We start from the raw sequence: 57671 nt of genomic DNA on the forward strand, positions 1-57671 counted from the left end.
CCTTGAAGTCCAAAAACGCACCGAAAGGAGGTGCTATACCTGACTATACCTGTACGTACGAGTGTGGGCAAGGGTTCCAGAAAGATCAGCTAAAAAGCGATTAGAAAGCCTTGATTTCTCCCGAGAAATTGAAGCGCACCTTCATGTGGCCACCGTGCAGCAAGAGCTTTGTATACTCAAACGCTCGGCCTCGCTCGTCGTACAGCGTATCTTCGAGAAGTAGCAGAGGCACGCCTTCTCCACACTCGAGAATCTCACCTTCCACTTCAGACGCCGCAACAGCCTCTAAAGTCTCGTGAGTTTCGGTTGCCCTAAGTCCAAACTCATCACCGAGCACCGTACATAGCTGTTCATCCACCACATCGCACTCAAGCAATGAGGGGGCAAATTTAGCCGGAATCCAAGACCTGTGGAGGCTTACCGGCTGATCTTCAATCTTTCGAAGGCGCACGATTTCAAAAACGCTCTCATCGGCAGCAACTTCCAATGCATCTTGAGCAAACCGAGGCGGCAGAACCTTTTCGAATTTTAGGAGCTCAGTCTGGGTTTTATACCCCATCCGCTCCAACTGCTCGCGAATCCCTCTATACATCGGTGAACTTGCAGTTATCTTGGCCTGCGCAACAAACGTCCCCTTACCAGGAACCCTCTGCAACAACCCCTCATCCACCAAAGAGGAGACCACTCCACGTACTGTCATTCGGGATACGTTGAAACTCTCCTGCAATTCAGATTCTGACGGAATCCTCTCTCCAGGCTTCCACACACCTCTCGACAACCCATCTCGAATGATGTCGCCAATCTGAACATACAGAGGCGTAATCGAATCCCTATCGAGCTCGTACTGCATACGACGCACCCTCACAAACCTAATCAGCAGGCATGCGTACAGCACGCGCCCACAAAGCCAATGCCTGACACAACCCTACTAGCACAAGGCCAGCCACATGCGCTCCAACAACCTTGCGCGACCAATCCCACAATTACCGGAGGGAGGGAGAAAACCTCCCTCCCTCCAGCAGCAATCTTTAAGACTGCCCGGAAGCGGCCTTCATAAAGCGTCGCTGATAACTAACAACCTGATTTGTTGAGGTAAACCGAGCCAGATACTGCGGCTCAGCGGTGACGACGACCCTATCGGCCATGTCGCGGAACTCATCCTCCATCAACAATCGATCAATGTCCGGGTAGTTCATTGGGCCCTCCATCGAACAAATGATCAGCCTGGTGTCATCCAGGTTCGAGTTACGAAGAGCTCGTAGATTGTGGCGAACACCGTCTAGGCCATCGAAGCTAGCGGTATCAACATCGACGCCCCGGTATGTGAGGAAGGTTTGCGCCATATTAATTAGCGCAAGATCATCCGGATTGTCGTTTGCGCCAATGTAGTCATTTGCAACCATGTAATCTCTGAGCTGCGTCAGGAAATACGAATCATGACTTAGCTCGTAAGCCTTGAGCAAGCCGATCATTCGCTCAGTCTGCATCTTCCGGTGGCGAATAAATGAATTAATGAAGTACGGCCTTGCCTGCAGCGCCATTTGCGTCTGGAACGGTTCAAACATCAGGGTGAAGTTAACCCTATACCCTTCCTCATGAAGGCGTAGCGCAAGCTCATGTCCACGTAGTGCATCGGCCGTGGACCCCTTATCAAAGCCCAGTCCCAGACGTCCGTCGCCCTCGAGCAGCTCCTTGTAGTTTTCGTGATTAACCGGTCCCGTGTGAGGAACCTTCACCACGAGACGCCAAGGAGACAAAATTTCTTCGAAGCGCTTAACTTCTTCAAGAATTTTCGAGAAATCCTGCTCAAAAGGATTGTTTAACTCTACCGAAATATCGGAGCCAGGTCCGAGAATGTCGCCGATAGAAGTCATGACCTCGTCGCGATCCTTGTACTTGTTACCCACGTTAGCCTTTGGGTTATTTAAGAACAGGTCATAAATAATTCCGGGGTTACAGGTCAGGTTTGCAAGCAGGGGGGCAACCGGGGCAACCTCGTACGGGTTGGCCGAGTCCGCCGAGTACAGCACCTTTGTGGGCCGCTCTTTCCCGTCCTTGTCCTTGGAAATATCGCGAACTAGATCAACTTCGAGAACGCCTTCCTTCTTTAGGTGCAACTCGCGCCTAAAACCGGCAGGCGTCCCGCCCTGCGCATCTCGGAAGTAGTCAACTACCTTTCGCAGCTCTTCGCCCACTTCAAGACTCTGAGCCCGCTTTGACAACCAAGCAAAAGTATCTAGATCAAGGGGCGTATCCAAGATCCGCTGGATATATTCCTCCTGATCCCTGTTTGCCTTAAGACCAAGGTCTTCTACCGTCACGGAGACGTTCGCTCCTAAAGTAAAATCACGCATCGAAACTCCTTCGTTCCATATCGACTATACCAGACTATACCGGTACAGCCGAGCGTGTCTACCTCATCTTAAATTTGCCTCCGTACGCGAACCCTCAGAACATGGGGCGGCTGGTCAAAAGACTACATTCGCGCATTGAAATTGCAGCCTCACAACCCCTCGGCTACCAATCTGCGTGCAGAAGCGGCGGCCTCTTCGATGGAATCGAACAGGTAGGTGGGCGAGCTTAGCGCATCGATTATGCCCACGCTTTGCGCGGCCTTCAGATGCTCGGGGCGCAGGCCCTTGATCATCGTTGTGATGCCGCGTTCATTGAGCTCCACGAACACGTCCGCAAGTTGTTTTGCGCCCGACGCGTCCAAAATCCCCACGTGCGACATTGACAAGATCACCACTCCGGTGGAGCGGTGAACGTCGGAAAGCTCAGTGACGATGCGCTCTGCCGCGCCAAAGAACATTGAGCCGTCCAAACGGAAGTACGCGATCTTGTCATCGGTTTGCTGGCGTTCGCCCGGTAGCGGCAACTCCACTACGCCCGACAGGCGGGACAGGTGGTAGACCGCCCACAACACGGCGATCGCAACGCCCAAACCGATTGCAACAACCAAGTCGAACACGACCGTGATCAGTGCAGTAATCCAGAACACGAGGCCATCGCCGCGCGTTGAGCCCAAAATCTTGCGCACACTTGACGTAGAGACCATGCGGAATGCGGTTACGAACAGGACTCCGGCTAGGGCCGCGAGCGGAATATGGCTCACGAGGCCAGCCGCGAGGTACACCACCGCGCCCAGGATTATCGCATGCACGATTGCGGACACTCGGCTGGTAGCTCCCGACTTCACATTCACTGCCGTACGCGCAATCGCGCCCGTTGCCGGCATTCCTCCAAAAATACCCGAGCCGATTGACGCCAGCCCCTGGCCCACCAGCTCCCGGTCCGGCTGATAAGAACCCTGCCCCGGCATTCCAGCCGCAACACGTGCCGACAGTAGCGACTCGATTGCCGCCAGCATTGCCACCGCGAACGCGGCAGGCAGCAACTGCCTCATCAATGAAAAATCAACAGATGGAAGGCTTGGCGCCGGAAGGGAACTGGGGAGCTGGCCGATAGTTGGCACCGCAAGATTGCCAAAGAATGCCGCCAGTGACACCACGACCACTGCGACGAGTGAGGCCGGGAACGTTGTTGATATGCGCGAGGTTCCCACAATCACCAACACAGTAACTAGGACAATGCCCAGAGTGAATGCAGAAACCGCCCAGTCCGCTGCCTGCACGGCCAAGAAAGCGCCATGCAGCGAATTCATGCCCGCCGGGATTTCTACCCCCATCGCCATCGGCACCTGCTGAAGCGCGATCAACGTGGTGATTCCCAGCGTGAAACCCTCCACCACGGACCAAGGGATCAGGGAGATAGCCTTGCCCAGGCCCAACAATCCAAACGCAAACACCAGCAGGCCCGCCATCACCGACAGCAACATGATCGAACTTGCCCCATGCTGTGCAACTATTGGCGCCAGGATCACAACCATCGCGCCCGTTGGCCCCGACACCTGCACGTGTGAGCCGCCAAAAACCGCTGCAATCAGGCCCGCAACTATTGCCGTTACCAAACCGGCGGCTGCGCCCACTCCAGACGAAACCCCAAATGCCAACGCCAACGGCAGTGCAACAATACCCACCGTCACGCCCGCAACCAGATCGCGGCGCCAATTCGCCTCGCGATAATCATCTGCGGACGGTAACAAGAACTTCAAGTGATCAGCTATCGAAGAAGACAACCGCACGTATTTATCCCAACCCATTCAAGCCAAGAATTTTCATCAACACGCGCAAAAAACCAGGAAATCTAAACGGCGCGTGGACTCACCATGGTATCACGGCACGGAATTGATCTGAGGATACAATCCGGTTCGTATTCCGCACTGGTGAACAGGTGAGTATGGCCTTGAAAGGGTGATGCTCGTATCGGTTTACGTGCACGGTTAGGTACATCTTCCAGAATTTAGATAAGGTTAGCCTTGCCTAATAAGGATGGTGTTTGCATGGACGATAGTGCAATGGATCAGGTTGTTGACGGCGAGTATGGGTCCGCGAAGGAAAAATCTGTCGCTGGCCAGAACGCGATCCGTCAACTATCGCAGCCAGTGAAAGGCAAGCTGTTCGTCGCGCAGGTTTTGGCTTTTCTCTCTGGCGTGTTGGCTATTGCCCCGTATGTGGCTCTGGTGGAGCTTGGCAGAGAGCTTATGCAAGACCAGGTGGACCCGGCGCGGGTGAACTGGATCGTCATACTCCTCGTCAGCGCATACATGGCCCGGTTGAGCTTATATTTTGTTGCATTGGGCGTGACGCATTTTATTGACCTGTCGTTGCGTAACCAGATGCGTCGGCAAATTGCCGCCCGAATGTCGGCTGCTCCGCTGTCGTGGTTTACCCGCGAGGGTGAGGGGAAGATCCGCAAGACCATTCAGGATGATACGGCCACGGTGCACACAGTAATCGCGCACGGGCCGATAGAGAAACTGAACGCGATCGTATCCCCGCTCGCCTTGTTGATGTATGCGTTTGTGGTGGATTGGCGACTCGCGTTGCTGTCGATTGCGACGATCCCGCTCTATGTGGGCATGTATGGCATGTCGATGCGTGGGATGAATGAGAAGACCGCGCAAATGGATACCAAGCTCGCTCAGGTTTCGGCAACGATGGCCGAGTTCGTTGCCGGTATCTCAGTGGTGAAAGCATTCGGCAAGGTCGGCCAAGCACATAAAGCCTATTTAGATGCAGCTAACGAGTTTTCTAAGTTCTACCGAGCGTGGTGTATGCCGCTGGTGTCGATGTCGGTCGCCTCATTTTCGTGGGTGTCGATCCCGGTGTTGTTGATCGTGAACCTTGGCGGTGGCGCGTTGATGATGAACGCCGGTTGGGTGAGCATCTACGAGGTGATAACGACGACGTTGATCGCCTTGGTGCTGCCGGGAGCGTTGATGACAGTCGCAACCATCGCCTGGTCTTACCAGCTTGCGGGATCGGCTGCGGTGCGCCTCGTTGCGGTGATGGAGCTACCGGCATTGAGCCAACCCGATGCACCACAGACACCACACGGTCATGATATCGAGATTCGGGGTGTGTCGTATACCTATGACGACACCCAGGCATTAGACGAGGTAAGCCTGAGCATTCCGGCAGGCACGGTGACCGCGCTGGTTGGCCCGTCGGGTGCGGGGAAGTCGACGTTGGCGAGTTTGATGGCCCGCTTTGATGACCCGGACGCTGGCACGATCACCATCGGCGGGGTTGATCTAAAGAGCATTTCCCAGGACGTGTTGTATTCGACGGTCGCATTCGTCCTGCAAGATGCACAGCTTATTCGCGACACCATCCACAACAACATTGCCCTGGGCGCGCCAGACGCAACCTTAGATCAGGTGCGGCAGGCGGCGAGGGCAGCGCAGATCGACGAGTTCATCATGAGCCTGCCAGATGGTTACGACACCGTGTTGGGAGAGGACACCCACGTTTCGGGCGGACAGGCAGCCCGTATCGCGATCGCCCGCGCGCTCATGGTTGATGCCCCAGTGTTGGTGCTGGACGAGGCGACGGCGATGGCGGACCCGGAATCGGAATCGAAAATCCAACAAGCTCTCTCGACTCTTGCCAAAGGCAGAACCGTGATTGTGATCGCCCACCGACTGGCCTCGATCAGGGGCGCGGATCAGATTGTCGTCATGGAACGCGGGCGCATTGCTGTGGTCGGTAAACACGACGAGTTGTTGGGTAATGCGCACTATCAGGCACTTCTTGCCCAAGGTGCATGCGAGGAGATGACACAATGAATCAAATATTGTTGCCACGCTTTAAGCGTTTGATGGAACCCGCCTCGTGGCGAGACCTCTCGGTCGGTCAAGCGTGGGGTGCGGTATCAGGACTGTGTCACGGCTTTGCCCTGCTGATTTTGCTTCCCGCCGCAAGTGCCCTAGCGACCGGAATGCCGGTGTGGGGGTTATCGTTTTCGGGCTGGCTCATCGCCTTGGCGGTGATCGCGATGCTGGGCGTGGGCACGGAGTTTTATGGCATGCGCACCGGCTATATCGGCGCGCTCGGATTCATTCACGACGTCCACCAAGCGGTCGGCAACAAGGTAGCCCGCCTACCGTTGGGAGTGTTCGATTCGGGTAGTTCTGGACGGCTGTCGCGTATGGTCACCCAGGAAATGATGAACTTGGGCGAGTCGGCGGCACATTTCATTTTCTCCCTCGTCCAAAAACTCTCGGCCGTGCTGGTGATCACTGTGGGAACCTGGTTCTGGGATTGGCGGCTGGGACTGACCTTGACGATCGCCTTCCCGATCATGCTCGCCTTCCTCCATATTTCCCGTGTGCTTCTTGATAAAGGTAAGCAGGTTTCCGAACCAGCCGAATCGGAGCTGGCGGCTCGCATGGTCGAATTCGCCACCTGTCAAGGTGCGCTGCGTTCCTGCCATGTCGCCGACGACTACCCGGCCCTTGATCGGGCTTTCGACCAGGCTGACCGCAAGGGTCGCAAAGCATTGTGGATCGAAACATTAGCGAACCTGATTAATGGGATGTTCGTTCAAGCACTCATTGTGGTGATGATCTGGCTGACCGCCCAACTCGCCCTCGGCGGGCAGGTGAGCGCGTTGAACGCTGTGGTCACAATCGGCATGTGTCTGCGGTTCACCACCATGCTCCAAGACATCGGTGGCTGCATGACCGGGCTGGAAGAACGCCGCCAGCAGATGAATCACGTCGACAAGGTCATGGATGCCCCCGAACTGTCCGAACCCGATGCCTCTACACCGATAAACGCCCCTGGTGATGTTCGTTTCGAGGACGTCACCTTCGGCTACGATCCGGACACCCCGGTTCTCCGTGATATTTCCTTCCATGTCCCGCAAGGTGGCATGTGTGCCCTGGTTGGTCCATCTGGGTGCGGGAAGACGACGATCGCCCGGTTGGTTGCACGTTTCTGGGATGTGCAGTCCGGCAGCGTGCGCGTTGGCGAAGTGGACGTGCGCGAGCAGACCACCGAAGATTTGATGCGCCAGGTGTCTCTTGTCTTCCAAGACGTCTACTTATTCAACGACACTCTCGAAGCCAACATTCGCCTTGGCAACCCCGAAGCCACCGATGAAGAAATCAGGTGGGCGGCTGACCTGTCGGGCGTGACGGAAATCGTCAACCGGCTCCCAGACGGCTGGAATTCATTGGCGGGTTCTGGCGGGCGTGCACTGTCGGGTGGGGAACGCCAACGCGTCTCTATCGCCCGCGCTTTGGTGAAGAAGGCCCCGATCGTGCTTTTCGATGAGGCCACTAGCGCGTTGGACGCGGAAAATGAAGCCAATATTGTTGCGGCGATGAATGAGCTACGCAAACACTCCACACTGATTGTCATCGCCCACAAACTTGAAACCATTCGACAAGCTGACCAAATCATTGTGCTCTCCCACGGTGGGCGTATCGCTCAGCGCGGGTGCCACGACGAGCTGGTCAACCAGCCAGGTCAATACCGCGATTTCTGGCAAGAACGCATCAACGCAGCCGGATGGCAACTCGTCTAAACACAGCACGTATAAGCACATGAAAGGAAAAACTATGTCCACACCCACATCCTCGCGCCTCAACGCGCGCGACTTCATCAACATTGGCGTCTTCACCGCCTTGATGTTCGTCATCGTGTTTGCATTCGGAATGCTCGGGTTCATCCCCGCCGCCATGTATGCCGGTTTCTTGCTTTCTATCCTCGTTAACGGCATCGTCTTTGCGCTGTTCACAGCACGCACTCCGAAGATGGGGGCGTTGACAATCATGCTGATTATCATCGAAATCCTCTTTTTCGTGACCGGCCACTGGGTGGGAGGCATCGCGGTGGCCGCTGTATTCGGCCTGCTCGCCGACCTAGTCATCACCAAGGGACCGAAGAACGTTAAGGTTCGCGTTCCGCTGGCATACGCACTGTTTATTCTGCCGATCTACGTGTCACCGTGGATGCCGCTATTTATGAACCAAGACGCATATATGTCGCAAATCGCCGAACAAATGGGTGCCGAGTATGCCGCCAAGATGGCACAGGTCGTCACGATTCCGATTCTGCTGGGCTTCTTCGGCGTGATGCTCATCGTGGGCTGGCTTGCTGGTCTGTTGGGAACCAGGGTCGCGCGCAAACACTTTGAACGGGCCGGTCTTGTCTAAACTTCCCGACCCGCGCACCATTATCGCAGCGCTCGTCATCGTCTCCACCACGATCTACAGTGCCTACTCGCCGTGGTTCGTGTGTACTCTGGGCGGATTCGCCGCCGTGATGCTGACGAGCGCTGCGATCAACCCCAACACGCTCGTGCGCCCCAGCTGGGTAGCAGGCTACCTCGCCACGTTTGCGGTCCTCGGCACACTCGTTTATGTGATACCCCTGGTCTGGAAATCAACAGCCAGCGCGTTCCTCGTGCTGTTTCTGCAGTGGATGTGGCGATTCAGCGTCAGCGCAGGAATGGGAGCCTACGCGATCGGCGTGATCCGACCCGCCACCTTGCAAAAAGCACTCGCCAGCTCACGGATCCCGACCTGTTTCACAATCCCAATCTCGGTTGCCTTACGTGTGCTGCCCGTGATCGGCCACGAGGTTAAAGCGATCTCAGATGCCATGAAACTACGCGGCATGTCCGTGCTCTCACTGCGTGCGGCGCAATACTTCACAATCCCGCTGCTATCTACCGTGGTACGCAGCGGGGACGAACTGGCATCGGCCGCCCTCGTGCGCGGACTGGGCGGAACCGCAAAGCCCACCTCAGTCACAGTCGTGAAATTCCGTGTGATCGACGCAGTCATTCTGCTCATCGTTATCGGCTTCGCGATATGGAGAATCGTCCTATGACAATAGCCCAAGCAACTGGGGTCACCTTCACCTATCGAGGAGCAGACCACCCCTCAATCAACGACGCAACCATCACCATCACACCCGGAACCGTCACCTTGCTGTGTGGCGCGTCAGGGTCAGGAAAAACCACCGCACTACGGCTATTTAACGGGCTCATCCCACACTTCCACGACGGCGACCTCACCGGAAGCGTCACAGTCGACGACATTGACGTGGCACAAACAGACCTGCCACGCCTTGCCCACCACTGTTCGACAGTGTTTCAAAACCCGCGCACCCAGTTCTACACCACTCACGTGCGCCAAGAACTCGCCTTCGGCCCAGAAAACCTCGGCCGCGACCCGCAGGAAATCTGTGCCCGCATTGACGAGGTTGCAGCCGAGTTAGGTATCGCCGACCTGCTGGAATCCCGCGTCACACAACTGTCGGGTGGGCAGATGCAACGCGTGGCCTGCGCCGTCGCCATGTGCAACAACACGTCGATGATCGTCTTTGACGAGCCAACCGCGAACTTGTCCGCTGACGTTATCGACCAACTCGCCACACTCATCGCCAGGCTCAAAGCTGATGGACACACCATCATCATTGCTGAACACCGGCTAAGTTTCCTTTCCGGGATCGCTGACCGTGTCTACTGTTTCGACAAAGGCAAGATAGCCCTCACCGCAACCGGCGAAGAGTTCTACGCCACGCCAGAGGCGGAACGCAAACACCTTGGACTACGGTCCCTTGTTCCCGTGCCCATTCCACAACTCCCGCCACCGGCAGGGAACGGGCTCACGATCGACAACCTCACCTTTGCCTACCGTCATGGAAACACAGTCCTCAATATTAACCACGTGTTGTTTCCGGCGGGGAAAATCACGGCGCTCCTCGGCCCGTGCGGTTCAGGGAAATCAACTCTGGCACGCATTGTTTGCGGACTAGAAAAAGCCAAACATGCATCCATCACACTCGGCGGACAAAAATTCGCCAGCCGAGACGCATATCTCGTCATGCAAGACCCCACCCGACAGTTGTTCTCAGATACCGTCATCGACGAAGTCACGCTCGGCACGACCAAAGCCGAAAAGCAACACATCGATGCCCACGCGATCCTTGAAGAACTCGACCTTGCCGACCACGAGGCTGATCATCCGCAAGCACTCTCTGGCGGGCAACGTCAACGTCTGGTTATTGCTACAGCGCTTGCTGCGAACAAGAAAGTTTACATCTTCGACGAGCCCACGTCCGGTGTTGGCTACAAACACCTTGTCGCGATTTCCCGAGTAATGCGTAAACTCGCTGACACTGGTGCCGTCGTCATTGTCATCACCCACGACGCTGAACTCGTTACCGAGGTCGCCGACCATAGCGTCCGCCTTGACCAAATCAACGCCTGCTCAGACATGTGTCTACAGGAGTGAACGAGGGATTCACGAGCCGAGTTTCTAGAAGGGGGTCATCATGAGCGAGCATCACCACGATCATGGGCCAAGCGCGCAAGAAGCCGCCACAGATTCACACCTGCGAAAAAAGCTCGCCATCGCATTCGGACTCGTGTTTAGCATCGTTTTGGTGCAAGCTATCGGCGCGTTTATGACGGGAAGCTTGGCACTCCCCTGGTCGATGTTGTCCACTCGTTGGCTGATTCTCTTTCCCACTGCGGCTTCTTTTTGTCATGATCGCGTAAGCGCTCAACAAAGTTTTCTATCTTGCCGATGTAACACTAGGTATTCTCAATAGCTTCAGGGTCATTACCAAGAAGAATATACACACCATTACAAGCGATTGAGCTGAATGACCTCGTGTTTGCATGGGGTTTTTGAGACGTTTGAGTTTGTTTGAATCTCGTAGCGACTAGACATCATAGTTCTGCTGAAGTCAATACCGCTTTAGCAGGGATTTTTATGGTTTTTGCTTCTAATCATAAGGAGATTATTTGCGGAACTCGGGATGGTAAAAACTCAGCAAAACTGCCGCAGCTATCAGGACTGCGCAACATGTCATTGGTAGCCACGGAGAGAGTCCGTAAAGTGCGGTGGAGGCTATCGGTGCCACTACATAGGCTGCACCATTGTTAGCATTAATCAACCCGGCTAGCCCACCTTGTTCTTCGGGCTTCATTTGCAAAGTAGGCGCCGTGTTGTAGCCAGGCATCGCCAGGCCTAGACCAAAGCCTGTCAAGATGCTGGCCACGATGAACAGTCCAAGATTTAGTGGATAAACCAAGAGTAGTAACCCGAGAAGAACGATTATTAATCCTCTTCTAAAGAGTTTTTTAGCACCCCAGTTTAACCTTGGAGCCACCAAGGCCTGCGCAAGTATCATGACCAAACCCATTATTGACATGCACAAAGCGGTGAGCCCTGCTGTGGCGCCGGCCGCTAGATTCAAAACATCCTGCAGTAAAAAGCCGAAAAGTGTAGCCACGGTAGAAAAAGCGGTAAACATTAGGAAACCGCAAGCCAGGAACACGAATACTCTTGAATCAAAATAGGAAACTTTTGCCGGTTGAGCGACTTTTTCTTCGCTACCTGTGGGTTTGAATGTTAGCAGTAAAACGGCAACGCCTAAAAGCATGACCAGAGGCATCACCAGCAGGGGCATCATGAAACCTCCTATAGCTGCAAGGCTGCCGCCCAATAAGGCTCCAAGAATAGACGAGAATCCTTGTGCAGCGCCCAAGACTCCCAGACCTTTTACCCGTTGCGTCTCATTGTAGGTATGAGTCACAACGTAGGTTTGCGCGGCTGGGGAAACTGATGCGATGGCACCGCCGTACAGCACGCCCCTAGTTATGACTACTCCTATGATCAACGCTATGCCGGTGAGCAGACCCTTAAATCCTAGCCACACCACCATAGCGAATCCGCTTAGAGCCAGGATTCCGGCAAGCATGCCAATAAGCAAGATACGCCGAGATCCCCATCGCAATGAGACCCGTCCCCACCTGGTGGAGGTAAGAGAAAACATTATGGCTGCTAACGAAATGGTGGCGCCAATGTGCCATTCCTTCAGCCCGATTTCGCGCGATAGTGGAGCCAGAATTGGATTAAGAATCATCTGCCCCATATATGCCAGTAGCACCGTCAAAAACAGGGGAAACAGTCCCGTTATTTTTGATTCGACTTTCTCGTTTCGTTCATTAGTGGCGCACATTAAAACATCCTTTCCAAAGTGAGCTACCAATCAAGCTGAGACAATACTAGAACAATGTTCTAGTATTGTCGAGGTTGAGGGTATGCTGTTTTCGTGGGGAATAAAGACAAGCGGGTAAACACGGGTAGACGCGCCTGGCTGACGCAGGAAAAGATCATGTACACCGCAATGGAACTGACCCGAGAGTGCGGTCTAGAAAAATGGTCGATTCGTGACCTTGCGCAGCGTCTGGGAGTAGTTCCCTCTGTCATCTACCACCATTACCAAAACCGTGACGCCATTACCGCTTCTGTAATAGGCGAGATCACTAGCACCATCGAACTACCGGACGAGCAGCTGGAATGGAAAGATTGGTTCATCTCCCTAGCAGAAAATGTCAGGCCTGTCTTTCTTGAATTCCCCGGAGTCACCGACAAACTGATGTATGGACATATGAACGCCGCGTTGATACCAATCTTGGAGGTGGCTTACGAAAAACTACGGGATGCTGGTTTTAGCAAGTACATTCACATCGCATACTCAATTATCATCAACACGATGCTGTGGAGCATTACTGCTCGCAACTTGCGCAGCCCAACCAAGCAGGAACAGCGCCACGACCTAGGCCAAATGATTACCCAACTTCAGCCCCTAGCTGTCTGCTCCACAACGCTGGCTGACATCATCCAGGGCTACTTAATTCCGCTAGCCAACCCGAAAAATGAAGACCGCATGAGTCAGGAATACTTTGAAATCATCATGGAAGTCGTACTCGCCGGTTTAGAGATAGCGATTTTGCCTCGCGAAAACGCCTAACGAACCCGTGAACAAGAGAAATCATCAATACTCATAAAATATTGCCCAAAATCGCAAGGCATCCAGCTAAGAACAGAGCCTTTCAGCCTCTCACTCTATTTCCTGCGATTTTCCAATAAACACAAGAAAATCCACTATATCCAGAGCTTCCCAAACAACTGGTACGACTACATCAAATACGTCACCATCAATGAACTAAATATCGCTCTTCACAGCACGCAGGCTTCTCCCAGGAATCCGCAGCCTATACCGAAGCCTAAGCCCAGCCTATTGCGTATGGACGAAGAGGAAACCTCCATCTCGACGTGCAGAAATAGCGTTTGGTGTTTTATATGAGGGTGTTTTGCATGTGGAAGACTTACTGGCGCGCCGCACCAGACTCTGTTACGAGCATCGGAATCGCGGATTGGCTGCTATTGACGAGGTTGCGAAAATAGCTGCGGATATTCTTGGCTGGGACGAGGCGGCCAAGGCGCATGAGATAGAAAACTACAAGGCCCGGTGTGATGCCGAAGAAAAGGCGGAGGGGATAGTTAGCGAAGACGAAGCTCAAAAGGTACGTGAGCAGGCGGTGCCTATAACCGAATTTGTTGATGTGGCTCCGCAAATTGACGGTTAAAGCCGTGGGGATTTTTGCCCTTTAAATCGCTGACTCTAAGGCCTTGGAGGCGTGTACTCCAAGGCCTTAGACGTACTTAGGATGCCAATAGGCCCTCTCTGGCAACAGAGCAAAATTCAGTTTTAGGCGCTTGCTTTAAAAGCACTTTCGATAACGCGGTATTCGGGCTAATGCCCGAAAATAAGACAATATCATTCTAAGTTTACTAACCTAGAACCAACACCACTGATCCACCGTTAACGCCGGGTCACAGAGGCGCATTTTTCATCTCCGTTAGCGAGTTGAACCCCGACACCCTACCTGAACAGGGAAAACAGGATACTAGGTAACGGAAAACCCAAATCCGCTAACGCAAGCGATTTTCTTGACCCCCTTGGGGCGTACGCACTAACGCAAACGCCTACTTATCATTTTCGACGTCATGTTGGAGCGGGTGACGGGAATCGAACCCGCGTTCTCAGCTTGGGAAGCTGATGTTCTACCATTGAACTACACCCGCAAGCACCAGAAACCAGGCATATCTGGCGTCTAGTTGCCCGATCAGTATATAGCCGGTCCCTCGCACGCGCCAAAACTATCTAGCCCGTGCGCATACAGTTTGAAAGCGGCCTCCACAATCGGCACATCCGGCTCTATCCACGTGATCTCATGCAGGTCGCTGGCAGCCACCCATCGTGCCTCCAAGTGACCGTCACCCACCTGCGGGGATCCAATCGGGCGAGCCAGCCACACCAGCATTCGCCGTCCGCCCAGCACCGGCCATGCTCCGTCCTCGTCCTTTGACAAAACCGGTTGGCCAAGCTCGATGTCGCACCCTAGCTCCTCGCGGATTTCACGAACGAGGGCATCGCTGGGCCGCTCCTCCGGTTCGACCTTGCCGCCCGGCAGCTCATACAAGCCGCGAAGCTCTTGAGGATATGCCCGCGCGGCCGCGAACACCTGCGCTTTTGCACCTTCACCGCGCATGAAAGCTGCTGCCACTACAAGTTTCTTCACGCCCTCGAGTCTACCCAAAACGATTTTGCGACACTTACGGGAAAAATGTCACAATACATCTATGCCGAAAATCTCTGGGACAAACCTTGCCGAACACCGCGAAAATACCCGCGATGCCCTATTTGCCGCGCTCGCATCGCTCATGCGCGAATACTCCTTCGAGCAAATCTCGATCGCCCAAATCTCGAGGCGCGCAGGCATCGGCCGAACCGTTTTTTACAACCACTACGAAGACAAAGAAAGCCTGCTGGTGGCGCTCACCCTTGAGAGCACAAAGCGCTTCACCAGGACGCTCGGCGAAACTCTCAGCATCATCGATGATCCGATTCAGCAGCTGCGCGTCTACATCCGTGCCCAGCTAGAGCTTCGAAACCAAAACCACTTCAGCTATCCGCTACGCATCACTTCGGCGGTTCCACAACAGCAACTCAAACAACACGCCCGCACAATTCAGCACATCATCTACCAGCTTTTGAACGGCGCATACGAGGCCGGCAAAATCACTCAAAACCCGGACGCTAGCACGGTGCGCCTGGTGCTCTCCTGCCTGTCCAACATTGACCTGCCCGCCAATCCGCAAGAGCGTAGCAACGTCATGGCCTGCACTGAGGCATTCATTTTGCGAGGCCTCGGGGCAGCCGAATCCGATATCAACCACATTGATCCAGCTGTCGCGAACTTGAGGTTCAACTTCTCCATCCTCAACAATCGCGACGACGATGCCAACCAGCTTGACCTTGCCAAACAGAGCGCGCAGGCTCGTTGCCCCGTGACCGGAGCCATGCATTACAAAACCGCGCGCTAACCCCGCGCTCACAGACACTACAAAAGGGTTCGGGCACGTAAAAAGGTTCAGGCACGCATATCGCGTGCCTGAACCTTTCACACTTTGGCGTTAGTTGCCTTCCGTGCCTTCACCATCAGCCTGCTGGATCTGCTTGCGGACCTCGTCCATATCCAGCTCCTTAATCTGACGGATGATGTCATCCAGAGCCTCGCCTTGTAGCACGCCAGAGTGGCGGAACACTGCGAGCCCCTCGCGGAACGCCATCAGAGTTGGAATCGACTGGATCTGCGCGGCAACGGCCAGCTGTTGCTCGGCCTCCGTATCAACCTTCGCGAAAACTACGTCTTCGTGACGGTTCGAAGCCTCCTCGTAGATCGGACCGAACATGCGGCACGGACCGCACCACGCTGCCCAGAAGTCCACTAGGACAATATCGTTTTCCTCAATGGTCTTACCGAACTTCTCGAAGTCCACATCAACAGTTGCCATTAGGTAACCCTCCAAAAGTTATTTGCGTTGCTAACACCCTAAACCACAAGCGCTACGAATGTATTCCGTAGCAGTGAGTGATCTAGGCAACCGAGCCGGAAAGCTCCTTGGCAACAAGCTCCGCAACCTGCACCGCATTAAGCGCGGCGCCCTTTCGCAGATTGTCACCCGCAACCACAAACACCAGGCCGCGCCCATCCGGAACTGCCTGATCCTGGCGGATCCTGCCCACCAGCGTTCCATCCATGCCAGCGGCCGCCAGCGGAGTAGGTACATCCACAAGCTGGACGCCAGGAGCCTCCTGCAAAAGTTCCTTAGCACGCTCCACGCTGATCGGCTTTTCAAACTCGGCGTGAACCGTGAGCGTGTGGCCCGTAAACACCGGCACGCGCACACAAGTTGCGGAGGCCGCAAGCGTTGGAATGCCTAGAATCTTGCGCGATTCGTCGCGAAGCTTTTGCTCCTCATCCGTTTCCAAAGAACCATCATCAACGAGGCCACCTGCTAGTGGCACCACATTGAACGCGATAGGCGCCACGTACGTTTTTGGTTCGGGCAACTTAACTGCCTTGCCGTCAGTGGTGAGCGCCTGCAAGTCCTGCTTCACGCCAGCCTCAACCTGGTCGATGAGCTCACGCACGCCCGCCAGACCCGAACCTGATACGGCCTGGTAGGAGGACGCCATGAGGCGCTTCAAACCGGCCTCTTCGTGAAGAACTTTCAGCGAAGGCATTGCCGCCATCGTCGTGCAGTTCGGATTCGCAATAATGCCCAGAGGGCGCGACTTCATAGCCTGCGGGTTGACCTCGCTGACCACCAGCGGCACATCCGGGTTCTTACGCCACGCGGACGAGTTGTCTACAACCACTGCTCCGGCCTCGGCAAACTTTGGTGCGTACTCGCGCGAAGCGGCTCCCCCAGCAGAGAAAATCGCGATGTCGATGCCGGAGTAATCAGCGGTAGCGACGTCCTCGACCACGATTTCTTCACCGCAGTACTGGAGTTTTGTGCCCGCCGAGCGCGACGAGGAGAAGAAACGCACCTTTGTGGCCGGGAAATCGCGTTCGGTTAGGATCTGGCGCATCACGTGGCCCACCTGGCCGGTGGCGCCAACAACAGCGAGAGTTAGTTCTTTCATCGTCCCGTACCTCCATAAACAACGGCTTCGGATTCAGTGGAATCAAGGCCAAACGCCGAGTGCACGGCGCGCACAGCCCGATCCAAGTCTTCAAGTTTGGTGACAACCGAGATGCGGATCTCGGACGTCGTAATCATGTCAATGTTGATCCCCGCGTCTGACAGGGAGCCGAACAGTTTGGCGGAAACACCCGGATTGGTCCTCATTCCCGCGCCCACGAGCGAAAGGATGCCGACGCCGGGGCTGTAGCGCAGATCCTGGTAGTCCAGCTCATCTTTGGCCGCCTCGATCGCGGCGATAGTGCGCTCGGCGTCATCTCCGGGAAGCGTGAACGAAATATTCGCCCGGCCCGTTCCAGACGTGGGGATGTTCTGCACAATCATGTCGATATTCGCGCCGGCTGCCGCAACGATTTGGAAGAGGCGCGCCGCCATGCCGGGCGCGTCCGCGATTCCAACGATCGTGATCTTATCTTGGCTGCGGTCATGCGCGATGCCGGAAATAACGGGAGCTTCCACTTGATCCTCCTCTAGGGTTTTTAGGGCTGCATCTGGCACGAGGCCAACAAGTTCGGGGTGCGCGTCAGAGTTCGCGATCCACGTTCCATCCTTATCGGAAAACGAGGAGCGCACGTGAAGGGGAACGTTGTACCTGCGCGCAAACTCGACTGCGCGAAGGTGAAGGATCTTAGCGCCGTGAGCCGCAAGCTCTAGGGTTTCTTCTTGACGGAGCCTGCGCACGCGCCTTGCGGTTGGCACGATGCGCGGGTCTGCGGTGTAGAGGCCGTCAACGTCCGTGTAGATTTCGCAAACATCAGCGTGGAGGGCGGCTGCGAGGGCAACTGCCGTAGTGTCGGAGCCGCCGCGACCGAGCGTGGTGACGTCATCATCGGAAGACACGCCTTGGAATCCAGCAACGATGGCGACCTGGCCCTCGCGAATGGAACGGGCAACTCGTTCTGGCACCATGCCTGTGATTTGGGCTTTGCCGAAGTGACTGTCGGTGAGGACGCCTGCCTGCGCTCCCGTGTATGACACTGCGGGCACGCCCATTTGGTTGATGGCCATGGCGAGTAGCGACATTGAGATACGTTCACCCGCGGATAGGAGCATGTCCATTTCACGCTGGGGGGCCTCTTCGGTTAGCTGGCCCGCCAGGTCAAGTAGGTCGTCAGTTGTGTCTCCCATTGCGGATACGACCACTACGAGTTTGTGGCCCGCATGGTGGGTGTCGCAAATACGTTTGGCAACGCGTTTCATTGCTTCCGCGTCTGATACGGATGACCCGCCGTATTTTTGCACTATTAGCGCCACGTCGACCTCTTCTATGTTGTGGGTGGCATTGCCACTGATGTTGTGATCAGTGTAGGCGCGGTAGTGGGAAGCGTGTTTGTTGGATCCACCTTGCGAACATTTTGGCCAAAATTGTGACCTTTTTTACGCTTCTAGGAGCAGGTTTGGTTAACTTCCGATGGTGCGGCGGCCTTCGAAGGCGCGGCCCAGGGTGACTTCATCTGCGTATTCGAGGTCTCCACCAACTGGCAGGCCAAGAGCGAGGCGTGATGCGGGCACTCCCATGGTGTCTAGCATTCTGGCGAGGTAGGTTGCGGTGGCCTCGCCTTCAATGTTGGGGTCGGTGGCGATGATGATTTCGTTGATTTGGTTGGAGGATAGGCGGCTCATGAGGCCGCGGATACGCAGCTGGTCAGGCCCGATGCCACGGATTGGATCGATGGCGCCGCCAAGCACGTGGTAGAGACCGCGGTAGGACCCGGTGCGTTCGATGACTTCAACGTCTTTGGCTTCTTCAACTACGCAAATGATGGTTTGGTCGCGGCGTGCGTCGCGGCAGATGTTGCACGTTTCTTCTTCTGCGATGTTGCCGCAGATGGTGCAAAATCGGACTTTTTCTTTGACTACTTGGAGTGCGCGTGCCAGGCGCATTACGTCTTCACGGTCGGTTCCAAGAATGTGGAACGCTATGCGTTGGGCGGATTTTGGGCCGATGCCGGGGAGCGCCCCGAGTTCATCGATGAGGTCTTGGACTGCACCTTCGTACAAGGCTATTTGTTTCCTTCACTCGTGTCTTCGATGATTGTTGCGCCGAACATCTTTTCAACTAGGGGGAGCCCCACGAGTTTTGAGTTTTCAGCGTCGGCGTCGTCCATATTAGCCCCGCCAGTGTCGAAGTCGTACTCCGACTCTTCGGGCTGCGAGGTTGGCGCAGTTTCCTGTGGCGGTTCGGGGGCGGCTTGTGGGGGTGCAGCTGTTGGGCTGTGCGGGCGCGAGGATTCCTGTGGACGCGAGGACTCTTGAGGGCCAGCGGTCTCCTGCGAGCGCGCGCTCTGCTGTGACGGTTCTGTGAGGACGTGTGGGCGCGGAGGCTGGTCAGGCTCTGCAGCGCTGGACCGGACCTGTTCAGCGTGCGCACCCTGTTCACGAGCCTGGCTGTTTAGTTGGCCGTCAGCATTCGGACTTGCCGTGGCGGCCTGCTGTTCTGGAGTGCGCGGCTGGGCGTTGGGTACTGCGCGGACCGTGGGCCACGCCGTGTCCTCGTTGTCGTCTGAAGCTGGCTCGTTTTGAGTAGCGCGGTTTGCCGCGTGTTCGCGCCCATTATTTACCTGGTTGAAACCCGGCCGGCTACTTGTCTGATTGCGGCTGTGCGCGTTATTGGCGTTAGCAGGTTCCTGGTTACCGTGTGGCGGCTGCGCAGGAATCGAAGACGCCGGCTGGCCACCCACTTGAACATGGATGGTTTTTGATACGCCGGTTATTACTTGGATGGCTTTTAGTGCGGTGTCTTGGTGTCGGTTGAGGAACACGTTCGCAAGCCCTTGGTTTGCGAACCCGAGAATAACGGTTGCGGAGTCTTCTGAGATTAGTTTGGCGTGCTCCCCAATCAGGAAGGCGGAGGAGGGCATGATTACGCGCACGGCTTCTACGAACTGGTCCCACTTGCCGTGCAGGTTTGCGGTCACGTTGCCCGGTGCGGGCGAGGACGTGGCTTGCTTCTGATCGGCAGGTGCCGCTTCAGGCTTCGACTGCGATTGAGACTCGGGCTTAGACTCCGGCACTGGCGCAGATTGCGCGGTTGGGGCGGGTGCAGGAGTTTGTGCAGGTTCTGGCCGTTGCGGAGCCTGTCCCTGTGGGGCCGATGTTTGTTGGGGAGCTTGTGCCTGCGCTCCTCCTGCTCTTTGTGGCGCCTGCTGTTTCGGGGCCTGCTGGTGCGCAGGGGCACTTGTGCCGGGAGCGGCCTGGGCGGGCTTATTCGCCTGGTCTTGCGCCCGCGAGCGCCTTAGCTGTTCGCGGGCAAGCGCGGCTCCGGTCAGTGGCTTGCCGTCCTCGCCTAGGATTTGCGGCCCATCTTGCGCAGGCCCATTAAAGCCACTGCCTCCACCAAACGAGGGCGCAGCTGAGTGACCTGCCGAGCCGGCCTCGATCTCACCACTGCTGGGCCGGACTCGCGCGCCGCTTAGCTCAACGAGAATGCGGCCAATCATCAGCTCTAGTTGCAACCTGGGTGAGGTGGCACCAACCATGGAGCGCAGCGCCTCATCGGTTAGGTCTGCGGCCATCGAAAGCGCGGGGGCGCCCCACTGTTTTGCTTGCGCAAACATGCGTTCGCGTTGTTCCGCGGGAAGCTGTCCCAAAATGTCTTTGGCTTGCTCGCCCGCTACCGCGATGATCAGTAGATCGCGGAGGCGTTGCAGGAAGTCCTCCACAAACCGACGCGGATCATGGCCGGATTCAACCATTTGCTCAATCGTTGCGAACAGGCCCGCCCCGTCGCGCTTGGCGAGCTGTTCAACCGCGGTGTCAAGCAGATTCGTGTCCGTGTATCCAAGCAGAGCGACAGCGAGGTCATACGGGATCTTCGAGTCAATGCTTCCAGCCATCAGCTGGTCAAGCACCGAAAGGGAATCGCGAACCGAGCCGCCGCCCGCGCGAATAACGAGGGCTAGCACGCCCTCGCCAACCTCAATGCCTTCAGACTCGCAAAGGTTTGCTAAATACGGCAGCAGGACGTCACCGGGCACTAGACGGAACGGATAGTGGTGCGTGCGGGAACGAATTGTGCCGATCACGCGCTCCGGCTCGGTTGTGGCGAAGATGAACTTCACGTGCTCGGGTGGTTCTTCCACCAGTTTTAGTAGCGCGTTGAAGCCCTGGGTTGTGACCATGTGGGCCTCGTCAAGGATGAACACCTTGTAGCGGTCTCGAACGGGCGCGAAAGACGCGCGTTCACGTAGCTCACGGGCATCATCCACACCGTTGTGCGAGGCCGCGTCAATCTCAACAACGTCCAAAGAGCCAGTGCCGCCGCTGGCAAGCTCCACGCATGACTCGCACTTGCCGCAGGGCGTGTCCGTGGGGCCTTCCGCGCAGTTCAGACAACGCGCGAGGATACGAGCGGACGTGGTTTTGCCACATCCTCGCGGCCCGGAGAACAGGTAGGCGTGCGTGATGCGGTTAGACCGAAGCGCTGCCTTCAGGGGTTCGGTCACGTGGTCTTGCCCGATCACGTCATCAAACGTGTCGGGCCTGTAGCGGCGATACAAAGCTATGGTCACAAGTGAACTCTATCGTTAAGCACGGACAAAAGTTTTGAAGGAGAGCAAACCGGGCGGAATCGCCCGTTTATGAGGCCGCAACCACGTCCTCCACCAGCGCCTTCGCGGCGTCCACAAAATCCAGCACATCCATGCGAAGGGAGAAACCGCGCCGGCCTCCAGACACAACAATTGAGTCTTGATTCAGACAGCTTTGGTCAATGATGACGGGCGCCTGCTGCTTTTGCCCAAATGGAGAAATCCCGCCCACAACATAGCCCGTGCGGCGCTGCGCCACTTCGGGCGGAAGCATCTGCGCCTTCTTAGCGCCAGCCGCTCGCGCCACTTTCTTGAGAGACATGCGGTGATCCACCGGCACAACCACGCACACGATCTCACCGTCAGCGCCAACGAGGAGGGTCTTGAACACCTCCGCAGGATCGAAACCAAGCTTTTGTGCCGCCTCAACGCCGAACCCGTGGTCGAACTCGCTGGAATGCTCGTAGGTTAGTTGCGAGAACGGGACTCCTGCCTCCAACAAGTACGCGACCGCTGGAGTAGAAACCGACTGATCCACCACGCCCCCCATCCTGAACGCCCAAATGTTGCCTATCTGACAGGCGTCACACTCATGCTAACTCGACTAATGCGCCCGTCATTCGGTAGACTATCGAAGCGTTACCGCGCTCACGCGTGGAAACCCACAGGAGGATTCGCATAGTGGCCTAGTGCGCTCGCTTGGAAAGCGGGTTGGGTGCAAGCCCTCGGGGGTTCGAATCCCCCATCCTCCGCAAACGGCCTCGCGCAACACGGCGCGAGGCCTTATTTCATGCGGGAAACATTTTGGAAATACAGAGGATTTACGGGTTACCGAAGTTACCCATAACCACAGGAAAGTAAGAAAATAACTAACACTTTAAATATATAAAACTTATAAATTCTCACTTTAAACTTACAAATTTATAAGTTTAAAGTTATAAAGTGGATTCATGGCTTGGAACTTGGAAACGCTTACCCGCACGGTTGATTATCTTCGCGCATTTGGTAGCGACACAACGCTGATCGAATGCAAGCGTGCCGCAGGTGGGACACCGAAACTAGGCCCAACGTTGTGCGCTTTTGCGAACATGCCGGAAGGTGGGACTATCCTGCTTGGCGTGGACGAGCAGGCCGGGTTCGAGATCACAGGCGTCAGCAATCCAGCGAAACTTGAAAAGGCAGTTGCGTCGCAGAATCGCAACAGTGTCAGCCCGGCTCCCGCGTTAGAGTTTGAGCGCATTCAAGTGGAGGATCGAGTGGTTGTTACAGTCACTGTTAAGCCGCTACTGCCTTCACAAAAACCTGCTACTCACAACGGGGTTGCCTATTTGCGACAGGCTGATGGCGACTATCAGATGAACAGTAACGATCTGCGCATGATTCAGATTGCCGCCCTCACCGGCACTGAGCGTGAGCAGTTTGATATGCAAATTATTCCCGGAACCAGCACTGAAGAACTTGATCCACAGCTTGTGAAAACTTTTCTCACAAACGTTCGTAAGCGAAGTAGCCGACTACGGAAAACAGAAGATGACAAGCACCTTCTACAACTGGTCAATGTGCTGGACAGCGAGGGAAACCTGCGCCTGGCTGGAATGTATGCTCTTGGCATTTTCCCGCAAGGAACCCATCCCTCGTTGGGAGCGACCGCAGCTGTGCGACTTTCCCGAACGAGTTCTGGACAGAGAACGCAAAGCCTTGTTGACTTGGAGGGGCCTCTACCTGATCTTGTAAGTGAGGCTCTGGAATGGATCGTGCTAAACACGCGCACAACCCAGAGATACAAGGTTGATGGGCAAATGGAAGACATGCCTGAGTTTCCGCCTGCCGCTGTTCGCGAAATCGTGGCAAACGCTTTTGTTCACCGAGATTTGGGGCCTTCTTTGGATGTGGGGAAGAGGGTGGAAATCCGGGTTACAGATTCGGCTTTGACTATTGAGAATCCAGGAGGGTTAAGAGGACTTTCGGTCGAGCAACTTAGTAGCCCGGAGCTGGCAAAGGCTGCGGTGAATCAGCGATTGTACGAGATCGCTAAGAACCTCCACACAGCCGATGGTAGCCGCGTGATTGAGGGCGAAGGAGGCGGAATCCGTGAAGTACTTGCCTCCATGCAAGATGCTCGCCTGCGCCCTCCGCAGTTCATCGACACTGGCACGAAGTTCAAGGTGATTTTCTTCAGGGGAAGTCGTTTCACGTCCGAGGACGAGGCATGGCTGGAGTCTCTTGGGGTGAAGTTAGAACCCCCGCAAGAAGACCTGTTAGTAGCTCTGAAGCGCGGCGAGACATATTCGGTATCGCGGTTGCAAAAGCTCTATAACACCCGCTCTGCCACCTATATTGAGCAGCTAGTTGAACGACTGGTAGAACAAGGCGTTGTGCGCCACGAGGGATATGAATTAGTGCTTGCATCCGAACCGGCAAAGAACAGAAACGAAAATCTACCTTCTTCTGAGGACATGTCTAAACCACAGGTCAGCTCAAATCCGTTTGATGGGCTTAGCGTTAACACCACGAACATTTTTGACCTTTTAAATCGGGGAGAAAGCGCGACTGTTAAAGAGATTGCCAACGACGTTGGGCTCGAGATTCATCAGGTTAGATACGCTTTGCAACCACTTCTTGAAAGAGGTCTCGTTGTGATGCAAGGCGGCCAGGGAGTGCGGAAAACGAGCTATCACGTAAACCCGAATGTCGCCGGTTGAGCGGACGGACGTCAAACATACAAAAGTTGCACTCAAAATACGCAAAACTTATAAATTCTGAGTTTAAACTTACAACCCGCGAGGTGTAAACTTAGAGTTTTATAAGTTTAAACTTACAAATTTGTAAGTTTAGTGTAAGTTTGTTTCTCACTTTTAAGCTTGGTGTGTAAGTTTGCAAGGGCGCGTCGGCCAACTCGACGTCTTCTACAACAACCTCGTTGGACCGGAGTCCTCAACCGCTCAGCGAGGCGAAAAGCTCTAGCCGGGACGCGTTTTCCAGCTTCCCACTTAACTTCCCACTCAACATAACACTTTGGGAAGTTGAGTGGGGAGCTTGTGGGAAGTTCCCGAAACGGCGCGCGAAGGCCGAAATGGCGCGGTTTTAGCACGTCTGCCACGAGTTAGCAGGAAAGCTCAGTAATAGTCGATATGAGAGAGAAGACCATTCCAGAGCGAGGACGCGCCTGGCTTACTCCGCTTCCAAATTATTGTCCGGTGCCCCGGCTAATATTGCGTTAGACACTTAGGGAGGCAATGTGGCTACCGCACTTTCACTCGATGAGATCCGCAGGCGCTGCACGAAGGTTGTGGCAGATTGGGCTGACGAGCCCGGCGATGAGCGTCAGCAGGCGCAGTCGTTCATCAGGGACCTGCTTGGAGCGTTCGGGATCACGCAGACCAAGGCGGCTTTGTACGAGAAGCGCGCGAAGCGGACCTCAACTGGCAGACGCGGTTACATTGATGCGTTGATTCCCGGCCTAGCTCTTATTGAGATGAAATCCGCAGGGAGGGATCTTGAGGCTGCTGAAGCTCAAGCTCTGGACTACATGGAAGACCTGGGCGATATCGAACGCCCCAGCCGCGTTATTACTTCCGACTTCAAAACGATCCGAATTCTTGATATCGAAGCCGAGGACGGGGCCGACACTGTTCAATTTCCGCTAGAGGAACTGCCTTTGCACGCGGAAGACCTGGCGTTCCTCGCCGGCTTCCAAACCCGCGCTTTTGGCTCAGTAGAGCAAGAAAAAGCATCCATTCGGGCCGCGCAAATCATGGGGCGCCTATATTCAGAGCTTGAGAAAACCGGATACTCCGAGCATGAATCCTCCGTGTTCCTAGTTCGCTTACTGTTTGCTCTTTACGGTGACGATTCAGGCATGTGGGAACGCGACCTGTTTTACGAATTCTTAGAGAAGCGAACACGCGAGGACGGCACAGACCTCGGTGCACAGCTGGTAATGCTGTTCCAGATTATGAATCAGCCGGAGGCCGTCAGACCCGCAAACATGGATTCGCTACTTTCTCGATTCCCGTACGTAAATGGCGGAATTTTTGGAGAATCCACATCCATTCCGTACTTCGATTCAACAATGCGAGAGCTTTTGATCGAAGCCTGCATGTTCAACTGGTCAGAGATCAGCCCCGCAATTTTCGGCTCACTATTCCAATCCGTGAAAAGCGCGAAAGCCAGGCGGCAACTGGGTGAACATTACACAACTGAGATCAACATTCTTAAGACCATTGAGCCCCTGTTCCTTGACGAACTCCGCACGGAATTCAAGACCTACTACCACGACGTAAAACGACTTGAAAAACTGCGCAACGAAATCGGCCAGCTACAAATCATGGACCCCGCGTGCGGTTGTGGAAACTTCCTGGTGGTTGCATACCGTGAGCTACGCCAGCTTGACCTTGAAATTCTGAAACGCCTTGAAGAACTAGACCCAAGTGCCGGCGGAACCCTCTTCTTTGAGCGCGAAAACCTGAACGTCAAACTGGAAAACTTTGCGGGCATAGAAATTGAGGAATGGCCTGCCCGCATTGCGCAAACCGCTTTGTACCTGGTGGATCACCAAGCGAACCAGAAACTCGCAATGTCGCTGGGCGCTCCCCCAAAAACCCTGCCGCTCGACAAAGTTGAATGCATTCACGTGGGCAACGCCCTACGCACCCATTGGGAGCAAATATTCCCACCTTCAGATCACGTGCGCATTGTCGGAAACCCTCCTTTTATTGGCCAGTACCTGCAAGGTGTAGACCAAACCGAAGACATGAAACTGGTGTGGGGTGACCTGTACGACGGTTACCTTGACTACGTTACCGGCTGGTATAAAAAGGCGGCAGACTACTTCCGGTTCGTCAACAACGGCCAGTTCGCTTTCGTATCAACGAACTCGATCACGCAAGGCCAACCTGTGCCCTCCCTGTTTGGCCCGCTGTTTAGCAATGGTTGGCGCATAAAGTTCGCACACCAAACCTTCTCATGGACATCCGAAGCTGCCGATGCCGCAGCTGTTCACTGCGTAATCATTGGCATGGACAAGAAACGCCGCGGAAGCGCAACCCTCTACACCTACACAGACATTAAAGGCGAACCCACCGCGGTTCCCGCCAAAAACATCAACGCTTACTTGGTGGACGCACCCAACCTATTTGTGAAGAAACGTACGAATCCCATCTCAAAATCGATGTCCAGAATAACGAGAGGAACCCAACCAACTGAAGGTGGAAATCTCATTGTCGATACTGCCGCATACCCGGAAATTAACGCCGACCCGATTGCGGCGAAATATTTGCGGAAGTTTGTAGGTGCTCGCGAGCTGCTCCATGGTGAAGACCGTTGGTGCTTGTGGCTCGAAGATGCTTCACCCGACGAGATCGCGAAGTCTTCCGTACTTAGAACACGAGTGGAAGCTAACCGTGTATGGAGGAGCCAGCAAAAGCCCAGCGGCGATGCGTACAAGCTAAAAGATATTCCTCATCTGTTCAGGCCAAACAAAGGTAGGCCTACAGTTCCGTACCTATGCATCCCTTCCGTTGTTTCTGAAACCCGAAAGTTCTTTACTGCTGCACGACTAGACGCGGAAACCATCTCGTCGAATCTAGTCTTTAACGCGGAAGATCCCGACGGCTACCTCTTCGGAATAATTTCTTCATCCATGTTCATCACCTGGCAGAAGGCAATCGGGGGCAGGCTCAAGTCGGACCTTCGCTTCTCAAACACCGTGGTGTGGAATAACTTCCCGCTACCGGAAGTCTCTGAAAAGCTCCGCGCTGAAATTATCGCCGGTGGCCAAGCCGTCCTCGACGCACGGAACCTACACCCCGAACGCTGCCTAGCAGACCACTATAACCCACTCGCAATGAGCCCTCAGCTCCTCGCCGCACACCGAAAACTCGACAAAGCAGTAGACCGAGCCTTCCGCCAAAAACCATTCAACTCAAACGAAGAACGCCTCGAAACCCTACTCAAGTCATACCTCAAAATGACAGAAAGCGACGCACTCATCAAAACCAAACGCCACCGCTAACCCCAGACACTCGGACAGCTTCGAGCCAATTACTTCATGAAAGGAGGGCGACTGTCTTGTATGGCAACGATGATGACTACACCTACCATTTCAAGGACCAAATCAGCCAAGATCAGATAGAGCCAATACTTCGCGACCTTGAGTGGGTCATAAAGCCCTCTGCATTTCCTAACTACGTGAGCGAGATTTATGTTGTTGGTTCTCACAACATAGATGACGTCCTAACACGCTTACGAAGAGCAGGTTTGGAGCCTGTTCCGGAAACCATTGCTGAGGAACCCTGGGTATATCGTCCGGATGAAGAAACTATTGAAGAGTACGTGGCTAGATGCGGCTTGTAATCTAACCGACTAACCAAGTTCGCCCACCCCAACAAGGAAACAAGCAGCAGAATTTAGCTATTTGCGCAGGTAAATCTCTTCAAGATCAGCAAAGTCTTCATCTAGGTAGTCTCCAGGTTGACCGACCTGTTTAAACAGTTCGTATAGGTAGTCTGGCAACTTCACATCATGGTTGATGAGAATAGCTGACGCTGATGCCAAAGCCGCATAAGCATCATGTTCAAATATGTACCAGAGCTCTTCAATATCTGGTTCGTCATCATCATGAACCTGATCGGCAATGGGGAACAATCCCTTAGCTAACTGCTCAAATAGATCGCACATAATCTCATTTTGCTTCTGTCATTGGGAACGCTCACGTTATTCGTGTCTTTGTCGTATGCGTCATTTTGTTGGTTCTTATTTGGCCAGAGGTTTCGAACACTCATCGAGGTGAAAGCTCTAGCCGGGAAGCGTTTTCCAGCTTCCCACTTAACACACCGTTTTGGGAAACTGAGCGGGAAGCATGTCGGATGTTCTCCAGGGGGTGAGAAGCCTGAATAGCACGGTTTTAGCGCGTCTACTACGAGTCAGCAGGCAAGCACAACGTTAACAGTCGATATGAGCGAAAAGGTAGTTTCAGAGCGAGGACGCACCTGGCTCGCTCCACTTCCAAATTATTGGCCGTAGCCCCGGCTAATATTGTGTTAGACAATTAGGGAGGCGATGTGGCCACCACACTTTCACTCGATGAGATCCGCAGGCGCTGTAAAAAGTATGCGAAACTGCGCGACAAAATCGGACAACTCCAAATCATGGAAACTTTCATGCCACGCCGGATACAAACGCGCGCTAACTACGTTTTAGCCGCTTGATTGGTTCAACCAGCGTCGGTTGGAACCGAATGAGGTGAGATATAGCAATGAAGCCTTGCAACGTAGATGGGTGTAGCCGTCCTGGAGCGTTTGTCACGAGAACCAAACCGACGTGGTGCCTCGTTCATCTTCGCGAAATCTATGGTGAAGGCGGCCTGATCCTGCTCGAGGATTTCACGAAGTCATCTGCCTACTTACTTACTAGGTGTATACAATGTGGGTTCGAAGCGCACTACCGCTTTGACTACGTACTTGATCGGCTTGATGATGGCGAGGCAGTTTGCCGAGCGTGTTACTGGCGTGCTTGGGCAAAGAGTGCACGTGCCCTGTCCGGTATCACCGATGACCCGGTGAGTATTTCCGCTATCCGGAAGAAGGCTGAAGAGAATGGGTACACCTATCTTGGTCCTCTAACGAACCCCAGTTTGGCAGACGATCCGCACGCCACTCGCTGCAACTTTTGTGGGCGGATCGCAGCACTGCGAAGCGAAGATATTGGTTGGGGTTGCCCCTGCCGACGTAACCCCAAAACAGCTACGGCAGGGACTAAGAAAGCCCGAGGCGCAAACCTGTTGAAGAACTCAGACAATCGAGCAGTTAGCTGGTGGGATCATCAACGCAACGAAGAATCATTGTGGAACACTGCGAAACTAAAAGGGCGGCAGGAAGCATGGTGGATCTGCCCTGAAGGGCACTCATTTCAGGCTCGCATCCTTGACGTTACAAACAAGAACTTCTCCTGTCCCCAGTGCGCCTCGCTTCGGCAAGCTGCTCAGGAAAGAGAGATTGCCGCGCTCACTGGAAAGACTATCGCGGACGTGCCTGTACTTTTATCGGCATGGGATGATGATACCCCGCCGGATACGGTGCCAGTAATCCAGAACCACTGGGGTCCCGGCTATAAATTTCGATGCCCGGCGGGGCACCGCAACACCCGGGACCCGCGCAGCTACTTCTTCGGCGGCTGTTCTGCGTGCAAGGCGATTGAGACGCGCAAAGCTAACGCGAAAGCTGCGGATGCAGATCCATCGTCAAGCCGTTTGACGCCCGAAATCAGCAGTCAATGGCACCCGACGAGAAACGGCAACCTTCGACTCGCAGAAATTTCGCCGGAGTCTCGTCGTACAGTCTGGTGGCAAGACCCTGTGTGCGGTCACGAGTTTCAAGCCACGCCACGTGAACGCGACAAGTACGACAGATGGCGGTGCCCTATCTGTCGTACGATCCTTGACTCACTGGCATATCACTATCCGGAGCTGGCCGAGGAATGGTCCCCGGAGAATCAATTATCTCCATGGATGATTCGACCAAACACAACGCAATTAGAAGTAGTCCCACTTTGGGTTTGCAGGAACGAAGCAAGCCATGTCTGGCGTGCTATGCCAAGCGCACGAGTAAACGGGTCACGATGCCCGGAATGTCTCGAAAACGGAAAATCACAAATCGAGCTTGAATACTATTCGTCGGCGCTAGCGCACTGGGGAAATGCTAAATCGGGGCCGCGAATCCATTCAAAGAACTTCAAAACGCACTCATCTTGGACCGTTGACATTTTGGTCAGCCTTCCTTCAGGCAAACGCCTCATCATCGAATATGACGGCTGCTACTGGCACCGAGACAAGGCCGACATCGACCACAACAAGAGCATGGATCTGCTAGCTGAGAGATTCATACTCGTTCGTCTAAGAGAAGCACCACTGTCGTCATTGAAGATCTCGCATCCGAACTACTACGAAGTGACCGTCTACACGACCGCCCAGGATCCAGATAGTGACGTGGCACGGATTGCTGATCTAGTCAGGGAATGAGCGAATTAGTCTGGGACCGCCCAGCTCGAAACACAAAGTAGGTCGCCCTCTCAGTGACCTCTGTGCGGTTGAGGAGGGTGTACCAGCGGAATGGGCCGTGTTGCCCTGCATGCCGCTGAGGGTGGCGGCATGCAGGGCAAAGGGGGTGTTCACGGGGTGACCTCCTGAAAATCGTGGTTGAAGTATTTGATTGGCAGTTCAAGATCGTGAGCCCAGTCGTCTCAAGGTGGTAGTGAGTGACGATTCCCTTGCAGTGACGCGCCAGTTCATCTTTCGTATTGGCGCAGCGGAGGGCGGTAGCCACGTCCTTGCCACACAACAGGATCTATCCGCCCGAGGTGAGGGTTCGGATCGTGTCGAACTCGTGGTAGGTGAACGCAAGTAGCGCGGTAGCCATGATCGGCTCCTTGTCTGAGAGTCGGGTAGACAATCGCGGGCGTGGGATGCGCCATGCTCTCACCTGGCAGTCACGGCAGGCACGGAAACTGGACACGGTGTGAGGAATGCTCTCGCCCGTACGTCCCCGAGGCCCGGCGAATCCGGGCGGGTCAGAGGGCACACTGGTGTGTGAATGTACCGATGGCTCCGTGCCCCGTGCTATTGCTTCGGCGCCATCAACCGGGTAGCCTTGTAACCAACATGACCGGTTCCGCTGCCCGCCTCGGTGGGAGTCCAGGGCCGGTCTTCGTTTTTCGTATCAAACAGGGGTGCGCGTGGAGCAGGTGAAGCAGTTCAAGACCTACGGTGAACAGGTCGAATTGCTTCGTCAGCGTGGGATGCGAGTGAATGATCCCCAGCATGCTGAGACGTTGCTGGCGCGATTGAACTACTACCGCTTGTCCGGATACTGGTACCCGATGCGTCGTTTCTCCCAAGGCAACGGCACTGCCCGAGATGAATTCGTTGAGGGAGCATCGTTTGACCTGGTGGTAGCCCTCTATGGGTTTGATGAACAATTGCGCCACAGCGTGTTCATCGAGCTTGATCGCGTGGAGTTGGCTATTCGAACCAAGCTCGGTCACGAACTGGGTCGCCTTGACCCGCTGATCTATTTGGATCCCCAGCGTTTGAGTGCCCGGGCACGGCAGCGAAACAAAGACGGGCGTAGCGTGCACGAGGTGTGGTTGAGAAAGTACCAGTCGGCATTGAAAGCGTCGAAGGAGGACTTCGTCGCCCACCACAAATCCAAATATGGCGGGACTCTACCCATCTGGGCAGCTGTCGAAATCATGGATTGGGGGATGCTGTCGTACCTGTACGGCATGTCACCCAATATCGTGCGCAAACGGATTGCCGAGCCCTGCGGCCTAACCGGTCCTCAGCTTGAATCATGGATGAAATCCTTGAATATTCTGCGTAATTATGCAGCTCATCATGCAAGAATGTTCAACCGTGTTTACGACATCAAACCGAAGCTGAACAATGACGTCAGGCTGGCTCCGGTAGCTAGAGGGATGAATCGCGTGTTCGGGCAGCTCTCCCTTATCCAATACTTGCACCGCCAACTGGACTTGTCTCCAGCCGACCGACTACCGAAGCTGTTCGACACTTACCCGCACAATCCCATCGTGCCGTTTTCTCGCATAGGCGCACCTGACAACTGGCGCGAGTTGCCTCTTTGGCGCGTCTAATCCTTGCGGTAGTAGTCGCATTCGTAGCCATCGCCACGAATTGGGTTCCCTTATCTAGTTCAGCTCCAGGACTTGGGAAAAGCGTTGCGCTAAGTCTTCAAGATAGTCGCGGCGTTTAAGAGGCGCTAACCACTGCGGCGGTATCGCGTTCACCTTGGTACAAGCCGCTCCAGCGATTGCCGCGTAAGTATCAGTATCGAAGCCAAAGCTCACTGCAATCTGCATCGCCTCACGGTACGTATCGGCATGAAGGAGAGAATAAAAGACAATTTCCAAAGTATCGACCACGTAGCCAGTCGCATTGAAATCACTTGGCGTAAGCCCGATTAGCTCTGCACTCAAGATCCGCCTATGTGCCGCCAAAGCTGTCTGCCACTCTTGGTCACCCGGCAACCAGTCCTGGTAAGGAAGATCGACAGCCGCTCGATACGCCTGCTCTACATCGTCTCCGCGAAGAATTGCGCCAAGAAACTCACCATAGATGATGCAGGAAAGCTGAGAAATAGCATGACCATGAGTAACACGAGAAGCCTTACTAATGGTCTCCCACCTCTCTTCACGGCCAGCTTGCTTCGCTAACAGGTAGAGCACCACAGGGAAGATACGCATAAGCGCGCCATTGCCATTATCGCGCTCACGAGTTCCACCACATTCAAGCGCCGGCACACCATTCTCAAAGCGACCAATCGCCATACCAACAGTGCCGCCTAGACCGAAAGAATGATCGAGCGCGCTATATTCTCCTTTTTCCCACCACGCCACAAACTGATTCATCAGGTCAGTAAAATCCAGTTCGCCACCAGTGCGGATAATGGATTCCATCGTAGCCACGGCCATTGAAGTATCGTCACTCCAGGCTCCGGCAGGAATTTTCTGCCCCCAATGGGAGTTAACCGGAATATCATCACCAGAACCACGCATCGCGTCCAATGAATACTGCGCTATTTCATCTGCCAAGAGGAACTCGAAAGGAACTCCGAAAGCATCACCAGTAGCAGCCCCCAGCAGCATCGCTTCGACCTGAGCTGCAGAGAGTTCATTTCGTTTGTCTAACTCGCCCATGACTGCCTCATCCTAGTTGTCATTAAGACCCTGCTACCGAGCTAAAAGCACGCGCTTCCAATACGGTTCGCGTTTGATAACGTCTTCCAATTTAGTTTCGTGTCGAAAACTCGACGATCGAGTACCGGAAATTATCGACGAGGTATAGCTCCCCTTCTTGGGCTTTGCGTAGCTCCAGCTTACGATACCCACCCGCGAGGTTACGTGAGCCAGCGTATGAGACCCAGCGTTGCCACAACCCACGAGCATTGCCGGATGCGGAACCAATATAAGGTTTCCCGGTGTGTCGAATTCAAGGTGCAAAAGCCAACGGGTGGAAACAAGCTGTCAACCAACTAGTTTATTTGGCTCCCAAGAAGAGAAGCGTAAGTGGGGTTGTTTTTGAGCTGCTCGTGGGCCCCGTCAGCAACAATGCGCCCATCCTCAAGAACAATAATGTGGTCAGCAATCCGGATAGAAGCAAGCCGGTGAGCAATAACAACCGTCGTGCGATCAGCCCGCGCGCGGCGAATGTTCTTAGCAATAGACGTTTCAAGGAACGGATCGATATTAGCTAACGGCTCGTCAAGGATGAGCATATCCGGGTTGCGCAAGAATGCACGCGCAATCCCAACGCGCTGGCGCTCCCCTCCAGAAAGCGTGGTTCCTCTATCACCCACCCTCGCGTCAAGCCCGCCAAGCGAAGTCACCAACTCGCTAATGTCCGCATCAGCAAGAGCCCGCCAAATATCCTCATCAGAAGCATTAGGGTTCGCCAAAATAAGATTATCGCGCACAGTTCCAGCAAAAATATGACAGTCCTGAGGCACCAGGGCCAGTCTGTCTCGGTAGCGGTTCGGCTCATAGCCACGCAAATTCTTCCCATCGAAACGCAGCTGCCCCGACCGCGGATCCAAATAGCGCATAGCGAGATTAGCCAAAGTAGTTTTACCCGCCCCAGACTTACCAACTATCGCCACAGAACGTTGCGGAGTAGCAGTAAGGCTGACTTTGTTGATAACCGGAAGCTCCAGCTGGTAGGCAAACACCGCGTTATCAACAACAAGACAGTTCTCCTCCCCGTCATAGGCGGTGTGGTGAGGTTCAGGTACAGCAGGAATCGGGTCTTTCACGTGAAGAATCGTATTGATCCGGTGTGCACAGGCACCGATCTCTCCAACGCGTCCAAGCATTCCCACCAACGTGGTGGCCGGCGTGGGTACAAGCCCCGCCAAAACCACAGCAACGGGAAGTATCGCCGCATCCAAACTGCCGTCAAGCACACGTCCAGTGAGGATAATTAACAAAATGGTAGATCCGATCGTGGTAACGATCATCGCGAACGCTGACTCCCACGCTTGCCGCATGGTTTGCGCATTTTTTGTGGCCTGCACTTGACGTGTCAAGTCAAGAATAAGCTGATTTTGTTTCTCAACCATTCCGAGGGAACGCAACTCGCGTTGCCCCTGAATGGAGTCCAACACCGCAACCCGCAACCCGGCTAGCTGACTACGCATCTGTGTGCCCTGCATACGCTGAATGGGCATGAGAATGAAGGGGAATACGATCATAGCGATAGTGGGAACTAGCATGATCAGCCCCAGCGGCCCCACAAAGCTAACAAGAACACCAGTGAACACTACTGGCGAGAACACCGCGCAGATTGCGGTAGACGCAGTGTGCGCATAAAACCACTCAAGCTGTTCCGCATCATTCATGGCCGCTGACGCCACATCGCCAGTGCGTTTCCCGTGGAGCCCGAGTGGTGCGATTCGTTCGATAGCCCCATAGATGTGCACTCGCAAAGTGTGCAAAATTCGATAGGCAACTTCGTGCGACCACCACACTTCAAACAGGGTACTGACCGCATGAACCACCACCAAAGTGAACAGCAAAGTCACCAGCGGCGTGAGGTCATGAGCCGGGTCAAGAATGAACCGGGTTGAAACCCACACGGACGTAACCGACACACCCACAACACTGATTTGCGCCAAAGCGGTAACGATCGTGGAGGAAACGAAAAGGGGAACACATTCGCGTAGCCGTTTCATCAGCGCAGTGAAGTCGTTAAACGTAGAAAACATGGCGGATCAGGCTCCTAACTGTGCGTCGATAAGCTGTGACCACGCGTTGTCTTCACCAGCTAGAATCTGCGGCGCACCAGCGCAGAGCACGCGGCCATCTCCCATCACCACAACGTGATCTGTTTGCCCAGCAGCATCCGTGCGGTGGGTGACCAGAATAAGCGTGAGATCCGGATAAGCACGGCGAATATTGGAAAGCACAGCGGTTTCCGTCTGGGTATCTAACGCTGACGTAGATTCATCGAGGATCAGCAGTGGACACTGGCGAATCAGAGCACGCGCAATCGCTAACCGCTGTTTCTGCCCGCCAGAAAGATTGTGGGCATGCTCCTCAATCACCAGGTCAAGCACACTGTCATTTCCTGCTTGACCGCTGACATCCTGGTGCAAATCGTTAGCGCAGGCCAAAGTTAAGGCGTTCATCATTGCCTCGTCATCCGCTTTCGGGTTAGCTTCAGCCAATATGGATCTGATAGTTCCAGGGAAAATAATGGGATCTTGCGGAACCAGGGTAGCTACCTGCGCAATGTTCAGTTGGTCTGCTGGCACGCCACCAACCGTGATCGTTCCACTATTGGGATGGTCAAAACCCATCAGTAGCCCTAATGCTGTGGATTTACCTGACCCGGACAGGCCAACCAGAGCAGTTGTCTTCCCTGGCAGCGCGTCGAACGTAACGTTTGAAAGCGCGGGCTTCGTCGCACCCAAATACGTGTAGCTGGTATCAATGAAGGACACCCCGGTGCCATCATGGTGACGTTCAACCGTTGCGGAGGGTTTAGCTTGGACACCCTCTTGATCGAATAGTTCACTCATTGCTGGCAGAGCAGAAATCCCGAAGAATGCCTCATGCCAACACGTTGACAATGCAGTGAATGGGCGAAACAGCTCAATCGATAACAAAGTGATGATGAACAAGTGGTTCATCGGCATATCGCCGGCCCGTATCAAGCTGATAGCAATAACCAGGCCAAGAGCAGGACCAAGCACCTTCATCATGCTGGACAGGCCGGTTTCCCCCAGCGAAAGGCGAAGCTGGCCCATTGTTGTTGACAACAATTGGCGTGATTGCTTAGCTAGTTTCTCACCGTGATTTTGGGCGGCCCCAAACGATTTCAGCGTTGCCATTCCCATCATGGCGTCAACAAAGTCCGCGTTGAGATCCTCATACGCGATCCAGTGGGACTGTCCCCGATCGGAAAGGGCTTTGTCCCATAGCCGTGGGATAGCGATAATAGCGACGCCGCAGATCAATAGCGCTCCCGCAATCAATGGGCTGATTGCTCCGATAGCTATCGTCAACCCTGTAGCGGTAATAACAGTGACCGCCAGCTGGGTGAAGTATTTAACGAAGTAGGGCTCCACTGCCTCGACCCCATCAGTCACAACCGACTGGATTTGCCCAGAACGGCAAAACCCCGCCCGCATGGGACCGCGAGCGTCGATTTGTTCAAGGAGGGCACGGCGCAACCGGCTTTTCACCACCAGTCCGGCACGGTTTTGTAACAGTTGCCCGCCCACCTGCACTAGTGGGCGAACCAAAAGCAAGATGACGATAGTTACGATCAGGCCCATCACTGTAGGCATGTGGCGGGTAGTGAGTAGTTCATTAAACAGGATCGCGTTACATACCGCAGTGGCGATGAACAAGCCAGAGACGAGGACGCCCACTAAAACGGCGGGAGTCAACATCCTCACGGATAGCCCGGCTGCGCGCATCACTAAACGCTGCTTCATGAACATGGTTATCCACCTTCGCGTGTCTGAAGAAAGCAGGACTAGCCACAAAACTAACCTTAGGTTAGGCTTACCTAAGTGCAGTTTGGCATGTTTCTCTCAGCATGACAAGAGCGCACAGCTTTATCACACCAGCCAGGAGGGCTTGTGAACCCGCAGATTTTGCAGCGCAATGAGGTATGCGCGGGCAATGCCCAGCTTCTAGAACAGATCCGCTTATCTGAGGGAAATCTGCTCCACGTCAGTGGCGGAACTGCTCTGACCACGCAAATCCATGGGGGTTATGTTGCGACAGGTAGTGCGAGTATGAAAGGCATGAGCGCACCATGTTAACTAAGCGCTATCAACGCCTTGTCCTAGCCGCCGCGTTATCCATCCTGCTGGTGTGCGCCCTTGTTGTTGCGGTAATCGTAGGAGCCACTGACATCTCCCTATACGCAGCGCTCGAAGGCATCAAAACCACCCTATTACACACGCCCACCAATGACGTTGACACCCAAATCATCGGGCAGGTCCGATTCCCCCGCGCTGTTCTTGGAGCAATAGTTGGTGCCGGCCTTGGCATATGCGGCCTCATAACCCAATCACTTTTGCGCAACCCATTAGGAGACCCCTACATCCTCGGCATCTCGTCGGGTGCATCTGCCGGCGCGGCCGCCGTCATCGTCCTGGGCGCCTCCAGCAGTGTACTATCCGCACTGGGCGTCACCATCGGCGCTTTCCTTGGGGCACTAGCAGCCATCATCCTCGTCACCCTTCTGGCCTCAGCCGGCGGGAAAATCACTCCCACGCGCATCATTTTTGCGGGCATGGCAACCACCTACCTATTTTCAGCGCTGACCAGCCTGATCACACTCATGGCAAAAAACGCTGCCGGAACCAAATCAGTCATGTTCTGGACGCTCGGCTCTCTATCCAATGCCACTTGGGGTGACACCGCACTTGCCACCGCGGTGGTCATTGTCGCCCTCGCCTGCTTCGCAATGTGGGGCAGGAGGGTAGACATACTGAACCTTGGTGACGATACCGCAATCTCACTAGGGACAAGCCCCCGCCTCTACCGCAACCTACTGTTCCTCGTCGTAGCCTTAACCGTTGCCGTCCTCGTGTCCCTCACCGGAGCAATCGGCTTCGTTGGCCTTGTGGTTCCCCACATCACCAAACAACTGGTTGGCTCCACAACGCGGGCCGCACTACCCATCGCCGCCTTGTGCGGCGCACTCCTAGTTGTCATAGCCGACACCTGCACTCGCATCATAATCCGACCCGCCGAAATACCTATTGGCATCCTTACCGCGCTTGTAGGAACTCCGATGCTAATGGCCCTAATCAAAAGATATTCCAAATAGAAAACAGAAAGGAAAACCCGTGATGATGAAGAAACAAATCATCGCCGGCACTCTCGGCGTTATGCTCGCCGCTGGCGCGCTAACCGCCTGCTCAGAAACTGATAATCCCAACACCAACGCTGAAAACGACGCTATTACCATCAACAACTGCGGAGTAGAAACAACCTTCAACACTCACCCGAAGAAAACCGTTTCGATGGGTGTAACCGGCTTGGCTTACCTGTTCGCCGCTGGCGCGCAGGACTCCATCATCGGCCGCGCCAACGAATGGGGCGAAGAACCACCAGCGTGGATTGGCTCAAAAGCAGACAGTATCGACGTGCTTTCCAACGAGTCCATCTCAATGGAAGCGCTGCTGAAACTAGAGCCCGACCTGGCCTACGGTGGCGGGTTCAGCTCTGAAAACTCAAGCCCTGAGGCAGTCGCGGCGAAAGGCATCCCTGCCATCGTTGACGCACCAGAATGCTCCTACTTCTACCCGGATCAACCAGAAAACGAGTCCTTCGACGCGATCTTGGCAGAAGTGACCCAGCTCGGCAAGCTCATGGGCACGTCAGACAAAGCCGACGCCACGGTTGCTGATCTCAAAGCCCAACTTGAGCAAGTCAGAAGCGAAAAAATCGGTAAAGGACGCAAAGTTTCCTACGCCTACTACTACGGGGAAGATCCTGAGCTGTTCAGCTACGGCAACCAGGGCGTGGTGGGAGAAATCAACAAAACCCTCAACCTAGAAACCGCAATTGACCCGAACTACCACCCACACCAAGGCCCCATTGCTCCTGAAGCTTTCGTCAAATCAGACCCCGACGTCGTCATCGTGCTCACCGGCATGGGCGGGGCTACAAAAGAAAGCTCCCTAGAACGCCTTGCGAAAATTCCCGGCTACAACGACATGAAAGCCGTGAAGAATGGCAACATCGTCTACGCCGAATCAGCTGCTGCCTACGCCTCGCCCACGGCAATACACGGCACCCTTGAGCTAGCCAAGCAGTTGAAGGAACTAGGGAAATAAACCGATGAGCGATTCTCCCCTCAAGATAGAAAACGCTAGCGTCCGGTTTGGGAACACCCAAGTCCTTACCAACGTCTCTTTTGAGGTACCTCGAGGACAAATCCTTGGAATTGCCGGGCCTAATGGCTCTGGAAAAACCACCCTCATGAGATCCCTATTCGCTGCGCAAAAACTATCCGAGGGGAGAATCACCATCAACGGTGACCCACTGAGCACACTCAGCCCAGGCCAAGTTGCCAGACGCATCGCGGTCGTTTCACAATTCGAACAAGACATGGACCAAACCCGCGTCATTGACATCGTGCTACTTGGACGAGCACCCCACCGCAAAGACATCCAAGGCTACAACGCCACCGACCATAAAATTGCGCGCGAAGCCCTCGAAGCCGTCGGAATGAGCTATGCCCAAGACCGATACGTTCACACCCTTTCTGGAGGAGAACGCCAACGCGTCCTCATCGCCCGCTCACTCGCTCAACAATGCAAATGCATCCTTCTTGATGAGCCCACTAATCATCTGGACGTCAAATACCAACACCAAATTCTCAGTGTCATCAGGAAAGTCAGCGACACCGCCGTTATTATCCTGCACGACCTCAACCTCGTTGCACGCTACTGCGACAACGCCATCATCCTCAAAAACGGACACCTGCATACCAAGGGCAACCCGGCGGAAATCCTAACGCCGCAACTTATCCGCGAAGTCTACGGCGTCAGCGCCACCGAAGTAAACGATGCGGGCACTAAACAATTCAGCTTCAAGCCATTGCAGGAACCGCTGCACCTCAACCGTTGATAACCTGCAGGCAGGCACTCACTTTCTCCTCACCGAACAGCCGGCAAGCCTCCACCTTTTGTATTCGCCGCGCGGTTTAGTAAACTGGGCGTGATCCCTCGCGTGACGGTATCACCCGAACCTCCCCAGGGCCGGAAGGCAGCAAGGATACGGTAGCTCTGCCGGGTACGTGAGGGATCCTTTATATTCACCAGCGCGGGAGCTCAACCAGACCTCGAGTTCAAGCCCGCCAACGAGTTCAAATCAGCCCACGAGGCGGGCGCGCTTCCGTCCGATAACTATCGGGCTCAACTACGAGGGAGCCCCTGTATCGTGCTCAACTGCGAGGGAACCTAGGAACCTGCCTCACAGGTTTGCTTACTCGCGTATCAAACTGAGTTGATGCAAGCTTACGCTCGCTAAGCGTTACAAGATCTAAAACCTCATTCGCAATAAACGCCGTAGTTCCACGCGCAATCGAACGAGTAGAAAAGATACCCGCATCAGCTAACTGAGTTAACGCCTCTGAAGCATTCTGAACCGACAAGCCATAAATCTGGCTTGCCGTCTTAACCGTCAAAACCGGAGTGCCCGCAAGCCGCCCCAAAATACGCGCCACGCCCGAATCTGAACGCAACGCGCGCGTGTAATTATTAGCCGCTCGGAAAGCCTCGAGCTGCCCGCGCCACTGCTCAGCCAGTAGCAACAGCTGTGCCCGCAGGTCCTCAGCCTGCGTCACAGCCTCGTCCACCGCCCTCGAAAATATTCTTATCCACTCAGCGATCCGCCTAGCATTCTCGGGCGCTTCAGGCGATCCTTCAAAACGAAGATCGTTCAAAGCGGCTACATACTGTTCTCGAAATGTTGCCAGCACGAGGCTAACCGGCAGCAGGCGACTTGAAGTGAGGCCGCGGCGAGTCAAAACCGTATGGATCAGCGCACGCCCAACACGCCCATTGCCATCAACAAATGGGTGAATAGATTCAAACTGCGCATGAACGAGGGCAGCCTGCACAAGTGGACCGTGCGTCGCACCATTCAGATAAGACAGTAGGTCTTCCAATAAGTCGAGAACAAGGCGTGGCGCCGGCGGCACATATTCCGCGCCGATTGGATGATAGTTCGACGTTCCCACCCAGTTTTGTACCGTTCGGATCCCAACTGCCGGATGATCAGCTCCCAGTAACGCTCTTTGCAGCTGCTCTAAATCGGTGATAGCAACACCCTGCGATCGAGCAAGGCGATCCGATGCCTCTCGAACCACAGTCATATTCCGGGCGACGAGCTTCGCCGCATCCGAGATTCCTCGAATATCCTCTGCTTCACCTATCTCTGCCAAAGCGACCTGTTTTGCCGCGGGCACGATTCCTTCGATTTGCGAGGATGCGATGGCTTCGGAACGCAACAAGAAGCGGGACAAATCTTCAAGCTCTGTGATGCCATCTGCCTGCGCTAGGGCGAGGACGCGGCGCTCAACAGCAGCGATCTCCTCGCTAAGCTGAGGACTGATCGAGACTTGAAGCGTTGTTAACCGGTCAGGCAAGTAATACCAGTACGATCCGCCGCGCCTGTTAGCTCGTCCCGGGAGGGTGGGGTCAGCTTCCCATTTAGCTTCAGTGAAGATACCCATGTTCACCCTTTCCGCTTATCCATTAACAGAGTCGCCAGATTATCACCTTTAAGGGTTAAACATGAATAGAAACCGATTTTCTGCACTTTTAGCGATTAAACATGAACAGCGGATCCGCACATTCACCTTTACGCCCTAACGAGCGCAACCAAATCCGGCTACCCATCAAACCCGCACGCGACCAACTCGGCACCAAGCCGGGGCCTCGAACATAAAAGGAATCCGCCTACTCGCCCTGCTCTATCACCGGGAAGTAATCAATACTCACATATACACGTTCAGTGTTTTGCAGCGTTTCCTCGCGCTCACCCGCATCAGCGAGGCGCTTCTTATGCTCGTCATTTTGACTCATCGCACGTTCCAAAACACTGCGCAACCCTGCAAAAAGCTCATTCTTCTGCTCTTCAGTTAGGCGGAGCACGTTCTGAAAACCAAAGACAACATCATCTCCGCCCGGAGCATTTGCGGCTGCCGCGCGATAGCGACTAACTACCGACGAGTTGCCAACCGAATCATAAAGCTGCTCGATAACAGCACCCAGATCCCTGCCACCGGCTTCAGTGGAAGAATCAACTTTGATGCCTTCTCCTGCAATGCGATACCAAGTCTCACGCGCGTCGCCACCCGGAGCATCAAACTTTTCAACAATTCCTGCTTTTGCCAGTTCGCGAACATGATAAGACACCGAGTTCGGCGCCTCCCCTAGCGCTTGCGCCAGATCACTCACGCGGGCGCCCTCATCATGAAATGCAAGCTGGTACAAAATATCCATCCGCTTTGGATTTGCCAGCGTCTTTAACAAAACTTCGCCGTTAGTCGCCATAAATAAACAATACAGAATATTTTGCGCAAGGTTTCTTGCGCAAACTTATTTGCTGATCTATGGTTGTTGCCATGAGCATCAACGAAGCAACCCATACAAAAACAGAGAACACCGTGGCAGCGAAACCTTTACACCGAAACGCGGACTACCTGAAATGGTTCGTTTCAGACGTCGCGGCAGACGCTGGGAACGCTATAAGAGCTTTCGCTATGCCCCTCATCGGGCTTGCAATCACCGGATCACTCAGCCTTGCCGGAGCCATAGGCGGCGTTTCAATGATCAGCTCCTTACTCATGTACTTGCCCGGAGGAGTAGTGGCCGACCGTGTTGACCGAAAGAAACTACTTGTAGTTGGGCACGGGCTCGGCGTCTTCATTTGGGCAAGCGCCATAGTTGCCTACCTAACCGGCAACCTCAACACGGCCACTTTGTTCGCACTTGCGGCACTATCCGGTCTACGCAGTGGATTCTTTGGCGGAGTCTCCATTCCCGCGCTACGCCAACTCGTACCGGGCGAGCAGCTACCGCGCGCCCTCGCCGCTAATCAAGCGCGAGACGGAGCCATACAGATGGCTTCAGGCCCGGTGGGAGGATTTCTCGTTGCCCTCTCGGTCTGGGCCCCATTTGCAGCGCAAACCATCGGACATGCTATTGCCTGGTTTTTCTCGCGCACTATCAAAGCTGACCTGAGGCCGGGCAGAGCACAAGCCTCAAATGCAACGTCCTTATCAGAAGAAGCCGACGCAACCACCGAAGCACTTCGCGTGCGCGATCAGATTGCGGGAGGCTTCAGATGGTTGAAACACCACCCGACCATCACAACTCTGACCGTACTCGTCGCCATTACCGCGGCTGCACTCAATGGAACCATTCAAACCCTCATCTTGAGTCTTGCCGCAAGTGGCGCAAACGAGGCTCGGATTGGACTTGTATCCACAGCTATCGCTGTTGGAATGATCATCGGATCGCTAATAGCAGGGCGAATAACTAGCCGCATACCCACGGGAAAACTAGCCATCGCCTCCCTAATTTTTGAGGGCGTGGCACTCACTCCCCTGCTTGTGATCGACAACTTCTACGTGGTTCTCATTTTTGTAGCGATCGCAGCGCTGAGTGTGCCCCTATTTAATTCCGCCGCATCGGGGTGGTCCATCGCGCAAATTCCAGAAGATCAAATCGGATCCATCGGGGCAGCAGCCGGCCTCATCAACGCCGGGCTTCTACCTCTTGCACCGATTATGGCTGGAGTTGGACTTGACGCATTCGGATACACCGCCACATTGGCGATGTTCATTGCCTTGAACTTGCTAGCCGGTTGCGCAACCGCGCTCCTGCCCGAATTTCGTAGGGTTGGGATCCCTTCCGAGTGGGGGATTACAGGGCGATAACACTGGATTCCGCGGCCCGGCACACTAGGCCGGGTCGCGCGATATTGGGCAAGACATGCAGCGCGGGCCTCCTCGGCCACGGCCAAGCTCCCCGCCGGGAACCGTCAAAACCTCAACGCCCTGTGCCGAAAGGAACTCGTTGGCAGCCTCGTTCCTGTCATACGCAAGCACCACCCCGGGGCGAACCGCCAGCAGATTACACGAATCATTCCACTGGCCCCGCTCCGCATTTGGCCCCGTCTCCGGCGTCGAAATAAACCGCAAATCCGGCTCCCCCAATGCCTTCGCAAACACGCCATGCATATTCGCCGCATCCTCCACGCGCACATCCAAACCACCGCGCGCACCCCGGCGAATCACAACCGTATCCAACAGTCCCAAATGCTTGTACACCATGAACGTGTCCGGCGAAACCATCGTCATCACCGTATCCAAATGCATCTGAGCGCGCTCCCGCTGCATCATCACGCCCACAACCGTATGCACATCCGGATCCGCAAACACAGCCTGCGCCAAACCCTCCAAACCGGCCGGCGTTGTGCGCTCCGACAACCCCACAAGCAGAACGCCCCTGCCGGGCACCAACACGTCGCCGCCCTCTACCGTTGCGTCACGAACGCTCCACCGCGCCCAAAACTTGAAATTCTCGCCCACAAACCGCGGATTCCAGCCATACACCGCGTTGTAAATAATCGTTTCGCGCCGGCGCGCCCTCATCTGCATCGCATTAACTGACACGCCGCCGTACATCCACATCGACGTATCGCGCGTGAAATACAAGTTCGGCAAACACGGCGCCACCAAATCGTCGCCGTGGAAACGGTGAAAATACGTTGATTCCACGTGGCCAAGCTCGTCTTCAAGCTCCTGCTTAGTTAGCCCATCTATCAGCAAATCCGCCAGGTCATCACTGTCCAACCCCGCCGCGTATTCACGCAGCGCACTCGCCGCACTCACCCCGAAATAGTCATCCAAAAATGCCGCATCTACCGCGTACTTTCTAGCCTCCTCATTACGCAACGCCGCTTTCAACAAGTCATTCAAATACAGGGTCTTCACACCCTGACTAGCAAGCGTTTGCACAAACGCGTTGTGATCACGCCTCGCCTGCGACAACCACAACACGTCATCGAACAACAGTTGTTCAATATTCGAGGGCGTCAGCCGGTCCATCTCTTTACCCGGCCGGTACACGATTACCTCGTGTAACTGCCCAACCTCAGAATAAACACCTAGCGACATCACTAACTCCTTCGGCTTCCTCTATCTTTGCGCAAAAACCGTGCCCCCGCACCGCATGTAAACAAAAGAGGGGACCGGGCAGACACCCGATCCCCTCAAAAAGCCGAAGCTACTTAGACTTGGGCCCCAGTAGCATCGCCGCCCAACCCGAATACACGGACTCGGCATCCGAGGGCTGGAACAAGCCCGCAACCACATCACGATAGAGGCGCGAAAGCTCCCTGGAGTTGTAGTAAGACGAACCACCACACGCGCGCACAGCCTGCTGCACCGAGAACAACGCGGCCTCAACAGCGCGGTGCTTAACTGCCGAAAGCTGCGGCAACCACAAGAAACCGCGATCCTCGAATGCCTCAAACGCGTTAGAAATGTGCTCAATATGCGGGTGGATGCCGTCCATCTCAACCGCCGCCGCGGCGATGATGCGGCGAATATCAGGATCATCCGAATAAGGCGCATCATTCATAACCGAACGACGCTTCTTCACTGTCTCTACCGCAACCTCAACCGCGCGATCGCCAATACCCGCGTAGGTTGCAGCCAGCAAAATCTCAAAGTTCGCGTAAATGCCGAGGAATACCGGGTCGAGCGACGGCCCCTCGTCAATGCGCGCAAGCACCGCGTCCTCATCCGTGTGAGCGCCCTCAAGCACCGTGGAGTTCGACTGCGTGGCCCGCATACCCATCGTGTCCCAGTCATCCAGAATCTGGAAGCCACCGCCCTCGCGCGACAACAATGCGAACACCGACTTCGGACCATCCTCTGAAGCGGAATCGCGCCCAAACGTCATCAGCTTGGTCCACGCCGGAGACAGCGAAGTAAACACCTTCTTGCCATAGAAAGAGTAGCCACCCTGATCGTCAGGGCGCGCCTCGGTTAGCGAACCGAGTAGCACGCGGTCATTGGCCGGCTCTGAAATACCAAATCCGTACAGCTCGCCCGCAGCCGCACCGCGCAGAATCTGCTCGCCCTTCATATTGCCGCGCGAAACCATGTGGCGCCCCAAGCCCACAATAATCTGATGCATATTAATGCCCAGCGCCGTGCCCGGAGCCGCCTTAGCTAGACGCGTCTGTTCCCTTGCAATTTCCGCGAGCGTAAGGCCTGCGCCTCCATACTCTTTTGGCACGAATGCGCCGTAGTAGCCCGCCTCTTTTAGCTCTTCATAGTCTTCAAACGGAAACTCGTTCTCGCGATCATAACGGTCCGCACGCGAATGGATGCGCTCTAGCAAATCCTCATTGAGGAAACCCAATTTGAACTCCTTGCAATAGCTTGTTGGACGCGAATGCGCTCCCCTAAGACTTACACGCTCGCTCAAAGCTTCGCACTATTGGCGCGCCGCCGGCCCCAGGTTGGTGCACAATAACGCCCAATTAGACTAGAGTTAACAGGGTGAATCACACCTCGCCACAACCAGTAGAGCCGCGCAAAACCAGCCCTCGCCTACAGTTTCGAGAGGCACGCCAGCGGCGTCAAAATCTTGCGTTTTCCGTGATCGCCTCGATCATGGTTGCCCTTTCTCTGCTGTCCCTGCTTGTTTTCACAGGCATTTTGCCAACCCCGTTCTTCAACGAGTTTTCACAGGGTAAAGATGAAGCGAAGGCGGGCGAGGTACCGTGTTTCCCTGAAGATTCGAAACCTGCAAGCCTCGACGGCATTCACGCAACCGTCCTAAACGCTACCGGCAGGCCCGGACTGGCAAACTCGATTGCCCAGTCGCTAGAAGAACAGGGCGTAACCATCGACGCGACGGGCAACTACGAAGGCCAGTTTTACGGGACCGTGAAGCTCACGGCCGGGCGCTCCCAAGTGGTAGCCGCCTACACCCTGGCACGCGCGTTCACCGATTCCACGGTCCGCTACGCGCCTTCCGACCCTACCAGCGTCACCATTATTCTGGGCGAACGCTTCACCGACCTGCCAAGTAGCGAGGAAGTCGCGGCGTTACTCTCTAACACCGACCCGCTGAAACAGGTAGAAAACTGCAAGCTGATTCCCGCCGAGGACGAGGCCGAGCAGCCCGGCGAAGAAGAAACCTCGCCCAGCGAAACCGGAACTGAGCAGGCCACAGAACCTGAACCAAGCGAGTAACTCAAACACATAAAGTTGGCGGCTTCCCCATTACGGGAAGCCGCCAACTTTATCTACAGGTCGTTACTGCTGACCTGCACCCTTGTGGCGGGAAGCGTATCCCTCCCACTCAAGATCGGTACCAGCGGGCGCGGAGGCCGGCGAAGCCGCCTCTAGGTTTGTGCCCCGCACCTTCGAAATCCACCTCATCAAATGGTAAACGCCAATCGCAGCTGCAGAGCCAAGCGCAATACCACCAAACTCCATGCCAGCCGGAACCCACGTAAAGTTTGCGATCGCAATAATCATTGCCACTGCCGCGGTATTCAAGTTCACCGGATCAGCAAAATCAACCTGGTTCTGCACCCAAATACGCACGCCCAGCATGCCGATCATGCCGTACAGCACCGTGGCCGCGCCGCCCAGCACACCCGCAGGAATCGTCGAAATGATCGCACCAAACTTAGGAAGCAAAGACAGCGCCAGGGCGAACAGTGCGGCAACCACGTACGCAGCCGTCGAGTACACGCGGGTAGCAGCCATAACGCCAATATTCTCCGCGTAAGTAGTGGTACCCGAACCGCCACCAGAGCCCGCGATCATCGTGGACAGGCCATCAGCAAACAGGGCGCGGCCCGTAATATCATCAAGATTCTGGCCCGTCATAGCGGCAACCGACTTAACGTGACCCACGTTCTCGGCAACCAGCACAAACACCACCGGAACAAACAGACCCAGCGTAGACCAGGCAAACTGCGGCGCGTGGAACTGTGGCAAACCAAACCATGCGGCCTCACCAATAGCGGAATAATCCACCTCGTTCTGAATTGCCGCGGCAGCGTAACCAATCAGCACGCCAATCAGAATCGACAAGCGGCCAATAATGCCCTTAAACAAAACCGTGGTCAACAAGATCGCAACAATCGTAATCACCGACGTGACCGGAGCCTGCTGCACCCAGTTCCACGCGGCCGGAGCAAGGTTAAAACCAATCAGCGCAACGATTGTGCCCGTAACAATCGGCGGCATAACCACGTCAATCCAACGCGCGCCCGCAAAATGCACAATAACGCCAACCATCGCCAGCGTTGCACCCGTTGCAATAATGCCACCTAAAGCAAAAGCCGGGCCCAAAGACTGGGACACGGCCACGATCGGAACGATCAACGCAAACGAAGAACCAAGATAAGACGGAAGGCGTCCGGCAGTAATCGCAAGAAAGAGGAGGGTGCCAATCGCCGTAAAGAACAGCGTCGTGTTAGGCGGGAACCCCGTCAGCAACGGCACCAGGAACGTTGCACCAAACATTGCAACCACGTGCTGCGCGCCAATACCAATAGTGCGAGGCCAAGTCAGACGCTCATACGGCATCACTACCTCACCGGGAGAAATCGACTTGCCATCCCCGTGAAGTCGCCACGAAAAGAACTTTTGAAGCTGGGACCTGCGCCCCGAAGCGGATGTGCTCATGGAATTCCGATCTGTGTTTTGTCACCACGGCTAAACAAACGCTTAGCCCGACCGGAATTCCACGGTATCGCCCGGCCCTCAATCCACCAAACTCGTGTCCAACCCGTGGCCGCCCAGGGTGCGGGCAGAAGTCATCTAAAATCAACAGCCCCTCATTTAGCCGCGACATTTTGCGGTTTTTCGCGCTTACAATGGGAAATAGGGTGATCTGAAGTGACTAATTACACGCAACTTAGCGAAACGAACCAGGCAAAAGTTGATGCGCTTGCGGGCATGATGCGCGAAAACACCACCGCCATCATCGCAGGCGCAGGCATGTCCACCGACGCGGGAATACCCGACTATCGCGGCACGGGATCCTCCGGCGGCCAAACCGTGGACTTCGACCTATTCATGTCGGATCCGAAGTGGCAGCGCTGGGTGTGGCAGCGCAACCAAGAAACCTGGAAGACCGTTGCCGGCTTATCCCCCACCCGCGCACACCTGGCCGTTGCCGCTCTGCAAAAGGCCGGATATGTAAATGGCATCGCCACGCAAAATGTAGATGGGCTCGACGTGCGAGCCGGCATCGACCGCCCCGCCCTTCTACACGGAACCTTCGATACCGCGGACTGCGTCATGTGCGGCGCCAACTATCCGCGCAGCGAGGTTGACCAGTGGCTGCGCAAACTAAACCCCGACGTCGTGGATGATCCTGATCCGGCGCACGTGGCAATCCTCGCCAACGTGGACGAGGCTGGCGCGGGCGCCTCAACTTTCAAGGTTGCACCGTGCCCAAAGTGCGGCGGCCCGCTAAAACCCTCGGTGGTATTTTTCGGTGAGATGCTACCCGCAGACGCCATGGACCTGGCTTTCCAATACGCACGCGAGGCAGGCGTGCTGCTAGTAGTTGGCTCCTCGATGATCGTGGGGACCGGCGTGTGGGTAGCACAAGAGGGGTTGCGCAATCCCGGCACCAAACTCGTCGTGGTAAACCGCGGACCCACACAGGTTGACGCCTATGCCGATCTGCGGATAGAGGGAGGGGCATCGCAAATCCTCACCGCCGTTGCCGAAAAGCTCGGCGTGGAGGTTTAGCGCTTCGCAAGCCTACTGGACCCAGGGGAACTGATCTTCGGGCAAGAATCCCTTATCGGTTGTCGTCCAGCCCTGCCGCGACACCGCAAATCCCTGGCCCGTCTTCACATTCCAGCACGAAATCCCGTTGAACTGCGACCCGCACGCAACGTCCCCGGACTTGCCGAACTGGCCGTAATCCATCTTCGTCGTGCCCTCCGCATTCACGCGCAACGAACAATCGCGCTTCACGCCCTCCGCGTTTGCCACAACCGTTACAAAACCGCCCCCGCACGCGCCTCCTTGGCCTTGCATTCCCTCCTCGGTTTCCAGCACAGTGCAAGCCACTGATCCGTCCGTTAGTTTGCAAAGAATATTTCCCGAGGGTGCGGAGATCAGTTCTAAATTCTTAGCCTCGTTCGGAGCTTTAAACTTAATCTCCGCGGCCGTGGTGGCCTCTTCCGACGTCTCCGTGTCCGAGGGCGCAGTGGCAGTCTCCGACTCTATGGGAGAAGTAGTAGAAGTAGTGGAACTAGTAGAGGGCTTCGGTTCCGGGGCGTTAGGCGCGCCCATCAGTAGCTTCGCGGCCACAAACACCAAAGGAATGGCAATAGCAAGGAGCACAATCGCAACGAGTAGCCCCTTCTTACTCGGATCTTGCTGCGAGTCTTCCTCACTTGTATCCGCAGTCTGCGTCGCGTCGGGCACCGGCACCTGCGAGCTCGCACCAGTTGCCGCGCTGGCCGCGAGCCAGTTGCCGCGCTGGCCGCGAGCGGCGCACCCGCCGGATCAGAGGGGTAGAGCGGACCGGATTCCTCACGCTGCTTCAGAGCAGCTTTTAGGGCCTCGTCATCGAATTGGCTCAGCCACTCCAAAAGACCCGGATAGGTAGACGGGTTCAGCGCGATCACCGGACGCAACTTCGGGTATTCAAAAGCAAGCGTGCGCAAAACTTCCAAACTCGTTGCCGGGTTGGCGGCAATCTGGGCTAAATCCGGTCTTTGCGGTGAAGAAGTCGGATCGGTGTTCATGCGAGTCCTCTTTTTGGACGAAATATCTGACTTAGCCAGTATTCCATGAACCTAGTGAATTTCTAGCGTTTAGGCAGGGCGAACAACGAAGGATTCAAATCCAAGAGCGCCGATATCGCGAGCGAGCGCGTCGAACTGATCCTGCCATCCGGGCAGATCCGCCTGGAAATTGTCGGGCGCCCCTTCTGCCCTTGCCTGCTGGAGAGCGAAGGATTGCACACCCGCCTCCAAGCAGCCGCGCGCAACTTCGAGCTCATCGCCAGACGAGGCGGGGAACGCCGTCAAGCGCACTTCGTAGTCAAAGCCCTGCTCGCGGGCGTGGCGAAGCAGGATGCGCAGTGACTCCCACGCCTTCTCACCCGAGTTAGGCCGCCCCACAACGCGAGGATAGTTCTGCGCGGTGGCTTTCACATCCATGCCCACCCAATCAATCAGGCCGGTGCCAAGCAACTCATCAAGCAGCTTCGGGTACGGCCCGGCAGTGTGCAGGCCAACCTCGAAACCCATCTGTTTCACCTCTGCCGCGGCGGCGGGCAGGGCGCGCTGGCGCGTGGCTTCTCCCCCGGAAAACACCACGCCATCGAGCAGGCCTTGGCGCCGGCGCATCAAAGCAACTACCTCGTCCCACGCAACAACGCCTGGCACACGCGTGTCAATGATCGCGTGATTATGGCAGTACCCGCACGCCCATGGGCACCCCTGCGTGAACACCGTGGCAACAAGTTTGCCCGGCCAATCCACGGTAGACATGGGCGCAAGACCCGCAATCTGCAGGTCCCGCGCGTCCGCCTGCGACACTATGCTTGCGCCTCCAGCTGCGCCTTTTGTGCAACGCGAGAGCGTAGCGGACCGTGCTCACTTGCCGCCTGCTCAGTGAACATCTGGCGTTCCTTGTACTCCGACTGCTTGCCAGTGTTAAACGATGTTACGGGGCGGAAGTAGCCCATAACCCTCGTCCACACCTCGCATGTCTGCTCAAGTCCGCGATCTGCACACTTAGGGCAATCAAAGTGTTCGCCCGCGAGATAGCCGTGCGTGGGGCAGATCGAGAAGGTCGGAGTGATCGTAATGTAGGGAACCTTGAACGCGGCCAGCGAGCGGCGCACCAGTTCCTTGCAAGCCTTCGCAGAGGAGACTCGCTCGCCCATGTACAGGTGCAGCACCGTGCCGCCCGTGTATTTGCCCTGCAACTCCTCCTGCATTTCGAGGGCCTCAAACGGATCATCCGTGTAACCGGCCGGCAGCTGCGAAGAGTTCGTGTAGTAGGGCGCGTCCGGCGTGCCCGCCTGAATGATGGTGGGGAAGCGCTTTTGGTCCTCGCGCGCCAGGCGGTAAGTGGTGCCCTCCGCGGGCGTGGCCTCCAGGTTGTACAGGTTGCCCGTGCTCTCCTGAAGATGAACCATGCGCTCATTCACGTGATCGAGGATGCGCGCCGCCATGTCGTGGCCATACTCGCTCGTAATGTCATGTTCATCCAGCGTGAAGTTGCGAACCATCTCGTTCATGCCGTTCACGCCGATAGTGGTGAAGTGGTTATCCAACGTGCCCAGGTAGCGCTTGGTGTAGGGGAACAGGCCGTTATCCATGTAGTGCTGCACAACCTTGCGGCGCTTCTCCAGCGTGTCAGAGGCAATGTCGATCAGCTGGTCCAAACGCTTGTACAAGCCGTCCTCATCACCCGCAAACAGGTATCCGAGGCGGGCCATATTGATCGTCACAACGCCAATCGAACCGGTCTGTTCTGCCGATCCAAACAGGCCGTTCCCACGCTTGAGTAGTTCGCGCAGATCGAGCTGGAGTCTGCAGCACATCGAGCGAATCATGCCCGGATCAAGGTCCGAGTTCAAGAAGTTCTGGAAGTAGGGCAGGCCATACTTCGCAGTCATCTCAAACAGCAGATCCGTGTTCTCGCCCTCCCAATCAAAATCGGGCGTGATGTTGTAGGTGGGGATCGGGAAGGTGAACACGCGCCCGTCCGCGTCACCACCCGTCATGACCTCCATGAACGCGCGGTTAATCATGTCCATTTCCGCCTGCAGGTCACCGTAGGTGAAGTCGCAAAGATCATCGCCAATGAGGGGCGTTTCGTTCTTCAGATCCTCCGGACAGGTCCAATCAAACGTCAGGTTCGTAAACGGGCACTGCGAACCCCAGCGCGAGGGCACGTTCAGGTTGTAAATGAGCTCTTGCATGTTTTGCAAGACGTGCTCGTAGCTCATGTTGTCCAGGCGCACGAAAGGTGCCATGTAGGTGTCGAATGAGGAGAATGCTTGCGCTCCGGCCCACTCATTTTGCAAAGTGCCCAGGAAGTTTACGATCTGGCCGCAGGCGGACGAGAAGTGCTTGGGCGGCGCGGATGCGATAGCGCCCGGAACCCCGTTGAAGCCCTCTTGCAGGAGTTGCTTGAGGGACCATCCGGCGCAGTAGCCCGACAGCATGTCGAGGTCGTGAATATGAATGTCACCCTCGCGGTGCGCAGCGCCGGCCTCGGCACTGAAAACACGCGTGAGCCAGTAGTTTGCAACCATTTTTCCGGCCGTGTTGAGAATGAGGCCGCCCACGGAATAATCCTGGTTTGCGTTCGCGTTTACACGCCAGTCAGACTGATCCAAATACTCGTCGATGGTTGAGATTGCGTCCACGTTGTAAACCGGCACAGCGCCATTTTCTGAGTGCATACTCGCTCACTGCTTCCTTTTTGGGTTGGGGTTTCGCTTCGTTACGTAAGAGTTGGCGCATGAGATCGAAAACGCACCACAACCCCTACATGTTGTGTAGTTACACTGTTGCAACTACTAGATAGGGGGTCAATTCGTATATCGTTTCGGCGTGGCGCGGATTCTGAACCGATTTTCGAGGCGAAGCAGAACCCGCTTTTCCTAACATTTCGGGCAATTCTGGACCCCACCCAAAAACCCGCCTTGCACGTGGGTACGATTAACAAGAACACAATCGCCGTTTTCTGCATCGCGCGCATGTGCAGTGCATCACAACACCCGCAGAGAGGGGAAACATGAGGACTTCCAGAATCCAAAACTACGGCGTCAACGAGTACGCACCCGCCTCGGACCGATACGACAACGTGGAATACCGTCGTCTGGCCAAAACCGGCCTGCAACTGCCTCCCGTCTCACTTGGCTTTTGGCACAACTTCGGCGATGACAAGCCGCTACAAACCCAGCGTGACATCGTTCGCCGCGCGTTCGACCTGGGCGTGAACCACTTCGACCTCGCCAATAACTACGGTCCTCCATTTGGTAGTGCAGAGAAGAATTTTGGCCGCATACTGCACGAAGACCTGCTTCCCTACCGCGACGAGCTCATCATTTCTTCCAAAGCCGGCTGGGATATGTGGCCTGGCCCCTACGGCATTGGAGGTTCTCGTAAGTACCTGACGGCCTCGCTGGATCAGTCTTTGCAACGCATGGGCCTGGACTACGTGGACATTTTCTATTCTCACCGCCCTGACGGCGACACTGACCTTGAAGAAACCATGCTTGCACTCCACAGCGCGGTCAAGGCCGGCAAAGCACTATACGTGGGTATTTCTTCATACTCGCCAGAAGATACGATGCGGGCGCAAGCCATTATGCGCGACCTGGGTACGCCGCTGGCTATTCACCAGCCGTCCTACTCAATGTTGAACAGGTGGATTGAGGAGGGCGAGCCGAACCTGATCGAGACGTGCGCGCGCGAAGGCATGGGCATGATCGTGTTCAGCCCGCTGGCGCAGGGCCTTCTTACCGACCGCTACCTGAACGGCATTCCTGCGGATTCGCGGGCAGCTGCAGGTAAGTCGCTCAGCCGCGACATGCTTCGTGAAGAGAACCTGGATCACGTGCGCAAGCTGTCAAAGATCGCCGAGCAGCGCGGCCAGACGATGGCCCAGATGGCTATCTCTTGGGTGCTCCGCGACCAGAATGGCTACAGCGTGGATTCGGCCCTGATTGGCGCTTCTTCGGTGAAACAGCTGGAGGAAAACCTCAAGGCCACCGAAAACCTGGAGTTCAGTGACGAAGAAATCGAGCAGATCGACCAGTACGCGGTTGAAGCCGGCATCAACATTTGGCGCGGCGCTACAGATTCAACCAAGAAGTAGCACCTGCTCCAGATAGCGTGAGCGAGGCCGGGTGCGTCCCGGCCTCGTTTCATGCGCGCTTGCGCCCGGTTTGAAGGTAGACCACGAGGTTGATGGCCAGCACAACCAGGGCGGCGAGTATTGCGCACGTGCCGGCGGCGTAAATGTGGGCAAGTGCGCGAGATCCAGCGGCTAAAGCATCTACCGGCACTCCCTGTGAAACGTGTGAGAGCGTTGTCGTCAACTGATCGCGCTTAATCACAAACGCAGTAATCAGCAGAACGAGGACTATCAAAGAGCCTATGATTGCCCCAGTATTTAGGCGGTCTGAGGGCGGGCTGGGTTCCTCCTGCGGCGCAAGCGCCATTGCCCACATGAACGCCACCAGGATGCCTCCGATAACGTCGAGGGGCCGGTGCCAGCCGAGGATAACTATTGAAATGACCAGGCCGGCCACAACAAACGACAGCACGAACCCCGTGATTGAACGGATTTCACGCGGCAGCACAACCGCGAGTGCCAACGCTAGTGACACGAGGAGCGTGGTGTGTCCAGATGGGAATGAGTTGGGCAGGTCGAAGCCGATCCCTAGATAAGGGCGGTGTAGCAGGTAGGTTTTCAGCACCTGCGTCATCAGGTTTGCGCCGAGTATCATCACGCCGGCGCGCAACGCGAGCGCGAAGCGTCCTCGCACGGCCGCAATCAGCATGATTACGCCCGCGGCAATCGCAACGGTATACAGCGAGATCGAGTTGGTCAGTACGCCATTAACCCAGTCGAAGCTGGAGGCGCGCTGCATCGCAACGTCCAAAGCCGCCTGATCTAAAAGTTGGCCCAGGCTCGTATACAAGCCTCCAATGGCCAGCAGAAGTAGCGCTAGGAGCGCACCAAAAGTGAGGACGACGCGTAGCGTGCGCCGACTATTCGCTGTGAATATCGGGGTTTGCACCTGGTCACTCACTCTTGTTCCCTCCACGTGTTACCAGTGAACAATAATCTCATCCCGCCCCACTTGATTCGATTCGACGCGCGCGAGCGATCCACCTCACCTAACCTGTTATCAGATCAAAAGAGTTTGAGGCTGATACGAGGAGAGTGGCAGTGACGGCGGAAATCCCATCGCTAGTAACACCAGAACGCGTCCGACATTTCCTGTGCGAGCTTGATAACTCAGAAGATGGGTTCGACATTCACGAAAATGGTGAGCATGAGTTCGTGTTTGCGGCGCAGACGGGCCTCATTTTTGTAAACTTCTCGTCGCCGTCAATCCTGCAGATTCGCGGGCTTTGGCGCGGAGTTTCAAAGTCCGAGGACGATTTTGGATTGCTCACTCAGCAGGTGCACGCATGTAACGTGCAACGCTCTGGCCCCAAAGCCTATCTGGTTCCCATCAAGGAGGCCGCCGAGTTCAGCGTAGGAGCAGAATCCAGCCTCGTGATTTCAAAGGGTGCCACCAAGGCGCAAATGACAGATTTTTACGAGACGGCGCTGACCATGGTGCTCGGCTATTTCCAAGATTTAGAAAAAGCTCTTCCTCACCTCGTTGATGCATCGAGCGATGAACAGGAGGTAGGCCGATGACTTTGCACGTGGTATCAGATGACCCGAAGGTTCCCTCACCGGTAACGTTTGAGCGCATCGGGCAAGTGGTTGAGTCGATGGGCACCTCTTTTGAAGTGTTCGAGGAGGAAGGCTTTGGCCTGGCGAACTTCTCGGGCTTCCCGTTCCAGTTTGCTTTCACCACCGCGGGTAAGTTCTTGTCGGTTCGGATTTTGTGGAAGACGGATCTGCCAATGTCGATGCAGGCGATGGCAACTCTGTTCACGGCTTCGGATCAGTGGAACCGGGAACGCTACTTCCCCACGATTTACACGCTTGTAAATGACGGCATGATTGAGGTTTGTGCGGATTACATTTGCTCGGTGGATGCGGGCATGAACGAGGAGCAGCTGGTGGATAACATTTCCGCTGGTGTGGCCTCTGGCATGGATGGCATTAACTTCATGCAGTCGATAGCTAGGGGCGTTGCAACGCAGTTAGCGAATTAGTGATGGGCGGGCCGGCGGAGTCAATGGCGCAGCGCCTTTTGGGCGCACTGTCTTCGATTGCGGGTACAAGCGACCGCCTGGTTTCCATCCTGACCGTACCGGGGCGCGAGGAGCGTCTAGCTGATTGGCCCGAGTGGGCGCATACGCGTGTGGTGGCCAGTTATGAGCGGATGGGGATTAAGCGGCCGTGGTCGCACCAGGCGCAGGCCGCTACCGCCGCCTATGAGGGTTGGCATACCGTGATTTCGACGGGCACGGGATCGGGCAAGTCACTTGCCGCTTGGCTGCCGATTCTCTCCACAATCGAGGAGGGCTCTGGCACTCGACTTTCGCAGATGCGACACCGGCCCACCGCCCTGTACTTGGCACCAACAAAGGCGCTGGCA

48 protein-coding genes, 2 tRNA genes, 1 other RNA gene and 2 pseudogenes (1 of these 53 cut by a window edge) are annotated in these 57671 nt (G+C 55.4%); 27 read left to right on the top strand and 26 right to left on the bottom strand.

From position 1 onward, the window contains the following. Positions 1-100: 100 nt before the first annotated feature. From BQ7114_RS06085 to BQ7114_RS06095, 3 genes are all read right to left on the bottom strand, one after another. A complete protein-coding gene (locus BQ7114_RS06085; protein WP_072343281.1) occupies positions 101-850 on the bottom strand; it encodes a GntR family transcriptional regulator in 750 nt (249 codons plus the stop codon). Positions 851-1028: 178 nt separating this feature from the next. Beyond that, positions 1029-2354, bottom strand: a complete 1326-nt coding sequence (locus tag BQ7114_RS06090; RefSeq protein ID WP_072343283.1) for a transaldolase family protein — start codon at positions 2352-2354, stop codon at positions 1029-1031. A 149-nt stretch (positions 2355-2503) separates the two neighbouring features. Then, positions 2504-4162: a SulP family inorganic anion transporter gene (locus BQ7114_RS06095; RefSeq protein WP_072343285.1), complete on the bottom strand. Its 1659-nt coding sequence runs from the start codon at positions 4160-4162 to the stop codon at positions 2504-2506. 240 nt (positions 4163-4402) lie between these two features. Between BQ7114_RS06095 and BQ7114_RS06100 the strand changes: the two genes are divergently transcribed. Genes BQ7114_RS06100 through BQ7114_RS06120 form a run of 5 tightly spaced genes read left to right on the top strand, consistent with a single transcriptional unit; the run spans position 4403 to position 10654 of the window. After that, positions 4403-6190, top strand: a complete 1788-nt coding sequence (locus BQ7114_RS06100; RefSeq protein ID WP_072343287.1) for an ABC transporter ATP-binding protein — start codon at positions 4403-4405, stop codon at positions 6188-6190. Further along, positions 6187-7935, top strand: a complete 1749-nt coding sequence (locus BQ7114_RS06105; RefSeq protein ID WP_070618535.1) for an ABC transporter ATP-binding protein — start codon at positions 6187-6189, stop codon at positions 7933-7935. The genes BQ7114_RS06100 and BQ7114_RS06105 overlap by 4 nt, the downstream gene beginning before the upstream one ends. Before the next feature lie 34 nt (positions 7936-7969). Then, positions 7970-8566: an MptD family putative ECF transporter S component gene (locus BQ7114_RS06110; RefSeq protein ID WP_016444300.1), complete on the top strand. Its 597-nt coding sequence runs from the start codon at positions 7970-7972 to the stop codon at positions 8564-8566. Beyond that, positions 8505-9245: an energy-coupling factor transporter transmembrane component T family protein gene (locus tag BQ7114_RS06115; RefSeq protein ID WP_230205984.1), complete on the top strand. Its 741-nt coding sequence runs from the start codon at positions 8505-8507 to the stop codon at positions 9243-9245. The genes BQ7114_RS06110 and BQ7114_RS06115 overlap by 62 nt, the downstream gene beginning before the upstream one ends. Further along, positions 9242-10654, top strand: coding sequence for an ABC transporter ATP-binding protein (locus BQ7114_RS06120; RefSeq protein WP_070618541.1), 1413 nt, complete (start codon positions 9242-9244; stop codon positions 10652-10654). Before BQ7114_RS06115 ends, BQ7114_RS06120 begins: the two co-directional genes overlap by 4 nt. 511 nt (positions 10655-11165) lie before the next feature. Here BQ7114_RS06120 and BQ7114_RS06125 read toward each other — a convergent pair. Continuing rightward, a complete protein-coding gene (locus tag BQ7114_RS06125) occupies positions 11166-12389 on the bottom strand; it encodes an MFS transporter (RefSeq protein ID WP_070618544.1) in 1224 nt (407 codons plus the stop codon). A gap of 93 nt (positions 12390-12482) precedes the next feature. Here BQ7114_RS06125 and BQ7114_RS06130 point away from each other — a divergent pair, with 93 nt between their 5' ends. Continuing rightward, positions 12483-13184, top strand: coding sequence for a TetR/AcrR family transcriptional regulator (locus BQ7114_RS06130; RefSeq protein WP_070618547.1), 702 nt, complete (start codon positions 12483-12485; stop codon positions 13182-13184). Positions 13185-13527: 343 nt separating this feature from the next. Beyond that, positions 13528-13803, top strand: a complete 276-nt coding sequence (locus tag BQ7114_RS06135; RefSeq protein WP_230205985.1) for a glycerol-3-phosphate dehydrogenase C-terminal domain-containing protein — start codon at positions 13528-13530, stop codon at positions 13801-13803. 425 nt (positions 13804-14228) lie between these two features. Here BQ7114_RS06135 and BQ7114_RS06140 read toward each other — a convergent pair. Together BQ7114_RS06140 and BQ7114_RS06145 are read right to left on the bottom strand one after the other, a co-directional pair. Next, positions 14229-14302, bottom strand: a tRNA-Gly gene (locus BQ7114_RS06140). Positions 14303-14343: 41 nt separating this feature from the next. Further along, positions 14344-14799 carry a (deoxy)nucleoside triphosphate pyrophosphohydrolase gene (locus BQ7114_RS06145; protein WP_070665123.1) on the bottom strand — a complete coding sequence of 152 codons (456 nt, stop codon included), beginning with the start codon at positions 14797-14799 and terminating at the stop codon, positions 14344-14346. 61 nt (positions 14800-14860) lie between these two features. On the opposite strand from BQ7114_RS06145, the gene BQ7114_RS06150 reads away from it, so the two are divergent. Then, positions 14861-15604, top strand: coding sequence for a TetR/AcrR family transcriptional regulator (locus BQ7114_RS06150; RefSeq protein WP_072343289.1), 744 nt, complete (start codon positions 14861-14863; stop codon positions 15602-15604). A gap of 90 nt (positions 15605-15694) precedes the next feature. Here BQ7114_RS06150 and trxA read toward each other — a convergent pair whose 3' ends face one another. The 6 genes from trxA to ybaK all read right to left on the bottom strand — a co-directional run bounded on the left by trxA (position 15695) and on the right by ybaK (position 22339). Beyond that, complete coding sequence (gene trxA, locus BQ7114_RS06155) at positions 15695-16075, bottom strand: thioredoxin (protein ID WP_070618555.1); 381 nt, start codon at positions 16073-16075, stop codon at positions 15695-15697. 82 nt (positions 16076-16157) lie between these two features. Next, the gene (locus tag BQ7114_RS06160) at positions 16158-17213 is read right to left on the bottom strand and encodes an aspartate-semialdehyde dehydrogenase (RefSeq protein WP_070665106.1); all 1056 of its coding nucleotides are present in this window, start codon (positions 17211-17213) and stop codon (positions 16158-16160) included. Beyond that, complete coding sequence (locus BQ7114_RS06165; RefSeq protein ID WP_072343291.1) at positions 17210-18526, bottom strand: aspartate kinase; 1317 nt, start codon at positions 18524-18526, stop codon at positions 17210-17212. The genes BQ7114_RS06160 and BQ7114_RS06165 overlap by 4 nt, the downstream gene beginning before the upstream one ends. A gap of 147 nt (positions 18527-18673) precedes the next feature. Next, a complete protein-coding gene (recR, locus tag BQ7114_RS06170) occupies positions 18674-19273 on the bottom strand; it encodes a recombination mediator RecR (protein WP_016444312.1) in 600 nt (199 codons plus the stop codon). 2 nt (positions 19274-19275) lie between these two features. Further along, positions 19276-21783 (bottom strand): DNA polymerase III subunit gamma and tau, encoded by a 2508-nt coding sequence (locus tag BQ7114_RS06175; protein ID WP_072343294.1) that lies wholly within the window; start codon positions 21781-21783, stop codon positions 19276-19278. Between the two features lie 67 nt (positions 21784-21850). Beyond that, positions 21851-22339 (bottom strand): Cys-tRNA(Pro) deacylase, encoded by a 489-nt coding sequence (ybaK, locus tag BQ7114_RS06180; protein ID WP_230205986.1) that lies wholly within the window; start codon positions 22337-22339, stop codon positions 21851-21853. A gap of 129 nt (positions 22340-22468) precedes the next feature. On the opposite strand from ybaK, the gene BQ7114_RS06185 reads away from it, so the two are divergent. The 4 genes from BQ7114_RS06185 (at position 22469) to BQ7114_RS06200 (ending at position 28155) form a co-directional block, all read left to right on the top strand. After that, positions 22469-22553, top strand: a tRNA-Ser gene (locus tag BQ7114_RS06185). Between the two features lie 198 nt (positions 22554-22751). After that, positions 22752-24503 (top strand): ATP-binding protein, encoded by a 1752-nt coding sequence (locus BQ7114_RS06190; RefSeq protein ID WP_072343300.1) that lies wholly within the window; start codon positions 22752-22754, stop codon positions 24501-24503. Between the two features lie 536 nt (positions 24504-25039). After that, the gene (locus BQ7114_RS06195; protein WP_072343303.1) at positions 25040-27814 is read left to right on the top strand and encodes a class I SAM-dependent DNA methyltransferase; all 2775 of its coding nucleotides are present in this window, start codon (positions 25040-25042) and stop codon (positions 27812-27814) included. 56 nt (positions 27815-27870) lie between these two features. Then, a complete protein-coding gene (locus BQ7114_RS06200; RefSeq protein WP_072343309.1) occupies positions 27871-28155 on the top strand; it encodes a hypothetical protein in 285 nt (94 codons plus the stop codon). 57 nt (positions 28156-28212) lie between these two features. Here BQ7114_RS06200 and BQ7114_RS06205 read toward each other — a convergent pair whose 3' ends face one another. Further along, positions 28213-28479 (bottom strand): hypothetical protein, encoded by a 267-nt coding sequence (locus tag BQ7114_RS06205; RefSeq protein ID WP_072343314.1) that lies wholly within the window; start codon positions 28477-28479, stop codon positions 28213-28215. A 577-nt stretch (positions 28480-29056) separates the two neighbouring features. On the opposite strand from BQ7114_RS06205, the pseudogene BQ7114_RS09145 reads away from it, so the two are divergent. The 4 genes and pseudogenes from BQ7114_RS09145 to BQ7114_RS06220 form a co-directional block, all read left to right on the top strand. After that, a pseudogene (locus BQ7114_RS09145) lies at positions 29057-30418 on the top strand (zinc-ribbon domain-containing protein); the annotation flags it as partial. A 144-nt stretch (positions 30419-30562) separates the two neighbouring features. Then, positions 30563-30817, top strand: coding sequence for a PDDEXK family nuclease (locus BQ7114_RS09015; RefSeq protein WP_040316482.1), 255 nt, complete (start codon positions 30563-30565; stop codon positions 30815-30817). 232 nt (positions 30818-31049) lie between these two features. Beyond that, positions 31050-31202 carry a hypothetical protein gene (locus tag BQ7114_RS08935; RefSeq protein ID WP_195906726.1) on the top strand — a complete coding sequence of 51 codons (153 nt, stop codon included), beginning with the start codon at positions 31050-31052 and terminating at the stop codon, positions 31200-31202. Between the two features lie 328 nt (positions 31203-31530). Beyond that, positions 31531-32448: an Abi family protein gene (locus BQ7114_RS06220; RefSeq protein ID WP_070619514.1), complete on the top strand. Its 918-nt coding sequence runs from the start codon at positions 31531-31533 to the stop codon at positions 32446-32448. A gap of 54 nt (positions 32449-32502) precedes the next feature. Here BQ7114_RS06220 and BQ7114_RS06225 read toward each other — a convergent pair whose 3' ends face one another. From BQ7114_RS06225 to BQ7114_RS06235, 3 genes are all read right to left on the bottom strand, one after another. Next, the gene (locus tag BQ7114_RS06225; protein ID WP_072343317.1) at positions 32503-33510 is read right to left on the bottom strand and encodes an ADP-ribosylglycohydrolase family protein; all 1008 of its coding nucleotides are present in this window, start codon (positions 33508-33510) and stop codon (positions 32503-32505) included. Between the two features lie 335 nt (positions 33511-33845). Next, entirely contained in the window at positions 33846-35573 is a 1728-nt protein-coding gene (locus tag BQ7114_RS06230) for an ABC transporter ATP-binding protein (protein WP_072343320.1), read from the bottom strand. A gap of 6 nt (positions 35574-35579) precedes the next feature. Next, positions 35580-37310, bottom strand: a complete 1731-nt coding sequence (locus BQ7114_RS06235) for an ABC transporter ATP-binding protein/permease (RefSeq protein WP_230205987.1) — start codon at positions 37308-37310, stop codon at positions 35580-35582. Positions 37311-37636: 326 nt separating this feature from the next. On the opposite strand from BQ7114_RS06235, the gene BQ7114_RS06245 reads away from it, so the two are divergent. The 4 genes from BQ7114_RS06245 to ffs all read left to right on the top strand — a co-directional run bounded on the left by BQ7114_RS06245 (position 37637) and on the right by ffs (position 40652). Further along, complete coding sequence (locus BQ7114_RS06245; RefSeq protein WP_070618606.1) at positions 37637-38659, top strand: FecCD family ABC transporter permease; 1023 nt, start codon at positions 37637-37639, stop codon at positions 38657-38659. A 22-nt stretch (positions 38660-38681) separates the two neighbouring features. Continuing rightward, entirely contained in the window at positions 38682-39671 is a 990-nt protein-coding gene (locus BQ7114_RS06250; protein ID WP_070619517.1) for an ABC transporter substrate-binding protein, read from the top strand. Between the two features lie 4 nt (positions 39672-39675). Then, positions 39676-40467, top strand: a complete 792-nt coding sequence (locus BQ7114_RS06255) for an ABC transporter ATP-binding protein (protein WP_070618609.1) — start codon at positions 39676-39678, stop codon at positions 40465-40467. 89 nt (positions 40468-40556) lie between these two features. Further along, positions 40557-40652, top strand: an RNA gene (gene ffs / locus BQ7114_RS06260) — signal recognition particle sRNA small type. A 131-nt stretch (positions 40653-40783) separates the two neighbouring features. Here ffs and BQ7114_RS06265 read toward each other — a convergent pair. Together BQ7114_RS06265 and BQ7114_RS06270 are read right to left on the bottom strand one after the other, a co-directional pair. Next, the gene (locus BQ7114_RS06265) at positions 40784-42076 is read right to left on the bottom strand and encodes a Fic family protein (RefSeq protein ID WP_072343328.1); all 1293 of its coding nucleotides are present in this window, start codon (positions 42074-42076) and stop codon (positions 40784-40786) included. Positions 42077-42302: 226 nt separating this feature from the next. Next, complete coding sequence (locus tag BQ7114_RS06270) at positions 42303-42899, bottom strand: ArsR/SmtB family transcription factor (RefSeq protein ID WP_070665083.1); 597 nt, start codon at positions 42897-42899, stop codon at positions 42303-42305. 71 nt (positions 42900-42970) lie between these two features. On the opposite strand from BQ7114_RS06270, the gene BQ7114_RS06275 reads away from it, so the two are divergent. Next, positions 42971-44287, top strand: a complete 1317-nt coding sequence (locus BQ7114_RS06275; protein WP_230205988.1) for an MFS transporter — start codon at positions 42971-42973, stop codon at positions 44285-44287. A 24-nt stretch (positions 44288-44311) separates the two neighbouring features. Here BQ7114_RS06275 and BQ7114_RS06280 read toward each other — a convergent pair whose 3' ends face one another. Continuing rightward, a complete protein-coding gene (locus tag BQ7114_RS06280) occupies positions 44312-45529 on the bottom strand; it encodes an arginine deiminase (protein ID WP_072343332.1) in 1218 nt (405 codons plus the stop codon). A 109-nt stretch (positions 45530-45638) separates the two neighbouring features. Continuing rightward, a complete protein-coding gene (locus tag BQ7114_RS06285; RefSeq protein ID WP_072343336.1) occupies positions 45639-46784 on the bottom strand; it encodes an acyl-CoA dehydrogenase family protein in 1146 nt (381 codons plus the stop codon). Between the two features lie 140 nt (positions 46785-46924). Between BQ7114_RS06285 and BQ7114_RS06290 the strand changes: the two genes are divergently transcribed. Beyond that, on the top strand, positions 46925-47623 hold the full coding sequence (locus BQ7114_RS06290) for a LytR C-terminal domain-containing protein (protein ID WP_143236809.1): 699 nt from the start codon (positions 46925-46927) through the stop codon (positions 47621-47623). 63 nt (positions 47624-47686) lie between these two features. Here the strand turns inward: BQ7114_RS06290 and BQ7114_RS06295 are convergent, their stop codons facing one another. Continuing rightward, positions 47687-49072: a uracil-xanthine permease family protein gene (locus BQ7114_RS06295; RefSeq protein WP_072343343.1), complete on the bottom strand. Its 1386-nt coding sequence runs from the start codon at positions 49070-49072 to the stop codon at positions 47687-47689. 213 nt (positions 49073-49285) lie between these two features. Here BQ7114_RS06295 and BQ7114_RS06300 point away from each other — a divergent pair, with 213 nt between their 5' ends. Further along, a complete protein-coding gene (locus tag BQ7114_RS06300; RefSeq protein ID WP_230205989.1) occupies positions 49286-50149 on the top strand; it encodes an SIR2 family NAD-dependent protein deacylase in 864 nt (287 codons plus the stop codon). A 12-nt stretch (positions 50150-50161) separates the two neighbouring features. Here the strand turns inward: BQ7114_RS06300 and BQ7114_RS06305 are convergent, their stop codons facing one another. The 4 genes and pseudogenes from BQ7114_RS06305 to BQ7114_RS06315 all read right to left on the bottom strand — a co-directional run bounded on the left by BQ7114_RS06305 (position 50162) and on the right by BQ7114_RS06315 (position 53837). After that, positions 50162-50836: a hypothetical protein gene (locus BQ7114_RS06305; protein WP_143236810.1), complete on the bottom strand. Its 675-nt coding sequence runs from the start codon at positions 50834-50836 to the stop codon at positions 50162-50164. Between the two features lie 122 nt (positions 50837-50958). Further along, a pseudogene (locus tag BQ7114_RS09155) lies at positions 50959-51159 on the bottom strand (variant leucine-rich repeat-containing protein); the annotation flags it as partial. Between the two features lie 69 nt (positions 51160-51228). After that, entirely contained in the window at positions 51229-51957 is a 729-nt protein-coding gene (locus tag BQ7114_RS06310) for an anaerobic ribonucleoside-triphosphate reductase activating protein (protein ID WP_072343349.1), read from the bottom strand. After that, the gene (locus BQ7114_RS06315) at positions 51957-53837 is read right to left on the bottom strand and encodes a ribonucleoside triphosphate reductase (protein WP_072343352.1); all 1881 of its coding nucleotides are present in this window, start codon (positions 53835-53837) and stop codon (positions 51957-51959) included. Before BQ7114_RS06315 ends, BQ7114_RS06310 begins: the two co-directional genes overlap by 1 nt. 335 nt (positions 53838-54172) lie before the next feature. Between BQ7114_RS06315 and mgrA the strand changes: the two genes are divergently transcribed. Further along, on the top strand, positions 54173-55258 hold the full coding sequence (gene mgrA, locus BQ7114_RS06320; protein WP_072343355.1) for an L-glyceraldehyde 3-phosphate reductase: 1086 nt from the start codon (positions 54173-54175) through the stop codon (positions 55256-55258). A gap of 49 nt (positions 55259-55307) precedes the next feature. Here the strand turns inward: mgrA and BQ7114_RS06325 are convergent, their stop codons facing one another. After that, the gene (locus BQ7114_RS06325; protein WP_072343359.1) at positions 55308-56198 is read right to left on the bottom strand and encodes a phosphatase PAP2 family protein; all 891 of its coding nucleotides are present in this window, start codon (positions 56196-56198) and stop codon (positions 55308-55310) included. Between the two features lie 140 nt (positions 56199-56338). Here BQ7114_RS06325 and BQ7114_RS06330 point away from each other — a divergent pair, with 140 nt between their 5' ends. The 3 genes in view from BQ7114_RS06330 to BQ7114_RS06340 are tightly spaced (at most 23 nt apart) and all read left to right on the top strand, a layout consistent with a single transcriptional unit that may run on beyond the window. Continuing rightward, entirely contained in the window at positions 56339-56818 is a 480-nt protein-coding gene (locus tag BQ7114_RS06330) for a YbjN domain-containing protein (RefSeq protein WP_230205990.1), read from the top strand. After that, a complete protein-coding gene (locus BQ7114_RS06335; protein ID WP_072343363.1) occupies positions 56815-57285 on the top strand; it encodes a YbjN domain-containing protein in 471 nt (156 codons plus the stop codon). Before BQ7114_RS06330 ends, BQ7114_RS06335 begins: the two co-directional genes overlap by 4 nt. Before the next feature lie 23 nt (positions 57286-57308). Further along, positions 57309-57671: the start of a DEAD/DEAH box helicase gene (locus BQ7114_RS06340; protein WP_083431838.1), read on the top strand. It continues 2100 nt past the right edge of the window; only the first 363 of its 2463 coding nucleotides appear in the window; the start codon lies at positions 57309-57311; the stop codon falls past the right edge of the window.

Source organism: Actinomyces urinae, assembly GCF_900119695.1.
Classification (GTDB): Bacteria; Actinomycetota; Actinomycetes; order Actinomycetales; family Actinomycetaceae; genus Gleimia; species Gleimia urinae.

Bases quoted from the DNA above. Each gene is read 5' to 3' on its own strand.
- BQ7114_RS06085 (WP_072343281.1), bottom strand. From the start codon at position 850: ATGCAGTACGAGCTCGATAGGGATTCGATTACGCCTCTGTATGTTCAG.
- BQ7114_RS06090 (WP_072343283.1), bottom strand. From the start codon at position 2,354: ATGCGTGATTTTACTTTAGGAGCGAACGTCTCCGTGACGGTAGAAGAC.
- BQ7114_RS06095 (WP_072343285.1), bottom strand. From the start codon at position 4,162: ATGGGTTGGGATAAATACGTGCGGTTGTCTTCTTCGATAGCTGATCAC.
- BQ7114_RS06100 (WP_072343287.1), top strand. From the start codon at position 4,403: ATGGACGATAGTGCAATGGATCAGGTTGTTGACGGCGAGTATGGGTCC.
- BQ7114_RS06105 (WP_070618535.1), top strand. From the start codon at position 6,187: ATGAATCAAATATTGTTGCCACGCTTTAAGCGTTTGATGGAACCCGCC.
- BQ7114_RS06110 (WP_016444300.1), top strand. From the start codon at position 7,970: ATGTCCACACCCACATCCTCGCGCCTCAACGCGCGCGACTTCATCAAC.
- BQ7114_RS06120 (WP_070618541.1), top strand. From the start codon at position 9,242: ATGACAATAGCCCAAGCAACTGGGGTCACCTTCACCTATCGAGGAGCA.
- BQ7114_RS06125 (WP_070618544.1), bottom strand. From the start codon at position 12,389: ATGTGCGCCACTAATGAACGAAACGAGAAAGTCGAATCAAAAATAACG.
- BQ7114_RS06150 (WP_072343289.1), top strand. From the start codon at position 14,861: ATGCCGAAAATCTCTGGGACAAACCTTGCCGAACACCGCGAAAATACC.
- trxA (WP_070618555.1), bottom strand. From the start codon at position 16,075: ATGGCAACTGTTGATGTGGACTTCGAGAAGTTCGGTAAGACCATTGAG.
- BQ7114_RS06160 (WP_070665106.1), bottom strand. From the start codon at position 17,213: ATGAAAGAACTAACTCTCGCTGTTGTTGGCGCCACCGGCCAGGTGGGC.
- BQ7114_RS06190 (WP_072343300.1), top strand. From the start codon at position 22,752: ATGGCTTGGAACTTGGAAACGCTTACCCGCACGGTTGATTATCTTCGC.
- BQ7114_RS06205 (WP_072343314.1), bottom strand. From the start codon at position 28,479: ATGTGCGATCTATTTGAGCAGTTAGCTAAGGGATTGTTCCCCATTGCC.
- BQ7114_RS06225 (WP_072343317.1), bottom strand. From the start codon at position 33,510: ATGGGCGAGTTAGACAAACGAAATGAACTCTCTGCAGCTCAGGTCGAA.
- BQ7114_RS06230 (WP_072343320.1), bottom strand. From the start codon at position 35,573: ATGTTTTCTACGTTTAACGACTTCACTGCGCTGATGAAACGGCTACGC.
- BQ7114_RS06235 (WP_230205987.1), bottom strand. From the start codon at position 37,310: ATGAAGCAGCGTTTAGTGATGCGCGCAGCCGGGCTATCCGTGAGGATG.
- BQ7114_RS06245 (WP_070618606.1), top strand. From the start codon at position 37,637: ATGTTAACTAAGCGCTATCAACGCCTTGTCCTAGCCGCCGCGTTATCC.
- BQ7114_RS06250 (WP_070619517.1), top strand. From the start codon at position 38,682: ATGATGAAGAAACAAATCATCGCCGGCACTCTCGGCGTTATGCTCGCC.
- BQ7114_RS06255 (WP_070618609.1), top strand. From the start codon at position 39,676: ATGAGCGATTCTCCCCTCAAGATAGAAAACGCTAGCGTCCGGTTTGGG.
- BQ7114_RS06265 (WP_072343328.1), bottom strand. From the start codon at position 42,076: ATGGGTATCTTCACTGAAGCTAAATGGGAAGCTGACCCCACCCTCCCG.
- BQ7114_RS06270 (WP_070665083.1), bottom strand. From the start codon at position 42,899: ATGGCGACTAACGGCGAAGTTTTGTTAAAGACGCTGGCAAATCCAAAG.
- BQ7114_RS06275 (WP_230205988.1), top strand. From the start codon at position 42,971: ATGAGCATCAACGAAGCAACCCATACAAAAACAGAGAACACCGTGGCA.
- BQ7114_RS06280 (WP_072343332.1), bottom strand. From the start codon at position 45,529: ATGTCGCTAGGTGTTTATTCTGAGGTTGGGCAGTTACACGAGGTAATC.
- BQ7114_RS06295 (WP_072343343.1), bottom strand. From the start codon at position 49,072: ATGAGCACATCCGCTTCGGGGCGCAGGTCCCAGCTTCAAAAGTTCTTT.
- BQ7114_RS06315 (WP_072343352.1), bottom strand. From the start codon at position 53,837: ATGCACTCAGAAAATGGCGCTGTGCCGGTTTACAACGTGGACGCAATC.
- mgrA (WP_072343355.1), top strand. From the start codon at position 54,173: ATGAGGACTTCCAGAATCCAAAACTACGGCGTCAACGAGTACGCACCC.
- BQ7114_RS06335 (WP_072343363.1), top strand. From the start codon at position 56,815: ATGACTTTGCACGTGGTATCAGATGACCCGAAGGTTCCCTCACCGGTA.